Annotated in this window: 41 protein-coding genes (1 of these 41 running past the window's edge); 20 read left to right on the top strand and 21 right to left on the bottom strand. The window is 42.1% G+C overall.

All coding sequences use genetic code 11. The features are described from left to right. Window positions 1-1,316 carry the 3' portion of a DEAD/DEAH box helicase gene (locus V7K85_RS22845; RefSeq protein WP_334816824.1) on the top strand. Its footprint begins 28 nt before the window's first position, so the window shows 1,316 of its 1,344 coding nt (coding positions 29-1,344); its start codon lies beyond the left edge, outside the window; the stop codon is at window positions 1,314-1,316. A 322-nt stretch (window positions 1,317-1,638) separates the two neighbouring features. On the opposite strand, the gene V7K85_RS22840 is transcribed toward V7K85_RS22845, so the two are convergent. Continuing rightward, on the bottom strand, window positions 1,639-2,022 hold the full coding sequence (locus tag V7K85_RS22840; protein ID WP_334816822.1) for a hypothetical protein: 384 nt from the start codon (window positions 2,020-2,022) through the stop codon (window positions 1,639-1,641). An 86-nt stretch (window positions 2,023-2,108) separates the two neighbouring features. Next, a complete protein-coding gene (gene dnaG, locus V7K85_RS22835; protein WP_334816820.1) occupies window positions 2,109-4,082 on the bottom strand; it encodes a DNA primase in 1,974 nt (657 codons plus the stop codon). A 192-nt stretch (window positions 4,083-4,274) separates the two neighbouring features. Between dnaG and tftA the strand changes: the two genes are divergently transcribed. After that, window positions 4,275-5,627, top strand: a complete 1,353-nt coding sequence (tftA, locus tag V7K85_RS22830; RefSeq protein ID WP_334816818.1) for a hormogonium tapered terminus morphoprotein TftA — start codon at window positions 4,275-4,277, stop codon at window positions 5,625-5,627. A 254-nt stretch (window positions 5,628-5,881) separates the two neighbouring features. Continuing rightward, window positions 5,882-8,464, top strand: coding sequence for a BsuBI/PstI family type II restriction endonuclease (locus V7K85_RS22825; RefSeq protein ID WP_334816816.1), 2,583 nt, complete (start codon window positions 5,882-5,884; stop codon window positions 8,462-8,464). Between the two features lie 159 nt (window positions 8,465-8,623). On the opposite strand, the gene V7K85_RS22820 is transcribed toward V7K85_RS22825, so the two are convergent. Next, a complete protein-coding gene (locus V7K85_RS22820) occupies window positions 8,624-10,468 on the bottom strand; it encodes a tetratricopeptide repeat protein (RefSeq protein WP_334816814.1) in 1,845 nt (614 codons plus the stop codon). An 83-nt stretch (window positions 10,469-10,551) separates the two neighbouring features. On the opposite strand from V7K85_RS22820, the gene V7K85_RS22815 reads away from it, so the two are divergent. After that, window positions 10,552-10,752, top strand: a complete 201-nt coding sequence (locus tag V7K85_RS22815) for a hypothetical protein (RefSeq protein ID WP_334816812.1) — start codon at window positions 10,552-10,554, stop codon at window positions 10,750-10,752. 365 nt (window positions 10,753-11,117) lie between these two features. Continuing rightward, window positions 11,118-13,517 (top strand): FAD-dependent oxidoreductase, encoded by a 2,400-nt coding sequence (locus tag V7K85_RS22810; protein ID WP_334816810.1) that lies wholly within the window; start codon window positions 11,118-11,120, stop codon window positions 13,515-13,517. A gap of 353 nt (window positions 13,518-13,870) precedes the next feature. Here the strand turns inward: V7K85_RS22810 and V7K85_RS22805 are convergent, their stop codons facing one another. Then, window positions 13,871-15,172, bottom strand: coding sequence for an adenylate/guanylate cyclase domain-containing protein (locus tag V7K85_RS22805; protein WP_334816808.1), 1,302 nt, complete (start codon window positions 15,170-15,172; stop codon window positions 13,871-13,873). Between the two features lie 108 nt (window positions 15,173-15,280). On the opposite strand from V7K85_RS22805, the gene V7K85_RS22800 reads away from it, so the two are divergent. From V7K85_RS22800 to V7K85_RS22785, 4 genes are read left to right on the top strand one after another with little or no spacing between them, the layout of a single operon-like run. Then, entirely contained in the window at window positions 15,281-16,885 is a 1,605-nt protein-coding gene (locus V7K85_RS22800) for a DEAD/DEAH box helicase (protein WP_334816866.1), read from the top strand. After that, complete coding sequence (locus V7K85_RS22795) at window positions 16,815-18,029, top strand: DUF790 family protein (RefSeq protein ID WP_334816806.1); 1,215 nt, start codon at window positions 16,815-16,817, stop codon at window positions 18,027-18,029. Before V7K85_RS22800 ends, V7K85_RS22795 begins: the two co-directional genes overlap by 71 nt. A gap of 15 nt (window positions 18,030-18,044) precedes the next feature. After that, window positions 18,045-18,287, top strand: a complete 243-nt coding sequence (locus V7K85_RS22790; protein ID WP_334816804.1) for a hypothetical protein — start codon at window positions 18,045-18,047, stop codon at window positions 18,285-18,287. After that, window positions 18,268-18,720, top strand: coding sequence for a type II toxin-antitoxin system VapC family toxin (locus V7K85_RS22785; protein ID WP_334816802.1), 453 nt, complete (start codon window positions 18,268-18,270; stop codon window positions 18,718-18,720). Before V7K85_RS22790 ends, V7K85_RS22785 begins: the two co-directional genes overlap by 20 nt. 80 nt (window positions 18,721-18,800) lie before the next feature. Here the strand turns inward: V7K85_RS22785 and V7K85_RS22780 are convergent, their stop codons facing one another. The 3 genes from V7K85_RS22780 to V7K85_RS22770 form a co-directional block, all read right to left on the bottom strand. Continuing rightward, the gene (locus V7K85_RS22780) at window positions 18,801-19,493 is read right to left on the bottom strand and encodes a PD-(D/E)XK nuclease family protein (RefSeq protein ID WP_334816800.1); all 693 of its coding nucleotides are present in this window, start codon (window positions 19,491-19,493) and stop codon (window positions 18,801-18,803) included. A 269-nt stretch (window positions 19,494-19,762) separates the two neighbouring features. Continuing rightward, window positions 19,763-19,987, bottom strand: a complete 225-nt coding sequence (locus V7K85_RS22775) for a hypothetical protein (RefSeq protein ID WP_334816798.1) — start codon at window positions 19,985-19,987, stop codon at window positions 19,763-19,765. A 66-nt stretch (window positions 19,988-20,053) separates the two neighbouring features. Next, window positions 20,054-20,233, bottom strand: a complete 180-nt coding sequence (locus V7K85_RS22770; RefSeq protein ID WP_334816796.1) for a hypothetical protein — start codon at window positions 20,231-20,233, stop codon at window positions 20,054-20,056. A 169-nt stretch (window positions 20,234-20,402) separates the two neighbouring features. On the opposite strand from V7K85_RS22770, the gene V7K85_RS22765 reads away from it, so the two are divergent. Beyond that, window positions 20,403-22,889 (top strand): tetratricopeptide repeat protein, encoded by a 2,487-nt coding sequence (locus tag V7K85_RS22765; protein ID WP_334816794.1) that lies wholly within the window; start codon window positions 20,403-20,405, stop codon window positions 22,887-22,889. A gap of 639 nt (window positions 22,890-23,528) precedes the next feature. On the opposite strand, the gene V7K85_RS22760 is transcribed toward V7K85_RS22765, so the two are convergent. Then, window positions 23,529-24,938 (bottom strand): AAA-like domain-containing protein, encoded by a 1,410-nt coding sequence (locus V7K85_RS22760; RefSeq protein ID WP_334816793.1) that lies wholly within the window; start codon window positions 24,936-24,938, stop codon window positions 23,529-23,531. 272 nt (window positions 24,939-25,210) lie between these two features. Further along, on the bottom strand, window positions 25,211-25,369 hold the full coding sequence (locus V7K85_RS22755) for a hypothetical protein (RefSeq protein ID WP_334816792.1): 159 nt from the start codon (window positions 25,367-25,369) through the stop codon (window positions 25,211-25,213). Window positions 25,370-25,440: 71 nt separating this feature from the next. Between V7K85_RS22755 and V7K85_RS22750 the strand changes: the two genes are divergently transcribed. From V7K85_RS22750 to V7K85_RS22735, 4 genes are all read left to right on the top strand, one after another. After that, the gene (locus tag V7K85_RS22750; protein ID WP_334816790.1) at window positions 25,441-26,991 is read left to right on the top strand and encodes a PAS domain-containing sensor histidine kinase; all 1,551 of its coding nucleotides are present in this window, start codon (window positions 25,441-25,443) and stop codon (window positions 26,989-26,991) included. Window positions 26,992-27,331: 340 nt separating this feature from the next. Beyond that, window positions 27,332-27,931 carry a cytochrome b/b6 domain-containing protein gene (locus V7K85_RS22745; protein WP_334816788.1) on the top strand — a complete coding sequence of 200 codons (600 nt, stop codon included), beginning with the start codon at window positions 27,332-27,334 and terminating at the stop codon, window positions 27,929-27,931. Between the two features lie 71 nt (window positions 27,932-28,002). Then, the gene (locus V7K85_RS22740) at window positions 28,003-29,436 is read left to right on the top strand and encodes a bifunctional orotidine-5'-phosphate decarboxylase/orotate phosphoribosyltransferase (RefSeq protein WP_334816786.1); all 1,434 of its coding nucleotides are present in this window, start codon (window positions 28,003-28,005) and stop codon (window positions 29,434-29,436) included. A 127-nt stretch (window positions 29,437-29,563) separates the two neighbouring features. Further along, window positions 29,564-30,664, top strand: a complete 1,101-nt coding sequence (locus V7K85_RS22735) for an AI-2E family transporter (protein ID WP_334816864.1) — start codon at window positions 29,564-29,566, stop codon at window positions 30,662-30,664. A gap of 199 nt (window positions 30,665-30,863) precedes the next feature. On the opposite strand, the gene V7K85_RS22730 is transcribed toward V7K85_RS22735, so the two are convergent. After that, entirely contained in the window at window positions 30,864-33,317 is a 2,454-nt protein-coding gene (locus tag V7K85_RS22730) for an ATP-dependent Clp protease ATP-binding subunit (RefSeq protein WP_334816784.1), read from the bottom strand. 335 nt (window positions 33,318-33,652) lie between these two features. On the opposite strand from V7K85_RS22730, the gene V7K85_RS22725 reads away from it, so the two are divergent. Together V7K85_RS22725 and V7K85_RS22720 are read left to right on the top strand one after the other, a co-directional pair. Next, window positions 33,653-33,949, top strand: coding sequence for a DUF3288 family protein (locus V7K85_RS22725; protein WP_334735277.1), 297 nt, complete (start codon window positions 33,653-33,655; stop codon window positions 33,947-33,949). Between the two features lie 3 nt (window positions 33,950-33,952). Next, window positions 33,953-34,174 (top strand): hypothetical protein, encoded by a 222-nt coding sequence (locus tag V7K85_RS22720; protein WP_334816782.1) that lies wholly within the window; start codon window positions 33,953-33,955, stop codon window positions 34,172-34,174. A gap of 87 nt (window positions 34,175-34,261) precedes the next feature. On the opposite strand, the gene V7K85_RS22715 is transcribed toward V7K85_RS22720, so the two are convergent. From V7K85_RS22715 to V7K85_RS22690, 6 genes are all read right to left on the bottom strand, one after another. Next, window positions 34,262-35,698 (bottom strand): ATP-binding protein, encoded by a 1,437-nt coding sequence (locus tag V7K85_RS22715; RefSeq protein ID WP_334816780.1) that lies wholly within the window; start codon window positions 35,696-35,698, stop codon window positions 34,262-34,264. A 34-nt stretch (window positions 35,699-35,732) separates the two neighbouring features. Continuing rightward, window positions 35,733-35,957 carry a sensor histidine kinase gene (locus tag V7K85_RS22710; protein WP_334816778.1) on the bottom strand — a complete coding sequence of 75 codons (225 nt, stop codon included), beginning with the start codon at window positions 35,955-35,957 and terminating at the stop codon, window positions 35,733-35,735. Further along, the gene (locus tag V7K85_RS22705; RefSeq protein ID WP_442940611.1) at window positions 35,954-37,003 is read right to left on the bottom strand and encodes a GAF domain-containing sensor histidine kinase; all 1,050 of its coding nucleotides are present in this window, start codon (window positions 37,001-37,003) and stop codon (window positions 35,954-35,956) included. Before V7K85_RS22705 ends, V7K85_RS22710 begins: the two co-directional genes overlap by 4 nt. Window positions 37,004-37,129: 126 nt before the next feature. Then, window positions 37,130-39,211: an ATP-binding protein gene (locus tag V7K85_RS22700; RefSeq protein WP_334816775.1), complete on the bottom strand. Its 2,082-nt coding sequence runs from the start codon at window positions 39,209-39,211 to the stop codon at window positions 37,130-37,132. 13 nt (window positions 39,212-39,224) lie between these two features. Next, the gene (locus V7K85_RS22695; protein ID WP_334816774.1) at window positions 39,225-40,001 is read right to left on the bottom strand and encodes a serine/threonine protein kinase; all 777 of its coding nucleotides are present in this window, start codon (window positions 39,999-40,001) and stop codon (window positions 39,225-39,227) included. Between the two features lie 243 nt (window positions 40,002-40,244). Then, complete coding sequence (locus V7K85_RS22690) at window positions 40,245-43,886, bottom strand: two-partner secretion domain-containing protein (protein ID WP_334816771.1); 3,642 nt, start codon at window positions 43,884-43,886, stop codon at window positions 40,245-40,247. Window positions 43,887-44,145: 259 nt separating this feature from the next. On the opposite strand from V7K85_RS22690, the gene V7K85_RS22685 reads away from it, so the two are divergent. Together V7K85_RS22685 and V7K85_RS22680 are read left to right on the top strand one after the other, a co-directional pair. Then, on the top strand, window positions 44,146-44,814 hold the full coding sequence (locus tag V7K85_RS22685) for a response regulator transcription factor (RefSeq protein ID WP_334816769.1): 669 nt from the start codon (window positions 44,146-44,148) through the stop codon (window positions 44,812-44,814). A 3-nt stretch (window positions 44,815-44,817) separates the two neighbouring features. Next, window positions 44,818-46,812, top strand: a complete 1,995-nt coding sequence (locus tag V7K85_RS22680) for a CHASE2 domain-containing protein (RefSeq protein WP_334816767.1) — start codon at window positions 44,818-44,820, stop codon at window positions 46,810-46,812. A 69-nt stretch (window positions 46,813-46,881) separates the two neighbouring features. Here V7K85_RS22680 and V7K85_RS22675 read toward each other — a convergent pair whose 3' ends face one another. Next, window positions 46,882-49,995, bottom strand: a complete 3,114-nt coding sequence (locus V7K85_RS22675; protein ID WP_442940610.1) for a trifunctional serine/threonine-protein kinase/ATP-binding protein/sensor histidine kinase — start codon at window positions 49,993-49,995, stop codon at window positions 46,882-46,884. Further along, complete coding sequence (locus V7K85_RS36615) at window positions 49,995-50,276, bottom strand: hypothetical protein (protein ID WP_442940609.1); 282 nt, start codon at window positions 50,274-50,276, stop codon at window positions 49,995-49,997. Before V7K85_RS36615 ends, V7K85_RS22675 begins: the two co-directional genes overlap by 1 nt. 375 nt (window positions 50,277-50,651) lie before the next feature. Between V7K85_RS36615 and V7K85_RS22670 the strand changes: the two genes are divergently transcribed. After that, window positions 50,652-53,396, top strand: coding sequence for a CHAT domain-containing protein (locus tag V7K85_RS22670; RefSeq protein ID WP_334816765.1), 2,745 nt, complete (start codon window positions 50,652-50,654; stop codon window positions 53,394-53,396). 28 nt (window positions 53,397-53,424) lie between these two features. On the opposite strand, the gene V7K85_RS22665 is transcribed toward V7K85_RS22670, so the two are convergent. Together V7K85_RS22665 and V7K85_RS22660 are read right to left on the bottom strand one after the other, a co-directional pair. Beyond that, window positions 53,425-54,594, bottom strand: a complete 1,170-nt coding sequence (locus tag V7K85_RS22665) for an RNA-guided endonuclease InsQ/TnpB family protein (RefSeq protein WP_334816862.1) — start codon at window positions 54,592-54,594, stop codon at window positions 53,425-53,427. A gap of 331 nt (window positions 54,595-54,925) precedes the next feature. After that, the gene (locus V7K85_RS22660) at window positions 54,926-55,705 is read right to left on the bottom strand and encodes a DUF928 domain-containing protein (RefSeq protein WP_334816763.1); all 780 of its coding nucleotides are present in this window, start codon (window positions 55,703-55,705) and stop codon (window positions 54,926-54,928) included. Between the two features lie 185 nt (window positions 55,706-55,890). On the opposite strand from V7K85_RS22660, the gene V7K85_RS22655 reads away from it, so the two are divergent. Continuing rightward, window positions 55,891-56,154: a hypothetical protein gene (locus tag V7K85_RS22655; RefSeq protein ID WP_334816761.1), complete on the top strand. Its 264-nt coding sequence runs from the start codon at window positions 55,891-55,893 to the stop codon at window positions 56,152-56,154. A 139-nt stretch (window positions 56,155-56,293) separates the two neighbouring features. Here the strand turns inward: V7K85_RS22655 and aroC are convergent, their stop codons facing one another. Next, window positions 56,294-57,382, bottom strand: a complete 1,089-nt coding sequence (gene aroC / locus V7K85_RS22650) for a chorismate synthase (protein WP_334816759.1) — start codon at window positions 57,380-57,382, stop codon at window positions 56,294-56,296. Window positions 57,383-57,671 lie beyond the last annotated feature (289 nt).

Below are 57,671 nucleotides of genomic sequence, written 5' to 3'. Positions count from 1 at the left end.
ATGAAATTATCCGTGCGGTTACCGAACGAGGGTACACCGAACCCACGCCAATTCAAATACAGGCGATCCCTGCCGTATTGTCGGGTAGCGATTTGCTAGCTGGGGCACAAACTGGTACTGGAAAAACCGCTAGTTTTACCCTGCCGCTCCTGCATCGGTTGTCGTCTGACAAGAGCGTCAAAGGTACGTCTAAAGGATACCCGCCGATCCGGGCACTGATTCTCACCCCAACTCGCGAACTCGCCGCACAGGTGGAAGAAAGCGTGCGCGAGTACGGTAAGTACTTGCAGCTAAACTCGATGGTGATGTTCGGCGGAGTTGGTATTAATCTGCAAAAACAGCGTTTGAAGGGGCGAGTGGATATCTTGGTCGCTACTCCAGGGCGACTGCTAGACCACGTACAGCAGGGCACAGTCAACCTATCGCATATTGAGGTTTTGGTGCTGGATGAAGCAGATCGGATGCTGGACATGGGCTTTATTCATGATATCCGCCGCATCCTCTCACTTCTGCCTAAACAGCGACAGAATTTGCTATTCTTCGCTACTTTCTCAGACAAAATTAAGACACTCGCTGCCGGGTTGCTCAATCACCCAACGATGATTGAGGTAGCACGCCGCAATGTTACCGCCGACACGATCGCCCAGAAAGTTTACCAAGTAGACCGTGACAAGAAACGCCAATTACTTGCTCACCTGATTCGGCGAGATAATTGGTATCAAGTGCTAGTGTTCACTCGCACTAAGTATGGTGCTGATCGTTTGGTTAAGCAGTTGGGTGAAGAGCGGATTCAAGCACTGGCAATCCACGGTAACAAGAGCCAGCCGGTGCGTACCAATGCTCTGGCAAAGTTCAAGAATGGCAGCTTACAGGTACTGGTGGCGACGGACATTGCTGCTAGAGGTCTTGACATCAGCGAACTGCCGCATGTAGTCAACTTCGATTTGCCCAATGTACCGGAGGATTATGTTCATCGCATTGGTCGCACTGGTCGTGCTGGCGCGTCAGGTGAAGCCGTATCGCTGGTGTGCGTCGATGAATACCCTCTATTGACAGATATCGAAAAACTGATCGAGCAGCGCTTGCCGAAGGAAGTGGTCGCTGGCTTTGGGCCCAACCCCGATATTAAGCCAGAACCAATCCCAAATGGACGCCAACACAGAGCCAAGCCTGGAAGTGATAAGCGTCCGGCTCGTACTCCTAAACCGTTACCACAGACATCAGCTAAACGTCAGGCAGCACCACCTGCCACCAATGGCGATCAGCCTGGTGCCCGTTCGTCCGCATCACGCCGTTCTGCTAAACGCGATCGCTGATCTTGGTTAGCTGTTCAACTGGAAAATCTCACTTCTAAACCTCTCTTTTCTTAGCTCGACTTTATCCAAAATTAAGAACTCGGTTTCTTTATCCGCCAAAAACCCTGGCTTTTTCGCAAATACTTTTTCCACGTCACTCATTCTCGGTGAAATCGAAAAAGTAAAACGACAGTCCCACAAAGATTTCAGCGTTAGCGATTATGCAACGACTCCGCAGGAGTATCACGTTACAAAAAAAATGGATAAAGTTGAGCTAAACTCCAATTAAGAGACTAAGCACTGTAATTAATAATTTTTAATACCATAAAGTCAATGCTAATTATTAATTATGTCGTTTTTGAAAACGACCGATTACTTTACCTAGACTTAAGGTAGCTCCAAATGCTAATAAAGCTAACCCAGTTCTAGATTCGGGAATTGCAATTGCATCTTTAGTGAAATACAAAAATCTTGGTTGTCTCAAACCCCCACTACCTGCGGGAACGAATGCATCGATAAATGCTCCTGTTTTACCGTTATAGCGCAAGACATTATTAGTTAATATGCTACTCACATACAGGTTCCCATCATAACCAAAAGTTTGTTTCGCAGGCGCAGAAAGACCACCGCTATTACTAGTAACAAAAAAATCAATAAATTCTCCTGTCTTGCCGTTATAGCGTGCGATATCGTTAGTCTTAAAATCAGCAACGTGAGCAAAGGGCAAAGGGTTGAATTAGGTCGCTCACTAGGAGCGAGGTTTTTACCTCAAGTGGTTTTCACACGTCCCCTGCTATTTTTGTGAGTCCGAGGCTACAACAACTCGGTGATGGAAAATAGCCGTTGTCGGTCTATTTTTTGAAGCTTGATTTTTTCAGCGTAGAAAGCTTGATAATAAGATTGATAGCGCTCTGGTTCAGCTTCTGGGTCGGTTTGTTGCCATAATTCCAAAAAGTGGCGATAGCGTTTTTCAAGCATCACCAAATCCATGCAAGCGATCGCAGCTTGAACCACTTGCGGAGTCCGAAGTATTTCTTTCTGGTTTTTTTCATCCACATGAAACAAATGGGAAATTAACGCCATCTCACTGCCAAATTCTAAGAACTGGTCTTGCAAGCGGGAAATTAAATTTGGTAGAGACGCAAAATTTTTCATCTCTTGATCACCGGATGAAATTTCTAAAATCTGTTGCCATAAAAATCGGTGGTGGGAAAGGCTAAATTGCAAATCTCGCTCCTCTAGTTCGGCAATAATCGCTTGACGCTGTTCAGGACAATGCAAGTAAATCCTTAGTAATAACGCCTCTGCGTGTTCTAGAAGGCTGCGTTCTGTAGGGAGTGGGGAGTGGGATTTGCCACCTCCCCATGCCTTCTTCGCTGACACAGGCTTAGTGTATGTAGCCGCAGCCGGAGCAATTTGAGTTAACAGATTTTCGACTCGTAGGGGTATAAGTCTGGTATCTCCTAAGCTGAGTATTTCTGCACAGTAGGAAACGTAATAATTCCGTGTATCGCTGTTAGCTATATTTTTAAGTAATTTGACTAATTGCTGAGTTACTTGCTGAAAATCAGTAGCCTGTTTTAAGTCGCGGTCTTGAATAATTTGCTGAATCTGCCAGTCTAGCCAAAGTGGCGCATTTGCTAACAGTTCTCGATAATTTTCTGGTGTATGGCTGTGCAAGTATTCATCAGCATCTTTACCATCGGGTAAATTGAGAATTTTTAGCTGAACTTCGCCTTTGTATGCTAATTCGGCAATTTCACCGATCGCTCTTTCGGCAGCATTGGTTCCAGCTTTATCAGCATCAAAGTTGAGTACTAATTGTTTCGATTCGGTGTAGCGTAATATTAGCCGCACTTGTTCTAAGCTTAAGGCTGTACCGAGTGAGGCGACGGCGTTGTTAATTCCAGCAGCGTGGAGAGCGATCGCATCAAAATATCCCTCTACCACCACCGCTTGATCGAGTTGGGAAATCCCACCTTTGGCTTGATCGAGGGCAAATAATGTTCTGCCTTTACTAAAAAGTTCGGTTTCTGGTGAATTCAGATATTTAGGTTGTACCCCTTCCGGGGAAGCCGCCCTCTGGGCGTCTACATCAGTCAAAGTCCTACCACCAAAAGCAATGACGCGCCCTTGGACATCACGGATGGGAATCATCAAGCGATCACGAAATACATCATAATAACCGCCCCCGGAAGAGCGTGGCTTAATCAATCCCGCTTTTTCTAGTATTTGTGCGGGCAAATGTTTATCTTCCACTAGATAGCGATGGAGGGTTTCCCAACCTGCGGGAGCATAACCTAAACCAAATTGCTGTATAGTTTCTTCTTTGAGTTGGCGGTTAGATTGCAAATATTGAAGTGCTTTTTGCCCTTGGGATTGTCTGAGGGCGTGTTGATAAAACTGGGCGGACGTTGCCAGAACTTCATATAACTGCTCACGCAAAGATAGCTGACGCTGTAATTCTTGACGTTGTTCGGGTTCGAGAGTTTGCACAGGTACTTGGTAACGCCGTGCCAAATCCAGCACCACATCAGCAAAAGAACGCTTTCCCAACTCCATGACAAACTTAATGGCATTTCCCCCAGCTTGACAGCCGAAACAATAGTACATTTGCTTGGTTTGGCTGACGGTGAAGCTAGGAGATTTCTCATCATGGAAAGGGCACAAACCAACAAAATCCTTTCCTCGTTTGCGTAAAACTACGTATTCCGAGACGACATCTACAATATCAGCCCGTAGTTTAACTTCCTCAATTGTGTCTGGGTGCAAGCGAGGGATTTGCATATTTAGTCATTAGTCATTAGTCATTAGTCATTAGTCATTAGTCATTGGTCATTGGTCATTGGTCATGAACTTTAAAAAAAGGACAAAGGACAAATGACAAAGGGCTTCTGATGGCTATTATATTCTTGTTGCTAGACCAAGAATGATATATAGAATTGTTTACACTTAATTTTATCAGAGGAAATACTGAAAATGGGACGTATTTTTATATCAGCGGCTCATGGAGGCAAAGAAGCCAGAGGAATCGATCCAGGTGCGATCGCAGGTGGTACAACTGAAGCCAAAGAAATGATTTTGCTGCGGGATTTGATTGTCACGGAACTGAGGGCGCGGAATTTGGAAATTTTGGCGGTTCCTGATGACTTGAGTGCCGCCCAAACTATCACCTGGATCAATTCCCGCGGCCGTCGGGGTGATATTGCCCTAGAAATTGAATCTGATGCGGCTAACAGCCCGTCTGTGCGTGGGGCTAGCGTCTTCTATATTGTTAATAATAGCGATCGCAAGAGTAATGCTGAACAGTTGCTAGTGGGGTTGTTGCGCCGCGTACCCCAATTACCGAATCGGGGAGTCAAGCCAGATACCGATAGTGGATTGGGTCGTTTAGTATTCTGTCGCCAGACAACGCTTCCAGCTTTGGTGATGCAAGTGGGGTTTCTCAGCAATCCAGAGGATCGGGCTTTGCTGCAAACTCGTCGCCGCGATTTTGCTTTGGGAATTGTCGATGGACTAGTAACTTGGAGTCGTATAATTGACCCCACTCCTGGAACTCCGGTCGAAGCAAATTATCCGGCAATTAATATCAATATTAATGGGCAAAATTACTCAGAGCAAGGAGTTTTAGTTAATGGCAATGCTTACATCCCCATTGATTTAGTAGACATTCTCCGGATTGACCTTTCAAAAGCAGCTAATGTCAATCGGATTACCTATCACAAAGTAGTTTATGTCAAAGCGATCGAACTGCGAGATTTTAATGTTGCAGTCAATTGGGATGCTGTAACTCGTACTGTCAGCTTGCGCTCAAATTTGATGGTTTGCTCTGGTCAATTTTCGCGGGTGATGTCAAACGGTAATACTTCCGAAGTCCAGTTACAATTATTTCTGAGAAACAATAATGAAAACGCTTTGCTAAAGTTTCCTGACATCCCCAAACTTTATCGGGAAGAAGCAGGTATAGAGGGAGTTAACTATGATATTTCCTTTTGCCAAATGTGTGTAGAAACTGGATTTTTACGGTTTGGTGGCGATATTAAACCTGAGCAAAATAACTTTGCCGGCTTAGGTGCGATCGGTGGTGGTTCGGAAGCTGCATCTTTTGCAAGTGCCAGAATTGGAGTGAGGGCGCACATCCAACATTTGAAAGCTTACGCCAGTTTAGAACCTTTGGTACAGGAAGTAGTAGATCCAAGGTTTCGCTTTGTCACACGTGGGATTGCGCCATTAATTGATCAGCTATCAGGGCGGTGGTCAGCAGATTTGGATTATGGTGCAAAGATTTCAGCAATGCTGAAACGATTATATGAGTCAGCAGGACTTCTTTGAGTATTGAGTAACTTGTTCTAGCAATTTTTAGATAACTCATTTCTTCCTTTGTGCCCTTTGCGTACTTTGCGGTTCGTTTAATTCAGATTAAGTGCATCTTGATGGAGAATTAGTATAAGTCCTGATTAAAAACGCTACCCTTTTACGCAAAACTGTACTAAAGTTTTGCACAACGCGATCGCAAACGTAGTCAGCTTCAGGCTAAGGATGCCGTAAAGTTGTTGTAGATTTGATAGCAATTAAAAAAACAGACCGTGATCGTCCCATCAAGCAGTAGAGCATTAGTAGCAAATCATAACAGTAGTTTAGGATTTACCAGCCTCGCAAAACTATCAAGTGGAAACTTGCTTGCAGAAGTGGATCTTCATCGGGTTGTAGTAAGTTTAAGGCTAAGGCAAGACAAAAAAGCGTCGATAGGCCAGTTTCTCACTCCCGCCTCAGTAGCCCAATTGATGGCTGGGATGTTTAATCGGCTAGATTTGCCTGAAATATCCTTGCTTGATGCTGGAGCAGGAATCGGTTCATTACTAGCCGCTTTTGTGGTACAAGTATGCCAGCATCAAAAATCCACGTCAAGTTTGCGCGTTGTAGCTTATGAAATTGACCCTTTTTTAATTCGATATTTGCATCAAACTTTAGAGCTATGTGAGAGGGAATGTCAGCGTGTAGGTATTTCCTTCAATTACGAAATTCGTGAGACTGATTTTATTGAAGATGCAGTTAGGCTGCAAAAGCTTGGTTTAATGAATAGTGCAAACGCAACAGAATTTACTCATGCTATTCTCAACCCGCCTTATTTGAAAATCAATGCTTATTCCAAAGTGCGCGAATTGCTGCGTTCCATCGGTTTGAAAACTAGCAATCTTTATACTGGTTTTATGGCTGCTACAGCACAACTTCTAAAACCAAGTGGGGAGTTTGTAGCGATTACCCCGCGTAGTTTTTGCAATGGTCCATATTTTCGTGACTTTCGCAAGATGTTTTTAGAGATGATGGCTTTAGAGCAAGTACATCTTTTTGAGTCGCGGCAAGAAGCATTTAGTGATGATGATGTTTTGCAAGAAACTATCATTATCAAAGCTACAAAACAAAAGCAAAAGTTTAGCAGCGTCAGCATAAATAGCAGTTGGGGTGCTAATGATGACTTTATAATGTCACACTCTGTAGCATATTCAGAGTTAGTTAACCCTAATGATTTAGAGCAGTTTATTCATATTATTCCAGATAGTATTAGCCAGCAAATCGTTCAACGAATGACACTTTTTACCTGTAGCTTGAAAGATTTAGGGCTAACAGTTTCAACCGGGCGGGTAGTAGATTTCCGAGCAAAAGAGTACTTAAGGACAAATCCAAAAAATAATACTGTTCCTTTAATTTATCCGGTAAATTTCTCGAATGGATATGTAGAGTATCCCAAAATCACCAAAAAGCCTCAAGCGATAGTTCATATAGAAGAAACAGCGAATATTCTGATACCAAATGAGCATTATGTCCTATGCAAAAGATTCTCATCGAAAGAAGAGAAAAGGCGTGTTGTTGCGGTGGTTTATGATGCCAACCAATTTAATTATGGCTATGTCGGCTTTGAAAATCACTTGAATTACTTTCACAAAGATAGGCGTGGACTTAGCCTTACCTTGGCTCGTGGGCTTGCTGTTTATCTTAATTCAACTTTAGTTGATGCTTTTTTTCGGTTGTTCAATGGGCATACTCAGGTCAATGCAACAGATTTGCGAAAATTAAAGTACCCTAATTTGTCACAGCTATTGTCTTTAGGAACGGGGATTAAAGAGCAGTTTCCTTCTTTACGGGAAATTGATGAACTTATAGAAAATAAGCTATTGAGTATGTCGAATCAGTCAGAGAATAATCCAATTGCAACTAAATCCCGAATTGATAAAGCGCTGCAAATATTGACACAATTGGGCTTTCCACGGGCACAGCTTAACCAACGGTCAGCTTTAACTCTCTTGGCGTTGCTTGACTTAAAACCGACAGACTCTTGGCAATTAGCAAGTTCCCCTTTAATGGGAATTACGCCAATGATGGACTTTATGGCTCAACATTATGGCAAAACCTATAAGCCCAACACACGGGAAACAGTTCGCCGCCAGACAGTGCATCAATTTCTGGATGCAGCTTTAATAGTTGCTAATCCAGATAATTTAAGCCGCCCTATCAACAGTCCTAAAACTGTATATCAAATTGAAATCAGTGCCCTAGAACTATTAAGAACCTACGGTACTGAAGAATGGGAAAAGAGCATCCGCACCTATCTTGCTTCAGCTGAAACTCTGAAAAAGCAATATGCTCAAGAGCGCGAAATGTCCCGTATTTCTATAGTAATTCACGGAGAAATTAAAACTTTATCACCAGGTGGTCAGAATATTCTGATTGAAAAAATTATTAATGATTTTGCCCCTCGTTTTACTCCTAGTGGAAAGCTCATCTATGTTGGCGATACAGATGAAAAGTTCGCCCACTTCAATGAAGCAGCATTGACAGATTTGGGCGTTAACATCGATTCCCACGGCAAAATGCCAGATGTGATTATTCACTTCACAACAAATAACTGGTTGGTGCTGATTGAAGCTGTAACCTCACATGGCCCAATTAATGCTAAACGGAAGAATGAACTTGAAGTCTTATTCAAAGATGTCCAAATACCTCTGGTGATGGTAACTACATTTCTCAGCCGTAAGGCAATGGTGGGATATCTGGCAGAGATTGCTTGGGAAACGGATGTTTGGGTTGCTGAAGATGCAACTCATTTGATTCATTTCAATGGTGAATATCTATTGCAGGCTTACCAAACAGAGAAGAAGCAAACTTCCTGAATATACGAAAATACGCTTGGTGTTAGTGATATTTTGCCCCGGAAAATCCTTCAACCCCCCTTAAAAAGGGGGGTTGAATTCACTAGTTTTGCTCTTGAAGTCGCTAAAGAGGAAAGCTACGATACTTGGGAGCAGTTAAATCTGAATCAAATTACTTTTTTACATATCTTGTTTATATTCTTCTAGCAATTGCGGAATGTGATCGTACCCATCCACACCAATAACTGCAATGATTTTAGGGCGATGTTGCTGTAAGAACTTTTGGAAAGCTTCTACGCCGATTTGTCCTTGTAAAATTGTCAGTAACCCTGCCGGTTGATGCCACTCACTAGAAGCAATTTGCTCCAAAAGATACATTCCCAAGCAGCCGGTGTAAACAGTTTTTTCCGAATTTTGTAGATGATAATAAGCTTCTGCCAAATAAGCTAAGTTCCGCCCTTGGAGATACAAATCACCGGAAACTTGCGCTGTTTTAAAGCCATCTTCTAGATATTTAATTGCCGTTTGGTGTTGTCCAATTACTAAATAGGCAATTCCTAAGCTGCTGACACATAAGGCTTTACTTTGAATATCGCCTAATTTTTCTGATAATTTTAAACCTTGTTCCAAATAATTAATTGCGGCTTCATAAGTTTCGGGTTCTAGGTTTTCTAGTTCCTGAGCTTGCATGACTTCGCTGTAACCTAAATTTACCAGCGCGTTTGCTTCTCCTGTGCGATCGCCTGCTTGCCGACTTAGTATTAATGCTCGTTGACTGTAGTTGATTGCCTCAGCATAATTTTGCTGTTGCACGTAGGTACGGCTGAGGTGATTGAGATTGGCAATTTCACAGGGGCGATCGCCTGCATTCCTGGCGATCTCCAGCGCCTGCTGATGAAAATCAAGTGAGCGCTGATATTCTCCCAAAGCACGTTGAGAATAACCTAAAAGTGTCAAAATTCGCGCCTTTTCCTGGGTTCCCTCACCTAGTCGCAGCGGTTCATCTAAATAATCGAGGGCATCTCGTAAATAAGTACCAGTAAAAGAGGCAAAAATCCCACCGTAAAAGGGAAAATACGGACGCTGGGCAAAGGTTCGCAAAATCTGGAGCATAATTTGAGAACAGGCATCGCCGTACACTGTCCCAATGCTGCCAAAACCACTTGCTAACTGACTCCAAATGACTGCAAAGGTCAAAAAAGTGGAAATGGACAATTTTGGCCCGGCTTTAACATCGTAAGCTTGTTGGTCAAACCAGTTAATTAGTCCCCGTTGCAAGTACTGTAAAATCAATGCCATTTCCACCCAATCTCTGAGGGTGATTCCGCGTTGTCGCTGGGCAAACTCAATTGCCGATTCTTCCATAGCCAAGGTGCGAAGCAGTGCTTGGGGTAACTCACTATTGAGTTGTTTGGCCCAACTTGCCCAAGGGCCACGTTCTCCGGGTACGCCGCCAAATCCCAAAGATTCTTTTTGCTCGTACATCCAACTGAGCAAGTTATCTTGCAATCGCTGCCAAGAAGCTAAACCACGGGTAATACCTTCGGAAAATTGTTCTAAATCAGCATCTGCCTGAGCAAATTGCTGTAATGCTTTTGATAATTGCTGTAGCTGTTGCAAATTTAGCGGATACTTCTGATTGGGGTCAGTAACCCGGATAAATGCCGCCAGACGCTCGTCTGCCGCAGATGTGGTAATTTCTGTAACTGCGGAGGCGATCGCTTCTGTGGCTTTGTTTTGCTCTTGCCAGCGTTGCCATTGACTTTGAATGGTCTTAATGGCTCTTAAACTCCGAGTCGCCTTGGCTTTCTTGAATTCGTCTTTTTCACTATCTACTTGGCTTTGGAGAGCATTCAGGCGATCGCTCAAAGCCAACTCAAAGACTTCCCCTGTACCGGAAGTGATTCCTTTAAGCAGCATTTGATACACCATATCAACAGAGCTAATTTTGCCCTTGAGGGTGGTTTCGACAATTTCATCGATTAAGGCAAGATAGCGATCGCGCAACGGCAGAGATTCTGACACTTTGGCTATTAGAGAACGTCACGTCAATTCTAATTCTAGTCTTGACAGAGGTGGAGGAGTGGGGAAAATGTCTGGAATTTTGAATGCGTGAATTTTTAATTATTAACAGTCCTTCATTTGAACTGGGAAATGCAATCTGCCGAAATCAGTTGATTCTTGCTCATTTACCTCGGTTTTTGGTGGACTTTCCTGTGAGCGCGACTACTCGCGCTCTCCAGCCTCAAAAACATTGGCTGAAACCCTTATTTATTCAGCTAATTTTTAGAGGTACGGAAATTTTTTAAGTGTCTTAACTGTCTTATTCGTCATTCTTTCCTTCCCTAACCTAACAATATATACAAAGGTAATCATTATTATTTCTAATAGGGGTTTTAAAAGCAAAATAAGTATAATTAAAAGCTATTTAATCCCAAAATAGAAACTTTAAAACCCCATTAGCTATGAGTTAAATAGACTACTAAGGTTATATCTCATATTTTTATGTTAATGACGATATTTTTGAAATATCCTCTAAGTAATATTCGTAACAAATGCCAAATACTAAGAAGTTATTAACCCTACACCAACCCCCAAAGCACCCGATTTAATATCATTAATGGGCCAGCTAATGCATTTGTTTTGTACTGCAAAAAAATAGAGAGAATCTTTAATGAGTAACCTATTGCCGGACAATGATGTGAATATTTTAGTAATTGGGGCGGGAGTAAGTGGTCTAACAACCGCTATATGTCTGAGAGAGGTAGGTTTTAGAGTTGTGATTGTTGCAGATCGTTTTGCCCCAGATTTAACCTCTATTGTGGCAGGTGCATTGTGGGAATGGCCACCGGCAGTCTGTGGTAGTCATGGTGCTCCCAGATCCCTGGAACGCTCTAAAGAGTGGTGTATGACTACCTATAATAAATTCAAGAAAATACACGCAGAGTTTGGTTCAGAAGAAACAGGACTTTATTTAAAGGATGCGTATTTCTATTTCAAGGATGTTTTGGAAAATCGACCTACTGAACTTCGCAAAATGAATGAGTTGAAGGATAAGGTTGATGAATTTGAAAGAGGCTTACAGATTGTCAAAGAAACGATTGATTTGAGTTTTAAAGGAGGTATAAAAGATGCTTATAAACACATGGCTCCGACGACAAATACCGATGTCTACATGAAGTGGTTACTTCAACAGGTAAAGGATATTGGATGTGAGATCATCCAGGAAAAAATCACTGTCAATGTAGTTCAAAATGAACAGGAACTACTTCGTCGTTTTAATGCAAGGGCAATTGTTAACTGTGCTGGACTAGGTTCGATAGCAACTACAGGGGATACTTCCATGTATCCCTTGAGGGGCGCACTTGTCAGGGTTAAAAATCTGGGGAAAGTTGTGACAGACGCTCATTGTATTTCCCACGAAGAATCTTCTGCAAATGAACAAGATATCGTTTACATAGTTCCTAGAGGGGATGATTTAGTGGTCTTGGGAGGATTAACGCAGCAAGATCAATGGGATACAGACCTATCTCTTGAGGTTCCAATTATCCGACAGATGTATGATGGCTGTTTGGAGTTTCTACAGGAATTAAGAGAACTCCCACTAGATGAGAAAGAACCTGTTAGGACTGGTTTACGACCATTAACAGAGGAAAATGTTTGTGTGGAAAGGGTTTTAAACACACACGTATTTTATAATTATGGACATGGAGGGTCAGGAGTAACTCTGTCATGGGGATGTTCACAAGAAATTGTCCAGTTGGTACAAGAAATGCTCCGTGAGGAGGCAACTGGATTTGCCTTGAACAGTAGTAAGATAGATAGCAATAAGCAGACTATCTTTGTGCTGCATGATATGCTTGCCAGCAAAACTGATTTTAGGCATATCCGATCAGATAATAGAAATCTGGTTTTACTCTGTAGTAGGGAAGGACTCAGTGAGGTTATACCCTCCCAGTATCAACACTTGGATCTTGTGCGGATTGTAGAACCTTATAATTTGGAAAATCTGCTCCAAACCTATCAACAGATTAAGATTGATTATAAACTTTTGGATAACAACTGTCGGATTGTCACCAATGATCAGTATTCGGTGCTGTTAGCTGCACAGTTGCGTGAAGCTCTAAATCTAGTAGGCGATCGCCCAACGATGATCCGCCAGTTTACTGATAAGAGTTACCTCAAATCTACCCTCGAAAATTCCCTAATTCGGGTGCCAAAGTATCTGATTTTTGCTCAAGACCAATACCGTAAAGAACCAGTTTCATACTTAAAGTTTGTTCTAGAAGAACTAGGTAATCACATCTTTATCAAACCAGTTATCGGATCAGGCAGTGAAAAAACTAGAAGAATTCATACTGTTGATGATTTGAAAACCTGGTGTGACAGCAATGTAGATTCAGATGAAGAATTTGAATTAAATGAATTCATTAAAGGTCAACTATACAATACAAGTGTTGTCATTAAAAATGGTCAACCTTGTTATTTTGCTGCTTGCAAGCACTATCGACCTAATGATGAGTTCATTTATGGTCATCAAATCGGCAATATTGTTGTTAGAGAAGAAGATCCAGAATTTCATAAACTTTGGCAATTTTCAAGTGATACGTTACAAAGTTTAGAACACGGTTATCCGAAAAATGGTGTACTTAATATTGATTTCTTCTTAGAAGAAGGTAGCGAAGAACCGATTCTGATCGAAGTAGCTGCACGCACCCCTGAAGGGCTTGTATCGAGAATGTTTGACATCTATCAGGGGGTACGTCTAAACGAGTTACATCTCCAATTACAGATTGGTGATTCCCCTGATATCATTCTCAAGGATAGGAATGAGTGGAAGTACAGTGCTTCCTCGATTCATCCAAAGCAGAATGGCGTTGTTACAGCAATTGAGAAGCCAATTCTCGAAAGTGATGTGGAAGTTTATTGGCAGATTTATTTGGAACAGAGACTAAAAAAATCACAAAGTACGAGGGATGTTGCGATTGCGATTATTTTGAGCAATCATGAATTTTCAACCCTTCAAGGGGATTATGAGGTAGCCAATTCTACTAATTTCTACAATATCGAGTAGGTATAGTCTATACTCGCAACAAAAAGCGAAAACACTGGCTCTAAGAGGATGTCTGAAAAGTTTTTTTGTATACACCTAACCCTTGGAAATCCCCCTAAGTCCCCCTTTTTAAGGGGGACTTTGAGACTCTTATTTCCCCTTTTTTAAGGGGAGCCAGCGCGGTCTTCTCCCAAAGGGAGAGGCTAGCGCCTTCTCTACGAGAGGCTACGCCAACGCGGAGCGTCTCGTAGAGAAGGGGTCTCCCCAAGTGGAGCGACTGGCGTGGGTTAGGGGGGATCAACAAATATTTGATACTTCTCAGACATCCTCTAAAAAAAGTAGCTTTTGAGTCTCCATCAAACACTATAGATTTATTAAGTTTTCAAATTAATTTTCTTTAGAATATAAGTCATCATTTCACCTTTACCTTTAATCTGAATTAAACCTCGTTTTTCTAATAAGTACTTATCCTTTAAAAGCTGATAACTTGTTTCACAAACCTGAATACTACCTGCTATCCCATGTGATTCCATTCTACTAGCTGTATTGACTGTATCTCCCCAAAGGTCGTAAGCAAACTTTTTCAGTCCAATCACCCCTGCTACTACTGGCCCTGTACTAATGCCAATACGGATGCGAAAGGATTGGTTATTTTCTTCGTTAAAGGTAGCTATAGCATTTTGCATATCCAAGGCCATGTTAGCTATTGCTGGAGCATGGTTATTAGACTGATTTGGCAACCCCGCAACAGCCATATATGCATCGCCAATCGTCTTGATTTTCTCTACTCCATGACGTTCTGCCAATTGGTCGAACAAACAGAATATTGTATTTAATAACTCGACTAATTTCGCAGGAGATGTACGAGTTGAAAGCTCTGTAAAGCCAACAATATCGGCAAATAGCACCGTAACTTCCAGAAAGCTATCGGCAATAGTTGTATACTGTTGTTTTAATTGTTCTACTATCATCTCTGGCAGAATATTTAGTAGCAGCATTTCTGATTTTTGCTGCGCTAGTTCCATTGCCTTACGTGCGTAAAATTCTTTTTTTCGCAAGCGTTCGTATAAATAGACCGAAAATACACAAATTATGCAAGTCCAAAAGAAGTATAATCCTTGTTCAGCATAAAAAGCTGATGGATTTTTAAATATGGGATTATATAAAATATATAAGGTTAAATAGCAAATTATTGTTCCAAGTTGAGATATTAAATGCATCCACCATTGGACTGGAATGATTGTAGCCTGAGTGAGAAACATCAGAGTCCAAATATTACTTCTAGGTTCCAGACTATTAAACAGCAAAGCTATATCAATTTGGACAGCACAAGTTACAGACCAGCATAAACTCAAAAAAATTAAGTCAGGATAGCGGCGACCGATAGGAGTTTTACATAAACCCCAACAAATAAGAGTGAATAATTCTACTACAACACCAATTTTAAAAGCGTATATCTTGCCTTCTAGATGTGAATTTGCCCAAAGAAAAAAAGCGATCAAAGTTAAGCCAGCAATCAGCATAATCTGAGCCTGTAATTGCAGCCGTTTCAGCAGGAAGCCCTGTCGCTGTTCTTTGTAGGATTCGGCGAGCCTATTGTTTGTTTGTCGATCAGACATTCCATGACTGATGAGCGCATCTAGTTGGGTTTTGTCTGAGTTACTTGGATGAATCATGCACTTTTTACGTTATTAGTAATCAATGGACTAGAGAATGGGGCATAGCTAATGGAAATAATTACCAATGCCCAATCCCCAATGCCCAATCCCCAATGCTCAATAATCATGGCTCGTACCCCTACATTAAATTTTGATCGTGGCACATTAATTTTGCATCCACCACCACGCGGCAAAGGTTGGATGGACTATGCCACATGGGATGATAGAGTTGAAAAATTCCGCATTCCAGCAATTAGATATCGATCGCTAGTGGAAGCACTACAAGCGGAAGATGTTAATTTTATCGATGAGGCGAAGGAATTCTATCCTGTAGATTTGGTTCCCAGTCTGGAAATGGAACCCTATCCCCACCAGACTGAGGCGCTAGCGGCTTGGAAACTGGCGGGTAGACAAGGGGTTGTTGTACTTCCCACGGCGGCGGGAAAGACTTATTTAGCACAAATGGCGATGCAGTCAACGCCACGCACAACGCTGATTGTGGTGCCAACTTTGGATTTAATGCATCAATGGTATGCACACTTGGTAGCGGCTTTCCCCGATGCTGAGGTGGGATTGCTGGGAGGTGGTTCGCGGGATAGAACAGCTATCCTAGTTGCAACTTATGATAGTGCAGCAATTCACGCCGAAACGTTGGGGAATCAATATGCGTTGATTGTTTTTGATGAATGTCATCATTTACCCACAGATTTTAATCGGGTGATTGCTGAATATGCGATCGCACCTTATCGCCTGGGACTCTCCGCTACACCGGAACGCACCGATGGTAAACACGCTGACTTAAATATCCTCATTGGCCAAGAAGTATATCGCAAACGCGCTGAGGATTTGGCGGGGAAGGCGTTAGCAGAACATGAAATTGTCCAAATTAAGGTAAAGTTATCACAACTTGAGCGGGAAAGATACAATCAACTAATTCAAACCCGCAACGACTTTTTGAAGCAATCCAAGATTTCTTTGGGGAGTCTTCAAGGTTGGCAAATGTTCGTGCAAATGAGTGCTAGATCGCAATCTGGACGCAGAGCTATGTTAGCGCACCGGGAAGCGAAAGATATCGCTTTGGGTACTGATGGTAAGTTGCGAATTTTAGTTAATTTATTGGCAGAACATTATCCGGCAAGAATTTTGATTTTCACTGCGGATAATGCGACGGTTTACCGCATTTCTCAAGAGTTGCTAATTCCGGCAATTACTCATCAAACTCCTGTGAAGGAACGGCATGAGATATTAACAAAGTTTCGAGAGGGTAAATATAATACTTTGGTTGCTTCTCATGTGTTGAATGAAGGTGTTGATGTGCCGGCGGCTTCGGTGGCAATTATTTTATCGGGGACGGGTTCGGCTAGGGAGTATACTCAGCGCTTGGGTAGGATTTTACGGAAGGGGAATATTGAGAATAAGCAGGCGATTTTATATGAGGTGGTGGCGGAGGATACGAGTGAGGAGGGGACTTCGGCGCGGCGAAGAGGGGAGAGGAGAGACGAACCGCAGAGGCGCGGAGGACTCAGAGAGGAGGAGGAGAAGAAAGGGAAGTTACAGGTTGTGTATGGGAGTGGGAAGGAAAGGAGTTTGAAGGCGGCGGAACAGTTAGAAATTAATTATTCAATCCAAAATCCAAAATCTAAAATCCAAAATTCAGCAGATGTTACCGACAGACTTACTGATGCATCGCCAAAACGGGGAGGAGATCATTCCGAAGAGACTGAAGATTGATCAGAAAACTTCGGAGTTGGCGATTGAGTTAATTAATTATTTTCAATCAGCGGTGGGGAAAACTCAAGGTGTGCTTGAGCGACAACTGACTGATTTTGAAGGAGATTCTACAGATTATCGTGTGAAGCGGGGATTAGCTTATATTCTCAAAAGCAGTTTTTGCACTTTTGAGGTGATTAGTCCTCTGGAACCACAAATGTTAAGAGAACGGGTGTTTTCTCTGGCTGCAAAATCTGTTTCTAGTCGGGAATCGACACAAGTTAGTTTAAGTAAAATTGCTGATGAGTTAACTCAAGAACTTGAACGGGAAGTTTTATTAGAACAGGTTCGGAATGGACTATATGCTGATTTATCTGAGAATAAAATTTTGACTGTTTTTGATGCTCCAACAGCGCCAGATTTGTTAAATCGATATAACTTATCTCAAGTGCAGGGTGTATTTTATAAGGCCAGTCAACTGGTGTTAAATGCTCATCGCAATGTTCCGGGAGAATATAAGCTGTTGTTTCGCTATCTGAAGTTGTTTCAATTGATGGCTTATATTGAGGGCGATGCTGACCACGGGTTTACAATTACCATTGACGGGCCGACGAGTTTGTTTAATCCTAGTACACGGTATGGGTTGGCGATCGCTAAACTTATTCCTGCTTTACTTCACGTTACTAGATGGAGTCTTTCTTCCATTCTCCAAAGCCGCGACGCCTATACAAATACTTGGAAAACTGGACGTTTCACCCTCAATTCCGAATGTGGTTTGGTATCTCACTATCCACCAGGGAAGCCCTACGATAGTATGCTAGAAGCATCCTTTGCTGATAAGTGGGATGCGTTGAAAAGTGGTTGGGCGTTAGAGCGAGAAGTTGATTTGATACCGATTCCTGGTAGTGTGATGATTCCTGATTTTCGCTTAGTGCATCCTGATGGACGCACCTTCTTATTAGAAATTGTCGGTTATTGGCGGCCTGAATATTTACAAAAGAAGTTTTCTCAGGTGCGGCGGGCTGGACGTGACGACTTGATTTTGGCAATTTCCGAGCGACTTAATTTAGAAAAGGCGGGAGTAAAATTAAATGATGTCCCCGCGAGAATCGTTTGGTTTAAAGATAAGTTATTGCCGAAAGCTGTGTTAGCTGTAATGGATTGATTAAGGAGAAATGAGATGAAAAGTATAGAAACAATTGCCACAGTTACTAAAGATGGTAAGATTACAGCGCAATTACCATTGGATATTCCAGAAGGTGAGCATCAGGTGGTGATAGTAATTGATGAGAAGCCTTTGGCAGAGAAAGCAGAGAGCAGGGAAAAACGTCCTCCTCTAAACTTTCCGGTAGATAATTATGGTTATTGGCCTGAGAATCTTTCTCTAAGACGTGAGGATATGTATGGTGATTGGGGACGGTAACTCTGTATTTCTAGACACGAACATCTTGGTGTATGCAAATGTGTCCGAATCTCCCTTTCACCAAGGAGCACTACAGGCTATTGAAAATCGTTATGACGCAGGAATTGAGTTATGGATTAGTCGCCAGATGTTGCGGGAATTCTTGATGACTCTCAGTCGTCCACAAGCATTGATGAATCCCCAACCAGTTGCGATCATAATTGAGCGTACCCGATTTTTTCAAGCTAAATTTCGAGTAGCTGACGATACAGTTGAAGTGACAGAAAGACTTTTATCTCTAATGGAGCAAATTCCTATTGGTGGTAAGCAAGTAGATGATGCAAATATTGTTGCCACGATGCTAGTTTATGGTATTCCTCAGTTACTCACTCACAACACAAGTGATTTTGCCAGGTTCTCTGGGTTAATTACTGTTTTGCCATTACAAGGTTAGATTAATTGCTGTTATTACTCGTGAAAATTTACTTCAAGTTACGAACATCCAGTCTTTCGGTAATTGTGCAATCTCACTGACTAACTCCAAACACTTCTGCGTTCCCAAAACTGGGCGACTCTTTTTTCCCACTGCTCCCAGTAATCTTTGATGACTGCTGATTCAAACCAAAATACCTCAGCTGGCATTTCTGGAATCGCTACTACCAACAGAGCGTGCTTTAGCTGAATGCCATAATCTCGATAATACTCGTTAGCTGCTCCTATGTACGCCGCAAGTTGCAGTGGATGTTCATATAAATGCTCAATTGAGCCTTTGGGTTTGTCTGAGGTTTTCCACTCGCAAATACAGGGAATACCTTGATAGCTGGCAATACAATCAACTTTGCCAGAATAACTCAAATCATGATGAAAAACAGAGCCTTCCACGAGTCTAACTGTGTCGATTTGTTGTAAAACTGGCTTGATACTCTCCCAATAAGGGCGACTCGCTTCGGAACAAACAGGGTTTTGACCAAGGAGGTAGCGCTCAATTTGTTTGTGTGTTTGGGTTCCCCGACGACTAGCAGATGTAGTAATGCGGGTAGCTTCTTCTGTACCAACACGCGCTTTCCAGTTTAATAATCTGTCTCGGTCTGCTTGTGATTTGGTGGCATTAAGGATTGTAGTAACGCTGGGAAAGCGATTTCCGTTGGCATCTACATAATATTGTTTACCATTTTCTCTTTTGGATGTGGCATTAATGCGTGGTAGCAGTTGGGTATCAAATTGCATCAGTTGGTGTGTTGACTTTGAGATTCCCTGAAGAAGGAAAGTGAATAAAACTCCTTTCCATTGTAAGGAATGAGGCTGGGGGTAAGGGTTTGTTACTGTGGAAAATGTAACCTTCACCGATTATTCCTTCAAATCATCCGCCTCTATCTCCTGTGGTTCCAACAATTTTTTGCGTAGGTGTAGCCTAACTCAGGCATTGCTTTACCTCAAAGTAGTAAAATTCAAGTTCTCAACCTCAACGTTCAAGCTTTTATCTCGAAGTTTCGTGTTCAAAGGTCGAAGTTCCGAGTTAAAAGGCGGAACATCCGAGCTAAAAGGTCGAACGTCCGAGTTAAAAGGTCGAACGTCCGAGTTAAAAGGTCGAACGTCCGAGCTAAAAGGTGGAACATCCGAGCTAAAAGGTCGAACTTCCGAGCTAAAAGGTCGAACGTCCGAGTTAAAAGGTCGAACTTCCGAGCTAAAAGGTCGAACTTCCGAGTTAAAAGGTGGAACATCCGAGCTAAAAGGTCGAACTTCCGAGTTCAGAGTTGGAATGATGGTGTTGTAAGGGCGATTACTAGTTATTTTTTCAAATCATCTCCCTCTATTTCTGTCTCCTCTGGTTCCAACAATTCCCAAATTAGGAATGCAAGCTCAATTACAATACCTGAACCTGGCATTAACCAGTCTGCAATTAGGGGAATTACAAATAACAAAACTGCCACTAGTTTTTTGATATTGAACGATTTCGTCGCCTTCATTGGTTTTACCTTTAACGCTGAGGCAACGGTAAATTTGGGGTAGTCAGTGAAAGCAAATGCAGTTGTTTGTTGGCTGTAATGGGTGAATACCCGGAGATTTGAGTTTGGGGATGCTAGATTAAGTTTGGGGAGTCCCGAAACTTTGTCCAATTTTGAGCAAAAGTAACCGATGGCACGTGTTAGCTATGGCAATGATGTCAAAGCGCGGGTAAGGCAGCTATTAGAAAGGTTATTGGCTTATGCCAATCACGAGATAGAAGACGGTGAGCGTTTTAAAATTGACTTTGACTGGCAAACATCAAAACAACTACTTGTCAGGACACAGCTAAGAGTTTTAGCGGAACTTAGTGGTTTAGACAAAGAACAAGTTCGAGAAGTACTAAAAGCACTTGCTGAGTTTTTGGGTATTTTGGAAGATTTGCGCGAACACAAGCGAGGTTCGGAGAACTGGCACTTTAAGCTAACGCTTTGGTGCGACAAAAGCGACAAAGACGGGAACTTAAGTAAATTTGATGAAGAATGGCAACGCCTTAGAGAAGAAAAGCCAGGTGTGCGGCGTGCTGAAGCCAGAAAAGATAAACCCAAGCCTACGTTTTACGAAAATATTCCCTCAAGTGGCGTGATGGAGTTTGTTGGACGTGAAGCCGAACTGCAAAACCTTTATCGGATGTTGCAGGAAAATAATCAAGTTGCCATTGCCGCGATCGCTGGCATGGGTGGACTTGGTAAAACAGAACTTGCCTTACAATATGCAAAGGCTCACTATAAAACTTACAAAGGTGGAATTTGCTGGTTGCTGGCAAAAGCTGGAGATGTGGGCATTCAAATTGTGCAGTTTGCCAGAACGCAGTTTGATTTAAACCCACGAGAAGATTTGGATGTCCTCACACAAGTGCAATACTGCTTTCGGCATTGGCGTGAGGGCGATGTGCTGCTAGTGTTAGACGATGTTGGGAAATATCAGCAGGTTAAGCCTTACTTACCCTCGTTATCTTCCCGGTTTAAAGTGTTGATTACCACGCGCCAACACTTAGGAACATCTATTAAAGAATTATCTTTAGATGTATTGCAACCAGAAGTAGCCCTGGAGTTATTAAAGTCATTTTTTAAAGAAACACCACAGCGAATTGAGCAAGAATTGGCTGTTGCAAATCAGTTGTGTGAGTGGTTGGGATATTTGCCTTTGGGTTTGGAATTAGTCGGGCGATATTTGGCGCGAAAACAAGACCTTTCTTTAGCAGAAATGTTGCGGCGGTTGGAGAAAAAGCGACTAGAACAATCCGCCTTTGATAAACCAGAAGGCGACATGACAGCACAACGGGGTGTGTTAGCAGCCTTTGATTTGAGTTGGCAGGAATTAGAAGACAGCGATAAGCAGCTTGGCTGTTTGCTGAGTTTATTTGCCGCCGCACCTATATCTTGGAAGTTGGTGGAACAGTGTTTACCAGAGTCAGACGAGGAAGAGTTAGAGGAAATTAGAGATGATACCTTGCTGAAACTGCATTTGCTACAGCGTAAAGGTGAGGAAATTTACCAACTGCATCCACTGCTAAGGGAGTTTTTTCAATATAAGCTTACAGGTTTAGAACAGGCAGAGAAATTAAAGCGATCGCTTTGTCGGGTAATGGTAGCAGTCGCCAAGAAAATTCCTCAAAAGCCTATGCCTGAGAGCATAATGGTTTTTTCCCCCGTTATCCCTCACATAGCGGATGTTGGCAAGAATCTAACTGAATATCTTACGGATGAGGAGCTTACTTCGCCTTTCATAGGTTTAGGTCGATTTTACGTGGGTCAGGCATTTTATGACCAAGCTACACTTTGGCTTGAGCAGTGCCTAACCTTGACTCTAAATCGTTTTGATTCTGAGCATCCCACTGTTGTCACGTCCCTCGAAAACTTGGGGCTTACTTATTTCTCTCAAGGTAGTTGTACAAAAGCCGAACAACTTTTGTTGCAAGCATTGGAAATCAGACAGCGCCAGTTCGGAGAACAGTATCATCCGCAAGTAGCACATAACCTTAATGCTTTGGGAATGATCTACTGCGCTCAAAGGCGTTACAAAGAAGCTGAATTGTTTTATTTTGAAGCTTTGAAATTCTGGCTACGTCACTTCGGAGAGCAGCATCTTGATATCGCTCTTAGCCTGAATAATATAGCTCATCTTTACTATTGTCAGGAACGTTATAACAAAGCGGAACCCTTTTTTGTACAAGCCTTGGAGCTAAGGCGGTTCTTGCTACCAGAACAGCATCCTGATGTGGCACAAAGCCTTAATAATCTGGCAGCAGTATACTTTTATCAAGGTCGCTATCAAGAAGCAGAACCGTTATATGTGCAAGCCTTGGATCTGCTTAAAGACTTGCTACCAAAACAGCATCCTGATATAGCACAAAGCCTTAATAATCTGGCTAGACTGTATCAATCTCAAAGTCACTACAAAGAAGCAGAACCGTTGTATGTACAAGCCTTCGAGATTTACAAGCGCAGCTTAGGGTCAGAGCATCCTCAGACAATCATCTGTTGGAACAATTACATAATGTTTTTGAGGCAGGCAATTCTTGATGATCGTGCCAATTTGGATTTATTGAGAGATGATCCTTTAGGTCAGGTGATCTTGGAGGCAATTCAAGCAGAGCGTGAGCAATCAAAGGATTAGGAGTAATGAAGGTAATTTCAGTAATGCGACTGCTTGACAGAAATAAAATTCAACTTCGGTGAGTCATCCCCACACTATCACTGTTCGTAAAAATCTGGCAAATCTTAGCGATCGCCTCCCCTCAAATCCAGAATAAACTACATGCAGCTACAAATTTACAGGTTTTGTGCCAAGCATACCGTAATAAAACTGAAAAGCGCGTTAGCGAAGCTTACCGAAGGTATCGCCTAGACTAAAATTCATATTGAACTAAGTAAAAATGCCTGATTATTTACTCAAAATGCCATTTGACTTACTCAAAATGAGCTTTTGCTTTCTCAAAAGCAGCTTTTACTTTCTCATTTTGGTGTTTTCCGCAAGCAAAAGCAGCTTTTGCTTACTCATTTTAGTGTTTTCCGCAAGCAAAATGAGCTTTTACTTTCTCAAAAGCAGCTTTTGCTTACTCATTTTGGTGTTTTCCGCAAGCAAAATCAGCTCTTACTTTCTCAAAAGCAGCTTTTGCTTACTCATTTGAGTAATTAACGCATTCATTTTGGTATATCATTGAGCCGAAAGCTTGCGTAGGCGTAGCCCGTTGGAGACATCGCTTTAGAAAAGAAGTGTAAATCGATAAGCGATCGCCTGGTTTAGAAATGAACATTACTCAAATAAATCAAATCCCTTTTCGCTTCTCAACTTTCTGTCAAAAGTTGCTGTTGAATTACAACCAGAATTTTGAACACTTGTTTTCAGATATTGTCGGAAATATAAACGATATAATTCACACGCAGGAGTACTGCGATCGCCTTCTAAATTAATTAGCCCCATACTCTGTAATTTATCTGCCAATGCTGGCTCTAATTTCACATAATTTGTAGCGTTAATCACTTCATAAAAAGCATTTCCCAATTCTGGCTTTTCTCCTAGTGCTAAGACAAACTGCCTTAAATACTCGTGATAAATTCCTGCTTCTGTGGGTGCTTGTTGCAATAGCTGCCCTAAATCCCGTTCTAATCCACCTTTACCCACAAGGTGATACAATGCCAATCGCACCAAATAAGGATGTCCTCCCACCATTGCCATCAAACTTTCGGCATCTTTACCATCTGTCCAATCCAAGCCGTGACGTTGTGCTAAATTCTCCACCTGCTCTTTCGTAAAGGGAGGTAAATTAATTGTCAAACCAATATTAAATGGTGATTGAGTTAGTTTTCTGGGAACAAGAATTTCTGTTGAATAAACCAGAATCAGGCGCAGTTTTTGCCAAATTTCTACACCTTTAGCTTGTTCATGCCAAGTTCGCACCAGTGATAACAATTTCCCGGCAATTTCTTGATACTCAAACACCCAATCCACTTCATTCAATACCAAGACAAGGGGACTTGAGAGCGCAGACAGTAAATATTCTTGGAAATAGATAGAGCAGCTGACTTTGCTATCCATATCTTCATCCCAGTAATCATTAAGTTTTGGTTCTAGCTGTAACTCCCGACTGACGTTGGCACAGAACCAGCGCAAAAATTTATCCAAACTAGCAAATACTGCTTTATCTGCTTGCTGAAAGTCTAAAGTCACGGTGCGAAAGCCTTGATTGCTAGCGCGTGCAAGCAACCGCAAAATCAGAGAGCTTTTCCCCATCTTCTTGGGTGCTTTAATGCAGATGACACTCCCAGGTTCAGCCATTTCTGCGTAGGCGAGTTCCTCAATTGGTAAACGAGGGATGTAGAATCTGGAATTAAGGGATACTGCCCCACTAGGAAATTCTAAGGAAATAGCCGTGGCTGCTCGGTTAAATTCCTTAACTAACTGCTGATGCGCTTTGCTAAGACGATGATTTTCTAAAGTCTGGCGGAAGTTGGATTTATTTATCGGTTCTTTGCAAAAATCACTTAGTAGTTGCCATAAATGAGCAGCAACTTGCCTGACACGTTCCTCGCCGTAGTCAGCTTCACAGGCTATATTCGTGTAGGTTTTTCCTGACCACGAAGAACGCAATATGATTTCTTGGAATGTCGTTAAACCGGTTGCTTGACTGGCTTTTAGTAGCAATACTACTTCATCTATAGTCATTACTCATTGGCTCTAATTCAGCATGAAATTTTCTCACACCATTATGCTTTGGAACTCAATGTTGCGTGCCTTCTATGGATAGCAGCCAGCCTTGACCAAAAAAGCTACAAAAAATTATTGACAAATTTTTCTCTCCTGAAACATTTGACGTGACTTAATCAGCGAATTTTTTTTACAAATTTTTCCGACTTTTTCAGTGATTATATGTGATTTGAACAACTTTTTTTAGACATATCTTAGAATGTAGATGCACACAATGTAGCTATTTTTTTCTAAAAAATCGCCACTGCGATCGCAACAGAGGTCACATTCGTCCCTTTACCTTTTTCTAAATTCCATCCAAATTGATGATATGGGCTGATATATCTCCAACCGAAGTTACAGCCTAATAAACCAAGTTGACGATTTGTTAACCAAACCATACTGTCCATAACTGGATCGTCAGGGTGCTAAGACAGCGTAGAGAGAGCTACAGGATATCTTCCTCATCGTACCAGCAGCTATGCATATCGAAGAACCCGCTACCCATGAACTGGAAACTCCAATTTCAGTACAAGATTCCCAGAGTTTCCCAGAATCACAGCCACTGCAAAAAGGACAAAAAGACCTATCTCAAGAAAATTTAGATCCTTGTCAATGCTCACAAGCCGCCTTAAAAATGGCATTAATAGCCAGTGGCTTGGGATTGTGGGATTGGAATCTGATAACTGACAAAACCTATTATGATCCTCAGTGGAAGCGCATCCTGGGGTATGAAGTAGACGAAATCGATAATGAGCATAAATCCTTTGAGCAACTTGTACATCCGCAGGATTTACCCAGAATTCGCCAGCTATTGCACGATTATCTCCAAGGATGCACACCTGTGTTTGAAGTTGAATTGCGAATGTTGACTAAATCCGGCGAGTGGAAGTGGATTCTGGCTTGTGGAAAAGTATTTCAGTGGGATGAATTGGGTAAACCAGTGCGGATGGCGGGAACGCACAAGGATATTAGTCAGGATAAGGCGATCGCTATTCAACAATACCAACTATTTGAACAAGTCCAAAGAGAAATTGCTCAACGCCAGTCTACCGAAGACCAAGTTAGGGAAAAATCACAGCAGCTAGAAATTACCCTGATAGAACTCAAACATACCCAAAAGCAGTTATTACAGAACGAGAAAATGGCTAATCTCGGTCAACTGGTGGCGGATATGGCTAATGAAATTAACAACCCCGTTAGCTTCATCTACGGCAATCTCCATCCCGCCAGTCAATACGCTGAAGACTTAATTAGAATCATTGAACTTTACCAATATTACTATCCCACACCAAACCCAGTCATTGCCTCACATCTGCAACGTCTCGACCTCGGTTTCGTGAAGACAGACTTTTTAAAGTTGCTGTGGTCAATGCGAGCCGGATCTGAGCGCGTTAAAGAAATTGTTTTCGCCTTGCGGAATTTTTCAAGCTCTGACGAAGGTCAAATGAAAAAGTTTGACCTGCATGAAGGACTTGATAGTGTTTTGAGAATTTTGCAACATCGTCTGAAACAACAGCCTGATAGAGTGGGGATTGAAGTAATCAAAAACTTTGGGGAATTGCCCTTAATTCAGTGCTATGCTGGTGATTTAAATCAGGTATTCATGAACATCTTGACTAATGCCATTGATACCTTAGAAGAAAGGATGAAACATGATTATTCATTTACTCCTAAGATTTTGATTCATACAGAAATTGTTAGCAGTCATTTATCATTAGTCAACAGTAATAAACCTTGGGTAAATGATAACCAGCTAGGGAAAAAGCACAAAGTTATAATTCGGATTTCTGATAATGGTAAAGGTATACTTCCCCATATACAAAGACATATATTTGAACCATTTTTTACCACCAAACCAGTAGGGAAAGGTAAGGGACTAGGACTATCAATTAGTCAGGAAATTATAGTTGAAAAACATCAAGGTAAACTTAAGTGTAATTCTAAATTAGGTGAAGGTACAGAGTTGGTTATTGAGATGAATACAACAGCAAAACACTATATTGCTCTTAAAAAACACGCCAGCTTTTAGGCAATATTTAAGAATTTCACAAATTTTAAAAAACTTGACAGTAAGGAAATATTGGGGGGTGGTTTTTAAAACCCCTCTTTTTTTGAGATAAAAATAGAATTTTGCTCAAAAGCTAAACGATTGTGTCAACTTCAGGTGAAAACCTATCTGCAAGAAGCTTTGAGAGCTGGACTCGTTCCTAACCTGAGTCCACGAATCACATCTGTGTGCCTTGCATCCTGTATTCCACGTTTCAATTGAATCGGAGGATGAGAAAATAATGGTAAGTAATAATCCCCAAACTTGCTGGGCTATTTACCCAAGACAGATAAACAGCGAATTATTATATCAGTCAAAATCTATGACTTCGACTGTTCCCTCTCAAACTCGGAAACCGCCTACTCAAGCAATAAGAGCTAAAATTTTCCACTCCTGTAACATCATTAGTCTGTTTATCATGCTCACCAGTGGACTACAAATTTATAACGCCAACCCTGTTTTTGGTGGACGTTCAGGTTTGCACATTCCTCCGATATTTACCTTAGGAGGTTGGCTTGCAGGAGGTAGACACTGGCATTTTGCAGCAATGTGGCTATTCTCACTGAATCTCTTGTGGTATGGAATTTACGTTTTAATTACCCGGCGCTGGCGACATCGGTTTGTAGGTGCCAATGACTTCAAAGCATTACAAAAAAGTCACAATTCCCAGCGCCTAATTTATGCTTGGCATCGTATTGCCTATACAGCAATTATTCCTATTTTGCTGCTGGCGTTATTTACAGGAATAGGAATGTATAAACCTGCTCAATTTCCCTGGATTGTGGATTTATTTGGCAATTGGCAAGCATTGCGAATCGTTCACTTTAGCTCAGTACCGATGGTTATCTTATTTGTAGTGATTCACTCTCGATTAGGGCGGAAAGCTGGAGGTACTCAACTAACAGAATCGATGTTTTGGTAAACGAACTATGGTCACGGAGACGCAGGGACGCGAAGACCAATAACCAATGACTCTTTTTAAAACTGAAAAATATGAACTTTTTTGATAAATTGAATCGTAATATCTTGCAAAATCAAAGCTTACTGTTTGTCGGACTTGATCCAAATCCAGAGATGATGCCTGTGCGTTATGAATCAGAAGAACTCATCGTTGGTTTGGAGAAGTGGTTACAATTCATTATTGCTGAAACTTCTGATTTCGTATGTGCCTATAAACCGACATTTGGCTTTTATGAAGCGCTAGGTATTCCAGGTTTAGAACTACTGTACAAAACTTTAGCAGCTATTCCAGCCCACATCCCAGTTATTTTAGATGTCAAACACAGTGACCTAAATACTAGTACCATTTTTGCCCGGACTGTGTTTACTGAATGGCAGATGGATGCAATCACTCTCAGTCCCTATACAGGACAAGATCATGTAGCACCTTTTTTGGTATATCCTGATAAAGCAGTGTTTATTTTATGCTGTACTTCTAATCCAAGTGCAGAAGCTTTACAGCAATATCCTACAAACGAATCGCCGCTTTATTTACAGGTGGTAAAAGAATCAAAAACCTGGGGGACTCCAGAACAATTGGGTTTGGAAGTAGGAACTACAAATCCTGAAGTTTTAGCACTTATTCGCTCAATTGCTCCTGAACGAATTATTATGGCGCGTAGCATCTGGGCAGAAGGCCCAAACCTGAAGCAAATTTTAGAAGCAGGTTTGAATGCTAACGGTGATGGTTTGCTGATTCCTGTTCCTCAAGATATGTTGGGAAATACACAACTATCTGAGGAAATCCAGTCTCTACGCGCAGAAATTAATCAAATCAAAGCTGAAATTATTCACGAAAATTCCACATGTTCTGTGTGGTTTCCTGATGTTTGTTTGCTAAATCAGCACCCTCAACAGGATTTGATTTTACAACTTTATGACATTGACTGTATTATGTTTGGCAGCTTTGTTCAAGCATCAGGAGCAATATTTCCTTATTACATCGACTTACGCAAAATTATTTCCAACCCCCAAGTTTTTAATCAAGTTATCACTGCCTATGAAGATATTTTGAAGAACCTGAATTTTGATAGGTTAGCAGGTATTCCCTATGGTTCATTACCTACTGCGACTGGTTTATCTTTGCGTCTTAATTGTCCGATGATTTTCCCCCGTAAAGAGGTGAAGGCACACGGAACTCGAAGAGTAATTGAGGGTAACTTTCATCCTGGTGAAACAGTTGTGGTGGTTGACGATATTCTCATTAGCGGCAAAAGTGTCATGGAAGGGGCAGGAAAGTTGGAATCAGCAGGATTAAATGTTAATGATATTGTGGTATTTATCGACCATGAACAAGGAGTGAAAGACAGGCTACAGCAAAATGGTTATCGAGGCCATGCAGTTTTAACTATTTCTGAAATTACTAATACTCTCTATCAAGCAGGCCGAATAAGTGAGGAGCAATTTTTAGCTTTTACTGAAAGTTAGTAATCGAAATAATCGAGAGTAAGGAGTAGGGAATGGGGGAATATTTTTCTTATCTACTTCCCTTGAAGCATATTTAATTCCCAGGTTAAATCTAGTAACTAGCATAATTTTGATTTTTAAATTGATGATGAATTTTTCACTGAATCAACTACTTAGATGGTTAATTTTTACGCTGCTATTTCCTCTAGTCTTTCTCAATGGTTGGCTAGCATTTTTGCTTGTTAAAAATTTTCAACCTGTTGTAACAATTCTTGTCTTGGCGACTTTGCTTGCATTCGTTTTAAACTATCCTGTTTCGATTCTCCAAGAGCGGGGAGTTAAACGCAGCTTTGCAGTAGCCTTAGTTTTTATATTAGCATTGGTAATTATTGTTGCTCTGGGTATCATTTTATTGCCCATTATTTTAGAGCAATTTAATGAAATGGTTAAAGTCCTTCCTCGATGGATTGATTCTAGTGAAGAAAAACTTCAGATTGTAAATGATTGGTTTTTTAGGCATAAATTGAATGTGAATTTCAGCCAGTTAGTAACACGAATAACGGATCAACTACCGACTGAACTAGAGTTTATTTCAGATAAACTTTTAAGTATTATCATAGATACAATTGATAGTATTTCTGAGGCATTAATTACGGTAGTGCTGACTTTTTATCTATTGTTAGATGGCCCAAGAATTTGGCAGGAAATATTTAAAAAGTTGCCTGGAAGTTTTGCTCATAAGGTAAGTCAATCTATTCAGCAAAACTTCCAAAATTACTTGATTGGTCAGGGAACTTTGGCTTTGCTGATGGGAGTTTCAGTGACATTATTGTTTTTAGCTTTTCAAGTCCAGTTTGCTTTACTCTTTGGTTTGACAGTTGGGCTTTTGAGCTTAATTCCCTTTGGGGATGTCATCAGTCTGATTGTGATCATTTTAATAATAGCCACACATGATTTTTGGCTAGCAGCGAAGGTTGCTGCGGTAGCTGTTGTGATTGATCAGTTAATTGATCAGGCGATCGCACCGCGGTTATTAGGTAAATTTACTGGTATTAGACCAATATGGGTGTTAATTGCTTTGCTTGTAGGAACCAATGTTGGTGGAGTCTTGGGTTTGCTAATTGCGGTACCTGTAGCTGGTTTTATCAAAGATGCAACAGATGGTTTTTCTAAATCTAGTGATTCTGAGGATGTAGTTAAGAGTGAATTAGCATCAAAATTGTTGGCAGAGGAATCAATATCGCAATGAGTTGTTAATAGAATCAGCCGTTTTCAATTGCATTTAAAAGAAAATTGCATAAAAAAACCCCCGGTATTTCTACCGGAGGTGAAAGATATAATACCATTTCACTTTATGTTTGTCGGAGATGACCCTGCTTGTGCCTCTACTTAGATAAGAGGCTGGAGTGTTTCTCAAATATTACAGCAAAAAGTGATCAGGTATAAAATTAGCCAACATTTGCCAAGAGTAGTTCTCGTTTTTCTGATTTTTGTACTCTTACCTGAGAGTCATCATCAACATCGATAATCGCTGTGTCTCCATCTGTAATTTGACCAGACAGCAGTGCTTCGGCGAGAGAATCTTCTAAAAGGCGCATAATTGCCCGACGTAATGGCCTAGCGCCGTAGCTGGGGTTATAGCCTTCTTGTACTACAAGCTCTTTGAAGCGATCGCTAACTTCTAGGATAATTCCCTTTTCCGTCAAGCGGCTAGCAACATCGCGGAGCATAATTTCAGCGATTTGTTTAACTTCATTCTTGGAAAGTTGGGTGAAGACGATAATTTCATCGAGACGGTTGAGGAATTCAGGACGGAAGTAAGCTTTCAATTCCTCATTTACTAAGGTGCGGATGCGGTTGTAACTAGCATCGGCTTGAGTGTCGAAGTCAAAGCCTAAACCACTACCACCTTTTTCAATCACCTTAGAACCGATGTTGGAAGTCAAAATGATCAGCGTGTTCTTGAAGTCCACTTTCCGACCTTTAGCATCGGTAAGGTGACCGTCATCCAAGAGTTGCAGCAACATATTGAATACATCGGGGTGTGCCTTTTCGATTTCGTCGAATAGCAGCACTGTGTAAGGTTTCCGCCGCACAGCTTCAGTCAGTTGTCCGCCTTCGTCGTATCCCACATAACCAGGAGGCGAACCAATTAGCTTGGCGACTGTGTGGCTTTCCATGTATTCGGACATATCTAGGCGAATCATCGAGTCTTCCGAACCGAAGAAGTAGGCAGCTAGTGCCTTCGCCAATTCTGTTTTACCGACTCCAGTCGGCCCAGAGAAGATAAAGCTAGCAATGGGACGATTGGGATTTTTTAGTCCGACGCGGGCGCGACGGATACCGCGAGATACAGCCGAGACTGCTTGCTCTTGACCGATGAGCCGCTGATGCAAAGTGTCTTCTAGGTGCAGGAGCAACTCTGACTCAGATTCAGTTAGCTTGTTGACTGGTACACCAGTCCAAGAGGCAACGATTTGGGCGATGTCTTCTTCGTCAACGACGGTGGAGTTGACAGATTGATCGTTTTGTGTAAATGTTGCTTGCAGTTGTTCTGCAAGTTGTAACTCTTGGTCGCGCAAGCTTCCTGCTTTGTCAAAATCTTGGACTCTGACTGCTGCTTCTTTAGCTTTGGTAACGCCAACGAGTTCACGCTTGAGTTCTTTATTAGGAGAACTCTGAGAGTTCCGCAGACGAACGCGAGAACCAGCTTCATCAATCAAGTCTATTGCCTTATCGGGCAAGAAGCGATCGCTAATATAGCGGTCTGATAATTGTGCTGCTGCTACAAGTGCCGCATCCAAAATTGTGACTTTGTGGTGCTGTTCATAAGCGCCGCGCAAGCCGTAGAGAATTTGTACGGTTTCCTCTACTGAGGGTTCCCCAACCATAATCGGTTGGAAACGACGCTCTAGGGCGGCATCGCGCTCGATATGCTTACGATATTCATCCAGGGTAGTTGCGCCAATGCACTGGAGTTCACCTCGTGCTAAAGCAGGTTTGAGGATGTTAGCTGCATCCAAGCCACCTTCTGTACCACCAGCGCCAACCAAGGTGTGAATTTCGTCAATCACTAAGATGATATTGCCCACAGTGCGGACTTCTTCCACGACTTTTTTGATGCGTTCTTCAAAATCGCCACGGAAGCGAGTTCCAGCTACCAATGACCCCATATCGAGGCTGATAACTTGCTTGTCCTGTAAGGTTTCGGGAACATCCTGGTTGACAATCCGTTGAGCTAGACCTTCGGCGATCGCAGTTTTACCAACTCCTGGTTCTCCAATCAACACTGGGTTATTCTTAGTGCGGCGACCGAGAATTTGGATAGCACGCTCAATTTCTTTCTGGCGACCAACTACGGGGTCGAGTCTGCCTTCTTGTGCTAATTTGGTCAAATTCCTGCCAAACTCTTCCATAGTTAGCGGTTGGGTACGCTTTTGACTACCACTACCAGCGAAAGCTGGTGCATTTTCACCCAAACGGCGAACTATGGCACTGCGAACAGTTTTGAAGTCAACCCCTAGATTTTGTAGTACTTTGGCGGCGACACCTTCACCAGCCTCGGTCAATCCTAAGAGTAAGTGTTCAGTGTTAATGTAATTCTGTCCCAGACTATGAGCTTCTTTAAACGATTGCTCAAAGAGGCTTTTCACCTTGGGGGTAAAAGGAATTTCTGGTGGTACAAAGCCAGAACCCCTACCAATAATTTTTTCTACCTCGCGACGTGCGTCTTTGAGGGTAACGCCTAACTCGGCCAGCACTTTAGCAGCAACCCCAGTTCCTTCTCCCATCAAACCCAGGAGAATTTGTTCAGTTCCTACGAAGTTGTGTCCCAGGCGACGTGCTTCCTCCTGAGCTAACATAATTACTCTAATGGCTTCGGAAGTGAAGTGTTCAAACATAATGGGTTCTTTGCTCCCTCGCTGCTTGGACTTTGGGTGACATAAAATTCACCCTCATCTAAAGTTTTTTGTATTTTCTTAAGGACTAATGTAACTTTATTTAAAGTTAACTGGCAGTGGTGAGAGCCGTAAGACCTCAGGTGTAGTTGCCGTCTAATAGGAGTTAGGAGTGATGAGTTAGTAAGGAGTTCTAAATTTTACAATTAGCTTTTCAGTGTAGAAGATGATTTTCTTTTGCCTTTTCTGCTCCTGTGCTCTAGGCTAAACTTAAAAACTATGACTCAGCACTTCTAACTCCTAACTCCTAACTCCTAACTTCTCACTCAGGACTCACGATGACTGAAGCAACGGCCGGTAAAGACCAACAACATCCTCTTTATAACCGCGATCGCCCCCTTATTGATATTTTACTCTCTCAAGAGGCGACAGACTATAACTTAGCAGAATTGGCTAGACTGCGAATGCGTTATCAAGGGTTTCCAGGGGCGAGAGACATCCAAAAAGACCTAGATAAAGTCTTGCAGCAGTGGGGTTTGACCGAAGCCGAGCTTTTTGAGAAAACTCGCAAAATTCACGATTTGGGGGGAATTTACAAAAGTCGCGGCAAGAAAGAGGAACAGGATTGGAATTAGGGCATGGGGCATTGGACATGGGACATGGGGCATTGGGCATTGGGCATTGGGCATGGGGCATGGGGCATGGGGCATGGGGCATGGGGCATTGGGCATTGGGCATTAGTATATTCCCTTGCACTCCAAACTCCAAACTCCAAACTCCAAACTCCAAACTCCAAACTCCAAACTCCAAACTCCAAACTCCAAACTCCAAACTCCAAACTCCAAACTCCAAACTCCTAGCTCCTAGCTCCTAGCTCCAAACTCCAAACTCCAAACTCCAAACTCCAAACTCCAAACTCCAAACTCCTAGCTCCTAGCTCCTAGCTCCTAACTCAGCACTGGAATGATGATCGCTAATTCTGTGCCTTTGCCTAATTCAGATGTGACTGTGAGTTGCCCACCATGTTTTTCTTCGACAATCTGCCGGGAAATCGACAATCCCAAACCTGTACCTTTGCCTACTGCCTTGGTGGTAAATAAGTAACCAAACAGTTTTTGCTTGACATTTTCCGACATTCCCTCGCCATTGTCTTGAATTCGGATCAAGACGTGATGCCGATCTTCAGACAAGGTGGTGGCAATTGTGATGCGATTGGGATTGTCGTTGATTTGTTGTAAACTACGCCCTTTGTTAGATTCTTCTAAAGCATCAATGGCGTTGGCAATGAGATTCATAAATACTTGGTTGAGTTGCCCAGGAAAGCATTCTAATTGAGGTATTTCTCCGTAATCTTTGACTACTTCAATGTCAGGACGATGCTCATTGGCTTTTAATCGGTGCTTCAGGATGAGTAATGTACTTTTAATGCCTTCATGAATATTAAAAAGAACCTTACAATCGCTATCTGCTCTAGAGAAGGTACGGAGACTGGCGCTGATACCACGGATGCGATCGCTACCTTCTTTCAGGGAAGAGATGAGTTTAGGCAAGTCTTCTTGCAGGTATTCTAAATCGATTGTGGTGATCGCTGACTCAATTTCTGCTCCCGGCTCAGGAAAGGTTTGCCGATAAAGGTTGATTAGTGCGAACAAGTCGTGAATGTAGTCCTGAGCAGGTTTCATATTGCCTGCAATAAAGTTAATCGGGTTATTAATCTCGTGGGCAATAGCTGTAACAAGGTTGCCCAGTGCCGACATTTTTTCCTTTTCCACGAGGCTGTATTGTGTCTGTTGCAGGTCGTGTAATGCTTGAGTTAACTGTGCTGCTTGTTGTTCTATGGTGATTAAATCGCGGTATGACCTTAAAGCAGCGATCGCACTTGTAATTAACTTTTGGCGAGTTAATTCTACCTTTAGCTTATAATCATTGATATCATAGTTCAAAATCACTGATTCTTCAGGTGCATCTCCTGGTTGTCCTGTGCGTAAAATCACCCGCACAATCTGATTTTTCAACTCCTCCCGAATATACTTAACCACCTTTAACCCAGCATCATTAGTTTCCATCACCACATCTAATAAAATAAACGCGGTATCTGGGTGAACTACAATCAGCTTTTTGGCTTCTGTACCCGAAAAAGCCGAGAGAAAAGTTAAAGGTTTGCACTCAAAGGTAAAACTTCTCAAAGCCAGCTTGGTTGCTTGGTGGACTTCAACATCATCATCCACAATCATCATTTTCCAAGCTTCAGAAGTCTCTTGTCCCTGACTCTCTACCTCCAACAGAGTTAAGTGAGTTTTATCACTTATCTGCTGTTGTTCATCTTCAAACACGAAGACTTCATCATCTGTCGGAGAGAGAGACATATGGGTATCGTTAAGCATTGTCAACCAACTTTGTTAAAAAGAACAAGAAAATTTAATAGTTTGTGGACAGAGGTAGTGTCACTGTAAATAGGGTTCCCTTTTCTATCTCACTGTGAACATGAATTGTCCCTTGTAGCTTTTGAGTGACTAAGTTGTAGACAATATGCAGACCTAAACCACTGCCTCCTTGTTGCCTAGCAGTGGTGAAGAAAGGCTCAAAAATTTTGTTTAAGTTTTCTGGTGGAATGCCGCAACCATCATCGCTATATTGAATCACAATACCTCGCCTTCTCGCCTCACCTGAATACGCAACTGCCCTGATTCGTGAAGTTGATAGGCATGAGTTAAGGAATTCATCACTAAGTTGGTGAAAATTTGCGCCAAAGCCCCAGGATAGCTGTTGATGGTGACAGTTTCATCTCCTGTCACAGTCAGGGTCTGGGAAGCTTGTTTGAGTTTGGGAGTTAAGCTGGTGACAATTTCTTCCAAATACTGCTTAACTAAAAATGTCCGGTGTTCCAAACTTGTTTGATCTACAGCTACTTGCTTAAAGCTTTGCACTAGTTCTCCGGCACGATTGAGGTTGCTGAGAATCAGGTCAGTACTTTCCTTAGCGATTTCCAGATAGTTGTTTAAGACTGAACGCTTTAATTGACCTTGTTCGACAGCCGTAACAAACAAACGAGTTTCGTCAGCCAGGGTAGAGGCGACGGTGATACTAGTGCCGACAGGTGTATTGATTTCATGGGCAACTCCAGCCACAAGACCACCCAAAGCCGCCATTTTTTCGGATTCCACCAGTTGCTTTTGGGTAGCTTTCAGGTCTTTTAGAGCTTGAGACAGTTCTTGAGTTCGTTCGGCTACCTTTTGTTCTAAGGTGTTGTACAGGGTAGCATTTTCAATCGAGATTGCGGCTTGGGAAGATAGCAAATTCAGAACTTCCATCCGTTCTGGGGTAAAGGCTCCAGTTGTGAGATTATTTTCCAAATAGACAATCCCAATCAATTTGCCTTGATTGAGGAGGGGAAAACTCAAGATAGATTTAGCTTGCTGTTGATGAATGTAAGAATCACGAGTGAAGTTACCTGCATTAGCAGCGTCGCTTAATACAACACTATCTTTGGTACGAACTACGTAATCGATAATAGCATTAGATAATATTGGTTTACTGAAGGTTTGGATGGGGATAGCTTCTCTGACTTTAACTGCATCTGAGTCAATTGTTCCTGATGCTGCAATCTGCCATTCCCCCTGTTGTTTGAGAAGTAAATAACCCTTTTCTGCCCCAGCATTTTCGATGACAATTGTCATCAGTTTGGTCAACAAAGTATCGAGCTTTATTTCTCGCCCCAGAACGTGGGAGGCTTTAAGGACACTGTTTAAGTCTAAAGAAGTTGCTCGGGTGGTACTAGTAGAGATGCTCTGAGAGGTTGGAAATTGAGGGTTTATTTAGGCTTGGGTGAAAAATTGGGGATAGCGTTTTTCTAAATCTTTTACTTTTGCTTTAGCTCCCCAGCGAGTGTAGGCATAATAGGCATTGAGTAGATAATCTTGGGCAATTCTGTCTTTGCCCCATTGGAGATAAAATCTGGCAGCGAGTTCATTAGCAAGGGCTTGTTCATTAAGATATTCATGAACTGTAGCGTTAGCGATCGCGCGATCGTACATCTCAATTGCCTCTGCTTTTTGCCCTAAGACGCGATACCGTTCAGCTTCCACTAAATAAAATTTGTGCAAGAAGTTCATCGGCGCGTACTGTGCCCATTTCTGCATTTTAGCTTGATTGACTGTGACTTTTTCTAATAAGCCTTCTTGTGCCAATGGGAGAGACTCAGAATATAAAGCTAAAGCTGTCAGAGAATCGTATAAATTGAAATGTGGTACGATTGTGGCTGCCATTACTGCATTTAGATACTTTTCCAACTCTTGGGCATTGGCTGCGGCTTGCGGGAAATCTTGGAAAAGATAGCACAGAACAAGCTTCGATAAATATAAATGTGCCAGACCGTTGCGATCGCTAGCTTGCTGATGCCAGAGTAGCATTTGCTCTTCCCGATAAACTGCCCCACTTAAAAGACAAGTATTTTCAGTTGCCCCTAGCAGATTTAAGGTTAACTGCCAATAAATAGCTAGATACTCAACAGCCATTTTGTTTTGGACTTGACGGAAGGCATGATGATAGCTAGCAATTTGCCGTTCAACTTCCACCAAGTTTTCTCCACACACCCAGGAATGCACGTTATCATAAACTGCACAAAGACCGGAAAATTCTATATCTCCTTGATCTCTACCAATTTGATAGGCTTCTTTTAAAGACTTGATGGTTTTCTGGACTGGTTCTTGCCAATGGCAGATAGTAACATTAAAAACAAAGTTGATATGACATTCGAGATATTGAGCATCGTAAAGTTTTAACAGGCTCAAAGCAAGTTGACCAAATTGATAGCCTAATGGAATCTCTACTAAGGCTCCACAGAGAATTAAACCGTACATCACATAGCCAATTGTTGATAGTGCCGTATTGCCATGTTCCAGAGATAAATTCACCATCTCTAAAACCAAAAATGGCAATACCTCATGTCCTCCCCGAAAGGCAGGTGACACGATGCTAGAAATAATTTGCATCGCTGCTAGTTGTTGCTCTGACTGCATTTGAGGCAAATTGATCAGGTGTTTAACTTCCCTTCCTGCCAAATGAACTGCTGTTTGCTGTAGTGCTTTGCTCAGTTCTAAGGGACTCAGAGGAGAGGGAAAGTTAATTTCCAAAGCTTGTAGCACTTCTAAACCCTTTGTGACAGCTGCTTGCAACTTGCCCTCAAGTGTAAGGGCTATGATTTTTATCTCATAAACTTTTACCTTGTCTAACAAAGTTTTAGCGTGTTGCAGTATCTCTTCTACCCATCTATTCATTTGTATGAAGTCACTACACAGAAGTGCTGCTTCTGCTGCTGACTCAAATAACTTTAATGTGAGGTCATAGTTTGTTTGCCAAGAGTCTGCTGCTAGTAATTTACTGCCGATTAAAAAATATTCCAAAGCAGCCTCGTAAGCCGTTGCTGCCTTGGCTTTACGTCCTGCTAATAAATTCAGCTTGACTAATTCATTCTGTTGGCTTTGAGTGTTAATTAACTCTGCACCAATATTTAATTGATTAACAATTTCAAAAATTTTCTCTTCTTGCTCTGCTGCTGAGGTATTGCTCAACATCAGTTGCCCAATTTGCAAGTGGGTTGCTTTCTTTTGCGCTTCTGGAATCAGAAAATAAGCTGCTTGTTGGACGCGATCGTGCTGGAATTTACAACTAGCTTCACTAACTTTTTTTTCATCCTTGATAATTATCAGATGATATTGATTATTTGCGGGGACAATTAAACCTTCTTTTAGTGCTGGTAATAAGTGGTCTAAAACCTGCTTGGCTGATTGCTCAGAAATGACTGCCAAGGTGGACAAATCAAAGTTATTGCCCATACAAGCAGCTAGCTGCAAAATCTTCTGAGTATCCTCTGCTAAATTGACAATTTGTCTGGTCATTAACTCGATAACATTATGAGTAATGTCCCATCAGTTTGATCACAATATCACAGAGGACTTGGGGAATGGTTTGTTCATTTTTGAATTTTGAATTTTGAATTTTGAATTGATCTGGTTGTTTAGCAATATGGCAATGAATCAACGCTAGAGGATCATTTCCTTCAAACGGCACTTCTTTTGTTAGTAACTTATAAAAAGTCACTCCTAAAGAATAGAAATCGCTGCGATAGTCGATCGCCCGGTTCATTCGACCTGTTTGCTCAGGAGAAATGTAAGTAATAGTGCCTTCTAGAACATTGGGATTTTTGAATGATTGGGTTTCTCGTGATAGAACAGTAGAGATACCAAAATCGATTACTTTAACTTGTTTGGTGTCGGGATTAAAGACAATATTTGAGGGATTAATATCTTTATGGATGATGTTAGCAGCGTGGATTTGTCTAAGGCTCTCGACGATGGAACTACCTAACTGGAGAAACTGTTCTAATTCTATTTCTCCAGCTAGCTGCAATTGGGCTAAAGAACTACCGCCGAAGTCTTCTAACACTAAGACTGGCCGTTGTTGGTGAATTTCCAAAGCGTAAACTTGGACAACTCCTGTGAGATGGAGATTGTGGATAATGTCGTATTCACGCTGGTAAGAAGCAATGCGTTCTGGCGAAGGATAAGCATCTCGCAGGGTTTTGAGAATTACAGGTTGGTCATCAGCTTCCCTGTAACCTCGATATATTAGAGAGTTGCTGCTTTCATCGATTTGGTCAATAATTTGATAGCCGGAAAGCGTGAGCATAGTTTGGGTACTCCTCAAAAGTGGGTTAATGCTGTCCCAGTTACTTTGTTAGAGTTAGTGTACCCATTTGGTGGAGTCTTAAGCAGATGCGGCGCTGATTCTGGAGATTTTGCTACGAGGTTATTTATCAAGTAAAAATAAAATTAGTGTTAAAGTTTTACATCACATACAACATTTTTACTGGCACAAAGGTTGGTGAAAACGATCGTCTGCTTGGATAGTATCCTTTATTTCATCAACTTCTTAGAAACCCGAACAAGTAGATAATTGTGACCAAGAATTGTGAGGAGAAACAGTAGGTGCAGAGGGAGTAAGAATCACCTCACCATTAGACCCGTAGATCCATCCCTGAGCTTCAATCAGTGGCGCAGATTTAACAGAATGGTAAGGTTTGTTGCTAGTAGTAGGGTTTTCGGAATCGAGAGCGTTTTCTTGTCTCGTTGAGATACTTGTGCTCTGGACATTTGGAATCTGATAAGTCTGATAGGGTGCAATTGAGGGGTCATCTGGCATCACTGGCAAACCTCCGTTCCCCGTGATGATGAATTTCCCTTCTGGCCGTTTATTTCGTGTAATGCAACTATTGGCAATCAACTGTGAAGTATCGATGATGTTTGTGGGCAGAGCAGTTAAGCCTTGACTAGGATTCACATCAGGCGTGTTGAGTTGCACTACGCCATTGAATTGGGAACCACGAGCAGAACTAGCTGTAATGTCACTTAATGGCGTGGGTTGTAGACGAAACTGTGTGCCAAAAATGCCAGAAGCATTGACAATTACTCGACCACCAAAGCTATCTTTAGCATTGGCGCTAATGTCGCTATCTTCTTTTGGAACAGCGACTAGGTTGTTAGTATTAATCGTAATATTACCACCAGTTGCCTTTCCAGTAGCGTTGGTAGTGATGCTGCTGCCTCGGCGTAGTAGCAACAAGTCGCGCGATCGCAAATTAATATTTCCCTGTCCTCCATTTGTGTCAGCACGGATTGTTGCTTTGTTGTCAAGATAGATAGAGTTAGCTTCAACTAGTAATGAGCCTGCAATTCCTGACCCTTTACTGCTCACCGTTACTTCGGCCCTATCCCTCAAAGACAGCATCCCGGTTGTAATGTTAATATCGCCCCCCTTGCCTACGCCTGTCGATTCCACAGTACTGAGTACTTGACTGGGGCTTCCATTTTTTGCCGCTCCTTCCAAGGAGACTGTATCTTGAGCAAATATATTCACATTGCCCGCATCCCCTAGTCCAGAGGTGGCAGCACTGAGTCGAGCGCCATTGCTCACTCTAAGCGACCCAGCCATGATGTTGATGTTGCCTCCCTGACCTTCGGCTCCTTTCTGCACTGCGCTGGCTACTGTGGTGACATTTGTGCCATTGGCACTTACCCCATCGAAGGAAACTGTATCGCGGGCAAGTATATTCACACTGCCTGCATTTCCTTTTCCTTGGGTCGTGACATTCAATATACTGCCATTCCTCAGATCAAGTGACCCAGTGGTAATATTGATGCCGGCACCGTTGCCCACCCCGTTTATGAGCACATTGCTGAATGCTCCAGTAACATTATTACCGAATCCATTATCAAAGACAACGGTATCGCGGGCAACGATATCTACCGTACCTGCATCCCCCCTTCCACCATAGTTGGTAGCAACCAGCTCACTACCATTCGTAACAGAGAGTGACCCAGTTCTGATGTAGATGTTGCCTCCCTCACCTTCAGCTTTGTTGGATAATGAGCTGCCTACCAAGCTGACCCCATCCAAGGAGACTGTATCGCGGGCAAATATATTCACATTGCCTGCATTTCCTTTTCCTCGGGTTGTGGCATTCAATACAGCGCCATTTTTCAGATCAAGTGACCCAGTGGTAATATTGATGCTGGCACCGTTGCCCCCCCCGTTTGTGAGCACATTGCTGAATGCTCCAGTAGGGATATTACTAAGTCCTTTATCAAAGACAACGGCATCGCGGGCAACGATATCTACCCTACCTGCATCCCCCTTTCCACCATAGTTGGTAGCAATTAGCTCACCACCATTCCTAACAGAGAGTGACCCAGTTGTGATGTTGATGTTGCCACCTTTGCCCACGCCTGTTGGTCGTACAGCGCTGGATGCCGAAGTGAATCTATTGCCTTTACTCGTCGGACTCGCCCCATCAAAGGAAACGGTATCACGGGCATGTATGTTTATACTGCCCGCATCCCCTAGTCCAAAGGTGTCAGCATTGAGTGCAGCGCCATTGCTCACTCTAAGCGACCCCGCCCTGATGTAGATGTTGCCTCCCTGACCTTCGGCTCCTTTCTGCACTGCGCTGGCTACTGTGGTGACATTTTTGCCATTGGCACTTACCCCATCCAAGGAGACTGTATCGCGGGCAACTATATTCACACTGCCTGCATTTCCTTTTCCTTTGGTCGTGACATTCAATATACTGCCATTCCTCAGATCAAGTGACCCAGTGGTAATATTGATGCTGGCACCCTTGCCCATCCCGTTTGTGAGCACATTGCTGAATGCTCCAGTAACAGTATTACCGAATCCTCTATCAAAGACAACGGTATCGCGGGCAACGATATCTACCTTACCTGCATCCCCATTTCCACCATAGTTGGTAGCAATCAGCTCACCACCATTCCTAACAGAGAGTGACCCAGTTGTGATGTTGATGTTGCCACCTTTGCCCACGCCTGTTGGTTGTACAGCACTGGATGCCCAAGTGAATCTATTGCGTCTACTCGTCGAACTCGCCCCATCAAAAGAAACGGTATCACGGGCATGTATGTTTATACTGCCCGCATCCCCTTGTCCAGAGGTTTCGGTATTCAGTACACCGCCATTTCTTACATAAAGCGAGCCGGTTGTAATATTGATGTCACCACTTTTACCTACAGCCGTTGATTGCACCGTATTAGAGATACCACTTCCATTCAGGTTTATTGCCTCTGTTGCATTAATTTCAATATCTCCCGCCCGTGAGTCAACAGAACCCAACCCTGATGCTATCCCTGACTGTAGCTGTGTACTTCCTCCAGTCATATCTAAGGAACGGGCATTGATCGCAATACTACCCCCACCACCAGCGAGTACATTGACATCAGTGCCATTGCTGAGAGATACATCAGCTCGTTCAACGCCATCAGGAAAACTGAAACTAAGGTATGAGCCATTAATACTCAAACCAACTGTACCAGTGTCTGCCATACCTCCCAACTCCACATTTCCACCCGGAGCTATGAGTTTACCACCATAAAGCTGCACATTACCGCCTACAAGTGCTAAGGTCTGACCAGGATTAACTTCTAAACTAGAACCCTGTACCTGAATCCTTGCCAGATTCGTTCCAAATTGTAAGCCAATGGGTACATTGATAGTCAGCAAAGGTGGAGTTTGAGAATTTACAGCACTGAACTTAATACCATCACTAAAATTAAGACTATTAGCTGTGCTAGCAATAAACGAACCGCCAATCTTCAGGGAGGCATTGGATTTAAAGATAATTCCATTCGGATTGATTAAAAATAAATTTGCAGTGCCATTTGTTTTAATCATCCCATCAATATTTGAGCCTGAGTTACCTGTAACGCGAGTCAGGATGTTCTGAATCTGCATCGCATTATTGAAAAATGCTTCCCCGCCTTTAGGTACGGAAAACTCGCTAAAACTGTGGAACAGGTTGCTACCTCGAACCGTTCCTCCATCAATCGTGCAAGCTGTGCATCCTGGCGCAACGCTGGAATTGACCTCAAGTGTATTATCAGGAACAATTTTGGCGTGGACGGGGCTAGTGATTACAAAAGCACAGCATCCCGTTATAGTTATCGCCCCAGAACCAAATAGCAACGATTTCCAGCTTTGATAACATCCTAATTTAGCTTTCACAAGACTTCTTTACTCCTCACAACCAGTAGTCATACTACGTCATCAAGTTTAACAAGTTGTTATATTACTTAACTAAAGTGCTGATTTTCCAATTTTGGAAAACTAAATTCCTGAAACTGCAACACGCAGTCAGTTAATTATTTGTATCCTAGTCTTGAACGATAAGTTTTACTAAATGGCAAGTTAATTTCTAGTCACAAAAAGTTAGATTTCCTGTAGTTTTGGTACTTTAAATAAAGCTATTAAAATTACACCAGTTATGAACCAACAGTCAAAGCAAACTTTGCAAAAATTTGTAGTTGTTGACGACCACGAAGCAATTCTTCAAGGTACAATTCCAGCGTTAAAGGAGAAATATCCAGAAGCAGAAATCCTCGCAGCTCAGGATGCCCAGACGGCGTATCAGCAATTTGAACGCTACCACCCAGATTTATTAATTGTGGATTTATGTCTACCAGAAAAGCCTCAAGCTCCAGCTCAGATTGAAGTTGGTATGCAACTGATCAAAACTTTGATGTCAAGCCCTCTCGCCCCTAATTTAATGGTGCTGAGTACCAATGTCAAACCGTTAGTACGTCTCAAACCGATAATTAATGCTTATGAAGGTGGCTTTGCCGCTATGGATAAGTCTTTGCCGATCCGGGAAATGTTAAAGTTCGTTGACTTGGCATTGCGCGGCTCTATTTATTTGTCTTCAGAACTGCGATCGCGTCCAGAATTTGACCGAAAATGGATAGAGGTACTGACGCTTAAATATCAAGAAGGCTTAACAGATAAAGCGATCGCTCAAAAAATGCTAGTAAGCGATCGCACCGTAAGAAATTACTGGATTAGATTGCAAGATTCTCTGGGTGTTTATGACGAACCTGGTAAAGAATTGAGAATTCAAATTGAGATCGCAGCTAGAAAAATCGGATTAATTAATTAATTGATGAAGTTGGCACTTACTATAAAAAGCAATTTTTGGAAAAAACTTCACCACCAACTGCCACTCTGGCGAGAAGTAGTGATGCCAGGACTCTCAGTAGTAGGATTTATTATGCTTGCTCGTTCAATAGGATTATTGCAATCACAAGAGTGGCTTGTATTCGATCAATTATTGCGGGTGCGGCCTAATGAAGCTATCGATCAACGGGTGGTAATTGTAGGTATTGATGAAGACGATATTAACTATGTAGGAAGCTATCCTATACCGAATAGAGAAATTGCTAAAATGTTGAACATTCTACATACTTACAAACCTAGAGTCATCGGTCTGGATCTTTTTAAGGATAAACATAGTAATTCAGATCGTGCAGACTTGGCACTTGCCTTGAGAGAAAATACAAATATCATTGGAATTGAAGTTGCATTAAATCAGAAACGAACTTTTAATGTTAACCTACCACCTGAGTTACCTCCCGAACGAGTTGGCTTTGCAGATCTAATAGTTGACCCTGATGGCAAGCTACGACGTAACGTGTTGGCAGCCAAGACTCACATGGGAAAACTTAAATACTCCTTACCTCTGTGTTTAGCACAATTCTATTTGCGCGAACAAGGAATTATATTTCATCATGGCAGTAGTTCTTACGACCCTATCCAATTTGGTTCGAGTCGGCTAGTCCGCTTTCTCCCCAATTCTGGTGGATATGTGGGAACTGATGCTAATGGCTTTCAGATATTACTAAACTTTCGCTCTCATCCCGAACCTTTTCGCACCTTATCTTTGAGAGATGTCCTCACTAAAAAAATTGATCCCAATTGGATTCGCGATCGCGTCGTGATTGTCGGTATGACTGCCTCCAGTATTAAAGATACATTTACCACTTCAGCAGTCAAACGTACACTTTATACTAGAGATTTAGGAATTGAAAATTCTGCTAATCAGTTTCAATCGATTTATGGTGTAGAGATTCATGCCCATACCACGAGCCAAATTATTAGTAATGTTTTAGACGGACGACCACTGTTAAAAGTGTGGCCAGAATTTTGGGAATATTTATGGATTTTAGCTTGGGGTTTACTTGGCATAATTCTGGGTTTAATCTTGCAATCTCCTGTAAAAACATTGTTGAACCTTGGGTTAGCTAGTATCGCACTTGTGGGAATTTGTTATATTCTCCTAGTTGTGGGTTGGTGGATTCCTTTAGTACCAACCTTGTTATCTCTGGCAGGTGCAGGACTGACAACATCTTTTTTTGATCGAGATTTAAGAACATTACTCGAACAACGCAGTCTAACTCTCAAGCGCTCTTTTGAGACAATCCATAATGGCCCTCTGCAAACTCTGGCTGTCATTTTAAGGAGTCTTGGCGAAGACATAGAAACTGAGAAATTGCGATCGCAACTTGAACAACTGAATCGGGAGTTACGAAGTATCCCTGATTCTCTTAGTCAAGAAATGCTCAGTCGCAATGACAGTCTCTACTTAGAGGGAAATGTGGTTATCGATCTCCAAATTCCAATTGCTGAGTTACTTTATCATATTTACGACAGTACCTTACAAAGAAAATTTCAAGGATTTGAGACAATTCAAAGTTTTATTCCTCCCAATTTTGAGCCACTAGAAGAGTGCTACTTAAATGCAGATCAAAAGCGAAGCTTGTACCTGTTTTTTCAAGAAGCATTATGTAATGTCGGAAAACATTCGCAACGAGCTACACGTCTTGATGTTGTTTGTACGCGTTCAGCAAGCGAGTATTGCTTGCAAATAATTGATAATGGAGTTGGAATTCTATCTAAATCTAATTATCAAAGTGGTGGTGGTGGAACAGACCAAGCTCAATATTTAGCCCGAAAATTGAGAGGTAAGTTTCGACGATTTCGTCACTCTCCACAAGGCACTGTCTGCGAGTTGACTTGGCCTGTAGCAAGTACTTGGTGGCAACGATTTTTGTATCCAGGCAATTGGAAATTTTTCTCTGCCCGCACTGATGGAACTTAACGTTAGTTCGATAGATTTGGTCTGACTCCTCTGGTCGTAGGCTAGCGTGTTCTTCTAGGGGACGGTGCTTCAGAGGGGGCTTATCGCTGGATGAAGGCGGGTGGTATTGCTCTGGATTGGAATCTCAATTATAAATTCAGTTCCTTTGTTTAAGTTAGAATTACAAGTTAAATGACCCTTGTGTTTATCCACAATAATCTCATAGCTAATGGATAGTCCTAAGCCTGTACCACTTCCTACAGGCTTAGTAGTAAAAAATGGATCAAATATTTTCTGCTGCACCTCTGGTGTCATTCCCGAACCGTTATCGGTAAGCCGAATTATTACCATCTTGTCATCTGTGCATGTTTCCATGCCAGTCGTGTAGCCCTCTTTCAGCGTTGGTAGCGTTGCCAATAGTGCTTGCTGGTGATGTTGGATGAAACACCCAAACAGGCTGAGAGTGACGGACTTCATGGACTGAGCATTAAATTCCTCCAGTAACGAGATCGCTAACGAGCCAAACCCATAGCCTGTTTTGACTTCGCCCAAAAAGGCACACAGCACCATTCCATGAATCGCATATCCTACCGTCGAGGCGGGGGCATTCCCAAACTGGAGCGACAATCTCACCATCGTTGCGCTCAGAAAGGGCAGTAAACCTGGCATTCCTTGTAGTACTGGCGCAAACACTATTCCTAACAGTTCCATCGCGGCGATCGCTGTGGGATCGCTCATCCTGGGTAAATTAACTAGAGCAGACAGATTGTTGCTGCTTTGAAGGCTTGCAAGGTCTTGTAGTACTTTGCCGATTTGGGTTTCATCTGGCGCACTCGGTAGATCCACCCCTAATTGACTCAGTGCCTTTCTTCCTACAGCGATCGCCTCTAACACTTGGCTTTGAGCCGTTTGGGCCGCGATTTGAATTTTGTAGATTTTCACTTTGTCGAAAATGGTCTGTGCCTCCTGCAATACCAATGCGCCTAGCTGTTCCATGCCCTGAAAGTCAGCATTCAAATAGGCAACTTCAGCAGCCATCACATACAGATTCAGAGTCAATTCATACTGATGTTGCCAGCAGTTTGTCTCAAGTAGCTTAATCCCCGTTTGCAAATAAACTCTTGCTGCGGCGTAAGCTGTTGAATTTCTGGACTTAGCTCCGGCTTTGAAATTGAGTTGAGCTAATGTTTCCTGTTCCTTGAGTTCAGTGATTAACTCAATTCCTAAATTCAAATGCAGGACAATATCAAACAGTTTTTCATCAAGTTCAATCTCGGATAAATTTTTTCGGAGTAAATGTCCAATTTGCAGATGAGTTGCTGTTTTTTGCTGATCGGGAATTAGAGAATAAGCAGCTTGTTGGACGCGATCGTGTAAAAATTTATATTTGGCTATTTGTTTACTAGGAAAATCATTTGACAGTACATATCTATCATTATCGTCTCCCTGATAAAACTTATAAACATCACTAATCGGTAAAATTAGCCCTTCTTGTAAAGCCTTCCACAAATCGGCAGCAGTTTCGATTTGGGATAGTTCTGAAACAATTGCCAAAGTTGCTAAATCAAACTGATTGCCAATGCAAGCAGCTAACTGCAACACCTGTTGAGTTGAGGGAGGCAGTTTTTCTAATTGAAATGCCATAAAGGCAACAACGTCATCTGTAAACGCTTGCTGATTTACTTGGCTAATATCACATTCCCAACAGCCTAACTCCAAATCAAATTGAATTAACCTCTCTTGATGTAATGCGAGGAGAAACTGTGTAGCAAAAAACGGATTACCTTGAGTTTTTTGATATACCAACTTAGAAAGAGTCCATGCCAAATTTTTTGTACATTTAAGGGTGTCAGCAACTAACTGATTCACTTGCCCTTGGCTCAGTGGTGCTAAAGTAATCGTATTAATGGTTGCTTGGTTTTTTTTAATCTCACTCAAAGTCAACATTAATGGATGTGCTCTTGTGACTTCGTTATCACGGTATGCACCAATTAACAAAAGATGTCTTGTATCAGCCATCAATAGCTGCATTAAGTTCAGTGATGCTGAATCTGCCCATTGCAAATCATCTAAAAACATCACTAATGGATGTTCAGCACTGGTAAAAACTTGGGTAAATTTTTGAAACAATAAATTAAATCTATTTTGGGCCGCAGTTCCTGATAATTCTATGGCGGGTGGTTGTTCACCAATAATTCTTGATAATTCCGGGATAACTTCAATAATTACTTGTCCATTTTCTCCAACAGCATCTAAAATATTACTTTTCCACTGCTGAATTTGTGTATCGCTTAGAGTTAATAATTGCCCCATTAAATCTCGGAATGCTTGCACAAAGGCACTCAAGGGAATATTACGTTGAAATTGGTCATATTTGCCTTTAATGAAATAACCGCGTTGTCGCACAATCGGTTTATGAACTTCATTGACAACCGCAGTTTTCCCAATTCCCGAAAAACCTGCTACCAGCATCATTTCTGTTGCACCAAGGTTGACTCGCTCAAATGCTTGGATTAGAGTTGATACTTCCATTTCTCTTCCATAAAGTTTGTCGGGGATGATGAAGCGATCGCACACATCCCTTTGGGCAATTTTAAAGCCCTCAACTTTACTACTTTGTTGGAGTTGACGTAAACAAGTTTCTAAATCAAATTTCAACCCGAATGCGCTCTGATAACGATCTTCGGCATTTTTCGCCATCAATTTCATGACGATATCTGAAATCGATTTCGGAACTTTGAATTCTTCCAAAGGAGCAGGGGCTTTAGCAATATGACAATGCACCAATTCCATCGGATCATTGGATTCAAAGGGTAAAACTCCAGTGAGTAACTCATAAAAAGTGATACCCAAAGAATAAAAGTCAGTTCGGTAGTCAATCCCCCGATTCATTCTTCCTGTTTGTTCTGGCGAAATATAAGCCAGTGTCCCTTCTAATACATTGGGATTGACTAGCGTTTGCGTTTCCCGTGGTAGTAAAGATGCAATACTAAAGTCAATTAATTTAACTTGTTTGGAATCAGGATTAATTAAAATATTGCTGGGTTTTATATCTTTATGAATAATCCGCTCCCGATAAAGTATATCTAAGGTATTACACAAGGCGATCGCTATTTGTAAAAATTCCATTAGAGATTCTAGGGTTCCCCCCGCTCCCCATTGCCCTTTATCCTCAGAGAGCGCCACGTCTTCCCCAGTCCACACTAAATACCCCCAAAGTCTTCCATCACCAACGCATAGCCATTTTGGTATGGTTCCAGGCTATAGGTTTGGATGATTAGAGGTAAGTTAAGATTTTTGGCAATGGTGTACTGATTGCGAAACGATAAGAGTTCGCTGAAACTGGGATAAGGATTTTTCAACAGTTTAATCACCACAGGTTTGTGGTCAGTCTCTCGATACCCGCGATAAACTAGGGTTCTGGAACTATTATAAATTTCTTCTGTTACGTGGTATCCGGCAATACTGACAAGAGTGCTGGCCATGCTGCTTAATTGTCAAGGTTTCTGAATTTATTGTTCCCAAATCAGTAACGCCAGTTTAATGTCTTTTGGGATAACTCACAGGTAATGCACAGAGCTATCCCAATTAAAGCCACTAAGTATAGGCGAAAAGCTCTGCATTTAAAAGTCGTAGATACAAAAGCTCCGGCGCTGCTCTCCTATGTAGTAATGTTAAGTGGAACAGCTTAGGAGTCAGGCAAAACTTCTTAACTTACAAGCAGTGCTGATGCATGCTACTGTCTATTTGTACAGTGGGTAATTTCTAACGGATTTATGAAATACTATATTTAGTTATGCGATCGCAACACCGAGGCTGTGCATTGCCGAAAGCGATCGTTGATTAAGTAAGAAATTTACTTGTCGAAAGTATTACTTTGTGCGATCATGCAACGCTTACCATACCGTGTTCGTCGCATTTGGGCAGTTCTCTTCCTAACAACGCTAACCCTATGTTTGTGGTTAGCGCATCCTTCTCTAACAATTGGGCATAAGGGAATCGCAGAGATAGCAACAGCTAAATCGTCGGCCTTAACACAGCCAGTACAGCAAGGACTTGAGCTATATCAAGCTGGCGATATTCAAGGAGCAATCAAGTCTTGGCAAGCAGCCCTCTCCTCCAATCAACAGCGTAATAGTAATTCTCCTGAGGAAATAAATGTCCGGACATACCTTGCCAGAGCATACCAACAAGTAGGTCAAATACCGGAAGCGATCGCCGAATTAAAGCAAGTTATCGCCTACTATCGTCAAACAAACGAGCCGATAAAAGTGGGACGGATGCTGACAGAACAGGCTCAACTCTTCAGTAGCCGGGGACAGCACCGACTGGCAGTTGCCATTTTGTGCGGTCAAAATCAAATCAATCTGCCATGTACTCAGGATAGTGCCCTAGAAATTGCCCGCCGCCAGTCAGATTATCTTGGCGAAGTAGCTGCTTGGGGTAGTCTGGGAAATGCTCATCGTCTCCAAGGCGAGTATGAGCAAGCTATTCAAGATTTTGAACATAGCTATGAAATAGCCAAGCGGATCAATAATCAAACTTATGTAACGTCTACCTTAAATGGTTTAGCCAATACCTACGCTAGTCTTGCAAAGCGCAATCAGCGTCGGGCTGAATTCGCTAACGAGGTAGACGATCAAAAAGCAGCCGAAAAATTCCAGCAACACACGGTTAGTGATGATAATCAAGCTGCACAATATTTTGAACAAAGTCTGAATCTAGCTCGTAGCCAAAACGACAGAGTAAACGAACTGCGATCGCTACTAGGTCTAGTTAGGCTTTACTACCGCCAAGATCGTCAGGATGAAGCCATAGTTAACAATACATTACAGCAAGCGATCGTCGTCCTAGAACAGATGCCTGATTCTCACGATAAAGCCTATGCGGCGATTCAACTCGCTAATCTTCTACAACTCGTCAGCCAAAAGGTCAAGTCGGTCACTACTGACCCAGCAACTCAATGCTTAGAGTCAGAATTGTTACCCAAGTCTGTTGAACTACTCAACAAAGCTGTGGCAATCACTCAAAAAATACAGGAACCAAAGGCAGAGTCTTTTGCTAAAGGCAGGTTAGGACACGTTTATGAATGTCTCCAAAATTATCAACAAGCTATAAATTTGACTCAACAAGCGCTTATTGGCACTGTCGCAAACGAGAGCCTTTACTTGTGGGCTTGGCAGGCGGCACGCCTATCTAGAGCCACAGGTCGGGTGAAAGAAGCGATTAATTTTTATGAAGAATCTATTGACAGTCTTAAAAGTATTCGCAGCGACCTTACCTTAGAACAGCGAGATTTTCAATTTGACTTTCGAGACAATGTTGAACCAGTTTACCGCGAGTTGCTTGAGTTACGCCTAGAGCAAACTGAGCATCTTGTTCAAGAATCTGATATTCAACAGAATTTAGAATTTGTCCTTCTAGCAATAGATGAGTTAAGGCTAGCAGAACTACAAAATTATTTAGGTAATGATTGTGCTTTAGCACTGATTCAGCAACCAGTCCCATTAGTGGGGAAAAACACTGCTGTCTTGAGTTCGATTATCTTGAAAGAGCGCCTGGCGATCATTCTTACCTTGGCTGACGATCAGAAAAAATTTAAATCACAACTTTTTTGGGTGCCTGCTAAGAGTCAGGAGGTCAAAGATGCAATCAATGACCTACGAGTCAAACTAGAAAAGCGCTCCGATTTGGAAAACAGTTATAAAGCCAAAGCTCAACAAGTGTATGACTGGTTCATTCGTCCTTTTATCAAAGATTTAGAAACTGAGAAAATCGAAACTTTAGTGTTTATCCAAGATGGAATTCTTCGGAATATCCCGATGGCAGCGCTGTTTGACGGCAAGCAATTCTTGATTGAAAAGTATGCGATCGCTACTGCCCCAGCACTGACTCTAACCAAGCCAATACCCTATAACCATCAAAAATTACGAATATTGGCTTTCGGCTTGACACAGGCAGCTACAGTTGAAACGGATGCGGGTGCAAAAGTTTTTGAGCCGCTTGGTCAAGTTAAATTAGAGCTTAAAACCATTACAACGAGTTTACCTAAAAGCAAGGGCTTACTAGATCAAGACTTTACACCTGAGCGATTGCAACAAGAGTTAGAAAAAAATACTTTCTCAGTAATTCATCTAGCAACACACGGCAAGTTTGGTATTGATGATAGAGAAACGTTCTTGGTAACTGGTAAAAAAGTTGAAATAAATCATCAAAAATCTGGCAAAAGTGAGATTTATAATGAAAAATTGACAATAACCGACCTTTATCAACTAATTAGTAAGAGTCGCGATCACAATAATCCGATAGAGTTACTGACCTTGACAGCTTGTGAAACAGCAGTAGGTAGCGATCGGGAAACTCTAGGTCTGGCTGGTATCGCCATCCAAGCCGGATCTCAAAGTGCCATAGGTTCTCTATGGAAAGTTGATGATGCAGCAACCGCGCAACTGATAGCCAAATTTTATCAAAGCTGGCACAGTGGACTAAGTAAGGCTAGAGCCTTACAGGCGACTCAAATAGCTTGGCTACAAGCGCATCAGCAGCAACTCGAAAGTCACCCTGGATACTGGGCACCATTCATCCTGATTGGTAACTGGCTTTAAATCAGTGAACAGTAAGCTAACCCCAGCCCTAAAGGGCGGGGCTTTGTAGTAGCCCTGAGCTATCTGTGCTGAGATTACAACACAAATAACCCGAACCTCCGGGCAAGCTTACAGATTGCCACAATAAAGAAATCATTTTTGCGCCATTCAAATCAGCATCACCATGCCATTTGCAGTTACCACACCTAAAACGTTTATCCGACCTCAACCCAATGTGCAAACATTGGTGGCAGGTTTGGCTTGTGTAGGCAGGTGGTACAGCGATTACTTCTACACCTTCTTTAATACCCTTGTACTCAAGAAAATATCGCAATTGATAAAACGACCAAGAATTAGACCGCCTGCGCTCAACTTTGTTTCTGGGTTGCTTGTTAGTGCGCTCTCTAATCCCAGTCAAGTTTTCAATAGCGACAATAGATGCGGTGCTTATGGCGGCACGAATAATCCGGTAGCTGATTTGATGGTTCAACCAAGACTGGAATCTTCTCTCACGTCCCGACAGCCGTTGCAAAATCTGCCTTGCCCTGCGGCGAGTAGACCTTGTGCCTTTCGTAGCTTTTTGCTGGAGAGAAGCTCTAGCTTTGGTGTATCTATCTCGAATATCTGTTACTTGCTTTCCGTCCCACTTATCTCCGTTGCTAGTTACAGCGATGTCTCTACGCCCAAAATCCACACCAATAACATTGGTTGGCTTAAGTGGTTGGGGTACTTCATCCTTGGTTTGAATATGAATGTAGTAGGAACCATCCCGATGTTTGCACAATTGCGCCGACGTTGGCTTTTTACCTTTGAGTTTCCCCCTCTGGTAATTACCAATATCCATTTTGATGTGTTCTCTAACAGAGAGCAAGTTCAAACTAACAGTCCAGTCTTTTTCTCTAAACGTAAAAATCCTAGCGTCGTAATCGGCGCTGGTTGGTTTAAAGAATTTAACTGGTTTATTCTTTTGTTTAGCAGTCTTGCGGTTAGCTCCTACTCTGGCACAAGCCCTGACAGCCAAATTAGCAGACAACCCGAACAACGAACGCAAGTCTTGATAAACCATATTCTGAATGGTTGCCTTACTTGTAATTTCGGGTTTAACTTGCTGATTGGCATAGTTACAAGCATCCGCAAACACTTTCAGTGTAGCCTCGATTTGGACAACTTCCTCAAAACTGGGGTTAAGCTTGCAAACCGATGTCAGTACTTGTTCCATGATTACAATCATATCACAAGTGACGAATACTCTCTGACGGCGACATAAATTCGCCTACGCCTTACCCCCACGGATGAATCCGGGGGCTTCCACGGCGAGAAGTGTCTGGTGAACAGCTAATAACTGTCTTAAATTTGAAATTTTGGCTCTATCGCTCCTTTTATGGACTCTAAGAATAAATAAACTGGTCTTATAGATTGTGGTCTTTAGAGTGAATGGGTTTTCAGGTTTTGAAGTTTCTTTATAGAACCTGAATTTTAATACCACAGCATAAGGGGAGCGGTAGAACCGAAATTTTTAAGTGTTTTTGGTTGAAATTCAAACGTTTATACTAGCGCTGCAATTGATGAATTGCGCTTTTTGTAAGTTCTACTTTAATTTGTTCTTTGAGATCAGTTTCAGAGCCATTTGCTACCTGTTCTAGGAGAAACATATTTAATTCTCTCAGCTTCGGCTCATCCTTTGAGGTTAAAGCGATTTCTAAAGTGTTGTACCACAAATCAGCTTGGTTATAGAGATTTGCCTTAGTTAAAACATCATTGCTCTGAGATAGTTGCTTTTCCAAATCTGGTTGAACTGAAACTACTTTCATCGCAGCTGTAGCAAATGGATTGGCTGACGGGCGATTAGCATCGCAGACTAATTCGACTTGCCAAAGATATCTTTGACCAACTAACAATTCTGGACTGGACAGAGATAGGATCATAATTCCTGGTGAACTTTTAAAATTTTTGTCTTTAATCTCTTTTACCAACTTAGATTGTTTACTAGCTGGGTCATACTCATAAAGCCGAAACTCCATTTGCCAGGAGGTAGAATTGCTGACAAACCAAGCAAATGTAGGACGTGTTACCAAAGTTTGCCCATAAATTTGGGAAGGTGCAAGCAAAATCAGGGCTGGAATCCTACTTGAAGATGTCTCGGACTGAGTTTCGCATCCTCTAGAGCCACCTGAAGTTCCCGTAGTCTGAGGTGGGGGATCGTTAGAATTATTGTTCCCATCAGCTAAGGCTGTTGTAGGCATCAATAACAATAAGGTCAAGGCAATATCAATGAATGTAAAAAGGCTTTTCCTCAAACATTTCTGGGAAGGGCGTAATATCTGAGCCATGTTCTACCTCGATAAGTTGCTAGGACAAGTCTTAAAAACATATCTGGTTAAACAACCTATATTTTGCAGATGGACTTGAAAATACGGTTGTGTTGCAAAAACCAGTGCTGGTCTGGTAAAAGTGCAGAAGGTAGTTCATCAGCAGCGAAAGATACCCTGTTGATGAACTGCAAGTAACTATTCAAATGGTGACACTTCCAATGCAAGATTATTCTACTGCTGTGCGCTGGTATGTGCGATATTCCCTCTCGTATCGAAATCTTGAAGAAAAGCTCGGACGAAAGTCTAAGCTTAGTAAAGTTTTGCGTAAAAGCGTAGCGTTTTTAATACAGGGGGATGCATTAACAATGCAAGGGGATGCATTGGCATTGCAGGGAGACGCATTAAGAATGCATCGGCATACATTGGCATTGCCAGGTATTGCCTTTCATTTATTCGCTAGGAATTAATCAAATGCTGTACTTAGGCACTCGCCTATGAGTTCCAAGTCAGTGTGGGTAGTTCACAGAGTCTAAATATTCTTTGAGAGGGCGAGTAAGATACCCACCTCAGGAAAATAAATATTTCTTGTCAGTCAAAGTGTAGTGCCTACAAGACCTTACACTGCCCATGATGCCGTAACAAATGGTCACACAACACCAACGCCACCATTGCCTCAACCATTGGAACTGCACGCGGTAATACACAAGGATCATGGCGTCCTTTCGCTGCTAATAGCGTTTCTTCGCCCTCACGAGTTACAGTTTTTTGCTCTTTTCTAATTGTTGCTGTCGGCTTAAATGCAACTCGCAAAATTATATTTTCCCCGTTGGAAATCCCCCCTTGAATACCACCAGAACGGTTTGTTAGTGTGCGGATTTCACCATTTTGATCAATATAAAATTCGTCGTTATGCTCAATTCCCGTTAGCAGCGTTCCCCCAAAACCGGAACCAATTTCAAAGCCTTTGCTAGCAGGGAGAGACATCACACCCTTAGCAATATCAGCTTCCAATTTATCGAATACTGGTTCGCCCAAACCTTTGGGCAGATTTCGCGCCACACATTCTACGACACCGCCGATAGAATCACCTTGTCTACCTGTTTGCTCAATTAATTCAATCATGCGATCGCTGCATTCAGCATCGGGACAGCGGACGATATTGCTTTCCACTTGTTCTAAGGTGACAGTATTTGGATCAACTACACCTTCCAAGTCTTTGATGCGCTTAACGTAAGCGATAATTTCAATATTGGCTACTTGACGGAGAATTTTTTTAGCGATCGCACCTGCTGCTACTCTTCCGATTGTCTCACGCGCTGATGACCTACCCCCGCCTTGCCAATTGCGAATGCCATATTTTGCATCATAAGTTGCATCCGCATGAGAAGGCCGATATTTCTCGGACATCTCGTCGTAGTCTTGGGGACGAGTGTCTTTGTTCCGCACCAAAATTGCTATAGGCGTTCCTAGTGTTTTGCCTTCAAATACCCCTGATAAAATCTCGCAGGTATCTGCTTCTTTGCGAGGGGTCGTAATTTTACTTTGTCCGGGACGCCTTCTATCTAGTTCTACTTGAATTTCTTCAGCCGAAATTTCTAGTTGTGGAGGACAACCATCAATCACAACCCCCACACCGCCGCCGTGAGACTCGCCAAAAGTACTGATGCGAAATAGATGACCAAAAGTGTTGCCCATGATTTTGAGGAAAAAGGTGAGGCTTATGTATTTTACCTAGAGTTCTTGCAAAAGGTTGTTTTGCTCTGATCTTTGTAGAACTTTCCGCTATTTTTTAGGGTTTCTGCAACAGTATTTCCGAGTTTTTACCCAACTCTATAACAGTAAATACCTCATCTGTTGCTAACTTAAATAAAAAGCGCCCTCCCAATCTAGGAGAGCGCTTTTTGATGAAGGCTAAACTTTACTATTTAACCGTTGATAGCAGGAGCGGTTAGAGCTACAGGAGCAAAATCACCAGCAGCCAAAT

The organism is Nostoc sp. (assembly GCF_036917615.1).
GTDB lineage: Bacteria > Cyanobacteriota > Cyanobacteriia > Cyanobacteriales > Nostocaceae > Nostoc.
This window is presented reverse-complemented; position numbering and strand designations above follow the sequence as displayed.

Excerpts from the sequence above, each read along its gene's own strand:
- dnaG (WP_334816820.1), bottom strand. The coding sequence starts at position 4,082 with ATGCAAATCCCTCGCTTGCACCCAGACACAATTGAGGAAGTTAAACTA.
- tftA (WP_334816818.1), top strand. The coding sequence starts at position 4,275 with ATGGGACGTATTTTTATATCAGCGGCTCATGGAGGCAAAGAAGCCAGA.
- V7K85_RS22815 (WP_334816812.1), top strand. The coding sequence starts at position 10,552 with ATGCGTGAATTTTTAATTATTAACAGTCCTTCATTTGAACTGGGAAAT.
- V7K85_RS22810 (WP_334816810.1), top strand. The coding sequence starts at position 11,118 with ATGAGTAACCTATTGCCGGACAATGATGTGAATATTTTAGTAATTGGG.
- V7K85_RS22805 (WP_334816808.1), bottom strand. The coding sequence starts at position 15,172 with ATGATTCATCCAAGTAACTCAGACAAAACCCAACTAGATGCGCTCATC.
- V7K85_RS22800 (WP_334816866.1), top strand. The coding sequence starts at position 15,281 with ATGGCTCGTACCCCTACATTAAATTTTGATCGTGGCACATTAATTTTG.
- V7K85_RS22795 (WP_334816806.1), top strand. The coding sequence starts at position 16,815 with ATGTTACCGACAGACTTACTGATGCATCGCCAAAACGGGGAGGAGATC.
- V7K85_RS22790 (WP_334816804.1), top strand. The coding sequence starts at position 18,045 with ATGAAAAGTATAGAAACAATTGCCACAGTTACTAAAGATGGTAAGATT.
- V7K85_RS22785 (WP_334816802.1), top strand. The coding sequence starts at position 18,268 with ATGGTGATTGGGGACGGTAACTCTGTATTTCTAGACACGAACATCTTG.
- V7K85_RS22780 (WP_334816800.1), bottom strand. The coding sequence starts at position 19,493 with ATGCAATTTGATACCCAACTGCTACCACGCATTAATGCCACATCCAAA.
- V7K85_RS22775 (WP_334816798.1), bottom strand. The coding sequence starts at position 19,987 with ATGTTCCACCTTTTAACTCGGAAGTTCGACCTTTTAGCTCGGAAGTTC.
- V7K85_RS22770 (WP_334816796.1), bottom strand. The coding sequence starts at position 20,233 with ATGAAGGCGACGAAATCGTTCAATATCAAAAAACTAGTGGCAGTTTTG.
- V7K85_RS22765 (WP_334816794.1), top strand. The coding sequence starts at position 20,403 with ATGGCACGTGTTAGCTATGGCAATGATGTCAAAGCGCGGGTAAGGCAG.
- V7K85_RS22760 (WP_334816793.1), bottom strand. The coding sequence starts at position 24,938 with ATGACTATAGATGAAGTAGTATTGCTACTAAAAGCCAGTCAAGCAACC.
- V7K85_RS22755 (WP_334816792.1), bottom strand. The coding sequence starts at position 25,369 with ATGGACAGTATGGTTTGGTTAACAAATCGTCAACTTGGTTTATTAGGC.
- V7K85_RS22750 (WP_334816790.1), top strand. The coding sequence starts at position 25,441 with ATGCATATCGAAGAACCCGCTACCCATGAACTGGAAACTCCAATTTCA.
- V7K85_RS22745 (WP_334816788.1), top strand. The coding sequence starts at position 27,332 with ATGACTTCGACTGTTCCCTCTCAAACTCGGAAACCGCCTACTCAAGCA.
- V7K85_RS22740 (WP_334816786.1), top strand. The coding sequence starts at position 28,003 with ATGAACTTTTTTGATAAATTGAATCGTAATATCTTGCAAAATCAAAGC.
- V7K85_RS22735 (WP_334816864.1), top strand. The coding sequence starts at position 29,564 with ATGAATTTTTCACTGAATCAACTACTTAGATGGTTAATTTTTACGCTG.
- V7K85_RS22730 (WP_334816784.1), bottom strand. The coding sequence starts at position 33,317 with ATGTTTGAACACTTCACTTCCGAAGCCATTAGAGTAATTATGTTAGCT.
- V7K85_RS22725 (WP_334735277.1), top strand. The coding sequence starts at position 33,653 with ATGACTGAAGCAACGGCCGGTAAAGACCAACAACATCCTCTTTATAAC.
- V7K85_RS22720 (WP_334816782.1), top strand. The coding sequence starts at position 33,953 with ATGGGGCATTGGACATGGGACATGGGGCATTGGGCATTGGGCATTGGG.
- V7K85_RS22715 (WP_334816780.1), bottom strand. The coding sequence starts at position 35,698 with ATGCTTAACGATACCCATATGTCTCTCTCTCCGACAGATGATGAAGTC.
- V7K85_RS22700 (WP_334816775.1), bottom strand. The coding sequence starts at position 39,211 with ATGACCAGACAAATTGTCAATTTAGCAGAGGATACTCAGAAGATTTTG.
- V7K85_RS22695 (WP_334816774.1), bottom strand. The coding sequence starts at position 40,001 with ATGCTCACGCTTTCCGGCTATCAAATTATTGACCAAATCGATGAAAGC.
- V7K85_RS22685 (WP_334816769.1), top strand. The coding sequence starts at position 44,146 with ATGAACCAACAGTCAAAGCAAACTTTGCAAAAATTTGTAGTTGTTGAC.
- V7K85_RS22680 (WP_334816767.1), top strand. The coding sequence starts at position 44,818 with ATGAAGTTGGCACTTACTATAAAAAGCAATTTTTGGAAAAAACTTCAC.
- V7K85_RS36615 (WP_442940609.1), bottom strand. The coding sequence starts at position 50,276 with ATGGCCAGCACTCTTGTCAGTATTGCCGGATACCACGTAACAGAAGAA.
- V7K85_RS22665 (WP_334816862.1), bottom strand. The coding sequence starts at position 54,594 with ATGGAACAAGTACTGACATCGGTTTGCAAGCTTAACCCCAGTTTTGAG.
- V7K85_RS22660 (WP_334816763.1), bottom strand. The coding sequence starts at position 55,705 with ATGGCTCAGATATTACGCCCTTCCCAGAAATGTTTGAGGAAAAGCCTT.
- V7K85_RS22655 (WP_334816761.1), top strand. The coding sequence starts at position 55,891 with ATGGTGACACTTCCAATGCAAGATTATTCTACTGCTGTGCGCTGGTAT.
- aroC (WP_334816759.1), bottom strand. The coding sequence starts at position 57,382 with ATGGGCAACACTTTTGGTCATCTATTTCGCATCAGTACTTTTGGCGAG.